This is a genomic window from Psychrobacter communis (genome assembly GCF_014836505.1).
Lineage (GTDB): Bacteria > Pseudomonadota > Gammaproteobacteria > Pseudomonadales > Moraxellaceae > Psychrobacter > Psychrobacter faecalis.
Genome location: NZ_JACSQR010000001.1, coordinates 1 through 57,671 on the forward strand (window position 1 = coordinate 1; position 57,671 = coordinate 57,671).

At 44.2% G+C, this 57,671-nt stretch carries 47 protein-coding genes, 2 tRNA genes, 1 other RNA gene and 1 pseudogene (1 of these 51 running past the window's edge); 24 read left to right on the top strand and 27 right to left on the bottom strand.

All coding sequences use genetic code 11. The features are described 5' to 3' along the window. Window positions 1–233: 233 nt before the first annotated feature. Complete coding sequence (locus H9653_RS00005; protein WP_191689587.1) at window positions 234–848, top strand: glutathione S-transferase N-terminal domain-containing protein; 615 nt, start codon at window positions 234–236, stop codon at window positions 846–848. A gap of 133 nt (window positions 849–981) precedes the next feature. Beyond that, entirely contained in the window at window positions 982–1,419 is a 438-nt protein-coding gene (locus H9653_RS00010; protein ID WP_191689589.1) for a ClpXP protease specificity-enhancing factor, read from the top strand. A 148-nt stretch (window positions 1,420–1,567) separates the two neighbouring features. Here H9653_RS00010 and dcd read toward each other — a convergent pair whose 3' ends face one another. From dcd to H9653_RS00045, 7 genes are all read right to left on the bottom strand, one after another. Beyond that, window positions 1,568–2,143, bottom strand: a complete 576-nt coding sequence (gene dcd, locus H9653_RS00015) for a dCTP deaminase (protein ID WP_102076576.1) — start codon at window positions 2,141–2,143, stop codon at window positions 1,568–1,570. Between the two features lie 162 nt (window positions 2,144–2,305). Further along, window positions 2,306–3,409: a DUF2804 domain-containing protein gene (locus H9653_RS00020; protein WP_191689591.1), complete on the bottom strand. Its 1,104-nt coding sequence runs from the start codon at window positions 3,407–3,409 to the stop codon at window positions 2,306–2,308. A gap of 26 nt (window positions 3,410–3,435) precedes the next feature. Next, entirely contained in the window at window positions 3,436–3,774 is a 339-nt protein-coding gene (locus H9653_RS00025) for a hypothetical protein (RefSeq protein WP_191689593.1), read from the bottom strand. A 57-nt stretch (window positions 3,775–3,831) separates the two neighbouring features. Then, the gene (gene apbC / locus H9653_RS00030) at window positions 3,832–5,055 is read right to left on the bottom strand and encodes an iron-sulfur cluster carrier protein ApbC (RefSeq protein ID WP_191689595.1); all 1,224 of its coding nucleotides are present in this window, start codon (window positions 5,053–5,055) and stop codon (window positions 3,832–3,834) included. Between the two features lie 260 nt (window positions 5,056–5,315). Next, window positions 5,316–6,668, bottom strand: coding sequence for a magnesium transporter (gene mgtE, locus H9653_RS00035; protein ID WP_191689597.1), 1,353 nt, complete (start codon window positions 6,666–6,668; stop codon window positions 5,316–5,318). A gap of 187 nt (window positions 6,669–6,855) precedes the next feature. Further along, window positions 6,856–7,485 carry a CoA transferase subunit B gene (locus tag H9653_RS00040; RefSeq protein WP_144296478.1) on the bottom strand — a complete coding sequence of 210 codons (630 nt, stop codon included), beginning with the start codon at window positions 7,483–7,485 and terminating at the stop codon, window positions 6,856–6,858. A 68-nt stretch (window positions 7,486–7,553) separates the two neighbouring features. Then, window positions 7,554–8,270 carry a CoA transferase subunit A gene (locus H9653_RS00045; RefSeq protein ID WP_191689599.1) on the bottom strand — a complete coding sequence of 239 codons (717 nt, stop codon included), beginning with the start codon at window positions 8,268–8,270 and terminating at the stop codon, window positions 7,554–7,556. A 406-nt stretch (window positions 8,271–8,676) separates the two neighbouring features. Between H9653_RS00045 and metG the strand changes: the two genes are divergently transcribed. From metG to H9653_RS00070, 5 genes are all read left to right on the top strand, one after another. Next, window positions 8,677–10,794, top strand: a complete 2,118-nt coding sequence (gene metG, locus H9653_RS00050) for a methionine--tRNA ligase (RefSeq protein ID WP_191689601.1) — start codon at window positions 8,677–8,679, stop codon at window positions 10,792–10,794. Window positions 10,795–11,101: 307 nt separating this feature from the next. Next, window positions 11,102–12,151 (top strand): ABC transporter substrate-binding protein, encoded by a 1,050-nt coding sequence (locus tag H9653_RS00055; protein WP_144296582.1) that lies wholly within the window; start codon window positions 11,102–11,104, stop codon window positions 12,149–12,151. A gap of 166 nt (window positions 12,152–12,317) precedes the next feature. Then, window positions 12,318–13,346, top strand: a complete 1,029-nt coding sequence (locus H9653_RS00060; RefSeq protein WP_068404434.1) for an ABC transporter substrate-binding protein — start codon at window positions 12,318–12,320, stop codon at window positions 13,344–13,346. 339 nt (window positions 13,347–13,685) lie between these two features. Continuing rightward, window positions 13,686–14,585 (top strand): ABC transporter permease, encoded by a 900-nt coding sequence (locus tag H9653_RS00065; RefSeq protein WP_144296482.1) that lies wholly within the window; start codon window positions 13,686–13,688, stop codon window positions 14,583–14,585. 31 nt (window positions 14,586–14,616) lie between these two features. Further along, the gene (locus H9653_RS00070) at window positions 14,617–15,411 is read left to right on the top strand and encodes an ABC transporter ATP-binding protein (protein ID WP_144296483.1); all 795 of its coding nucleotides are present in this window, start codon (window positions 14,617–14,619) and stop codon (window positions 15,409–15,411) included. Between the two features lie 72 nt (window positions 15,412–15,483). Here H9653_RS00070 and H9653_RS00075 read toward each other — a convergent pair whose 3' ends face one another. After that, window positions 15,484–16,140 (bottom strand): response regulator transcription factor, encoded by a 657-nt coding sequence (locus H9653_RS00075; RefSeq protein ID WP_191689603.1) that lies wholly within the window; start codon window positions 16,138–16,140, stop codon window positions 15,484–15,486. Between the two features lie 73 nt (window positions 16,141–16,213). Beyond that, the gene (locus tag H9653_RS00080; RefSeq protein ID WP_191689605.1) at window positions 16,214–18,418 is read right to left on the bottom strand and encodes a sensor histidine kinase; all 2,205 of its coding nucleotides are present in this window, start codon (window positions 18,416–18,418) and stop codon (window positions 16,214–16,216) included. A 247-nt stretch (window positions 18,419–18,665) separates the two neighbouring features. Here H9653_RS00080 and H9653_RS00085 point away from each other — a divergent pair, with 247 nt between their 5' ends. The 9 genes from H9653_RS00085 to H9653_RS00120 all read left to right on the top strand — a co-directional run bounded on the left by H9653_RS00085 (window position 18,666) and on the right by H9653_RS00120 (window position 28,703). Continuing rightward, entirely contained in the window at window positions 18,666–20,042 is a 1,377-nt protein-coding gene (locus H9653_RS00085) for a cytochrome c (protein ID WP_191689607.1), read from the top strand. Then, window positions 20,042–21,010 carry a c-type cytochrome gene (locus H9653_RS00090; RefSeq protein ID WP_225211531.1) on the top strand — a complete coding sequence of 323 codons (969 nt, stop codon included), beginning with the start codon at window positions 20,042–20,044 and terminating at the stop codon, window positions 21,008–21,010. The genes H9653_RS00085 and H9653_RS00090 overlap by 1 nt, the downstream gene beginning before the upstream one ends. Window positions 21,011–21,225: 215 nt before the next feature. Next, window positions 21,226–23,574, top strand: coding sequence for an FdhF/YdeP family oxidoreductase (locus H9653_RS00095; protein ID WP_191689609.1), 2,349 nt, complete (start codon window positions 21,226–21,228; stop codon window positions 23,572–23,574). 34 nt (window positions 23,575–23,608) lie between these two features. Further along, entirely contained in the window at window positions 23,609–24,631 is a 1,023-nt protein-coding gene (gene fdhD, locus H9653_RS00100; RefSeq protein WP_191689611.1) for a formate dehydrogenase accessory sulfurtransferase FdhD, read from the top strand. A gap of 901 nt (window positions 24,632–25,532) precedes the next feature. Further along, a complete protein-coding gene (locus H9653_RS00105; protein WP_223808474.1) occupies window positions 25,533–27,179 on the top strand; it encodes a sodium:solute symporter family protein in 1,647 nt (548 codons plus the stop codon). Between the two features lie 102 nt (window positions 27,180–27,281). Beyond that, window positions 27,282–27,416, top strand: coding sequence for a putative transporter small subunit (locus H9653_RS12420; RefSeq protein WP_223808464.1), 135 nt, complete (start codon window positions 27,282–27,284; stop codon window positions 27,414–27,416). A gap of 218 nt (window positions 27,417–27,634) precedes the next feature. Beyond that, window positions 27,635–27,708 (top strand) — tRNA-Cys (locus H9653_RS00110). 122 nt (window positions 27,709–27,830) lie between these two features. Further along, window positions 27,831–27,917 (top strand) — tRNA-Leu (locus H9653_RS00115). A 447-nt stretch (window positions 27,918–28,364) separates the two neighbouring features. Further along, window positions 28,365–28,703, top strand: a complete 339-nt coding sequence (locus tag H9653_RS00120; protein ID WP_191689613.1) for a hypothetical protein — start codon at window positions 28,365–28,367, stop codon at window positions 28,701–28,703. Window positions 28,704–28,936: 233 nt separating this feature from the next. Here the strand turns inward: H9653_RS00120 and H9653_RS00125 are convergent, their stop codons facing one another. After that, window positions 28,937–29,092 (bottom strand): hypothetical protein, encoded by a 156-nt coding sequence (locus H9653_RS00125; protein ID WP_191689615.1) that lies wholly within the window; start codon window positions 29,090–29,092, stop codon window positions 28,937–28,939. Between the two features lie 1,188 nt (window positions 29,093–30,280). Between H9653_RS00125 and H9653_RS00130 the strand changes: the two genes are divergently transcribed. Next, window positions 30,281–30,652, top strand: a complete 372-nt coding sequence (locus tag H9653_RS00130; protein ID WP_191689617.1) for a hypothetical protein — start codon at window positions 30,281–30,283, stop codon at window positions 30,650–30,652. Between the two features lie 245 nt (window positions 30,653–30,897). On the opposite strand, the gene H9653_RS00135 is transcribed toward H9653_RS00130, so the two are convergent. From H9653_RS00135 to prmB, 13 genes are all read right to left on the bottom strand, one after another. Next, the gene (locus H9653_RS00135; RefSeq protein WP_191689619.1) at window positions 30,898–33,018 is read right to left on the bottom strand and encodes a DUF3987 domain-containing protein; all 2,121 of its coding nucleotides are present in this window, start codon (window positions 33,016–33,018) and stop codon (window positions 30,898–30,900) included. 109 nt (window positions 33,019–33,127) lie between these two features. After that, complete coding sequence (locus H9653_RS00140) at window positions 33,128–33,709, bottom strand: hypothetical protein (RefSeq protein ID WP_191689621.1); 582 nt, start codon at window positions 33,707–33,709, stop codon at window positions 33,128–33,130. A 608-nt stretch (window positions 33,710–34,317) separates the two neighbouring features. After that, entirely contained in the window at window positions 34,318–34,593 is a 276-nt protein-coding gene (locus tag H9653_RS00145) for a hypothetical protein (protein ID WP_191689623.1), read from the bottom strand. After that, window positions 34,590–34,841 (bottom strand): helix-turn-helix domain-containing protein, encoded by a 252-nt coding sequence (locus tag H9653_RS00150; protein WP_191689625.1) that lies wholly within the window; start codon window positions 34,839–34,841, stop codon window positions 34,590–34,592. The genes H9653_RS00145 and H9653_RS00150 overlap by 4 nt, the downstream gene beginning before the upstream one ends. 2 nt (window positions 34,842–34,843) lie before the next feature. Beyond that, window positions 34,844–35,128, bottom strand: coding sequence for a helix-turn-helix transcriptional regulator (locus H9653_RS00155; protein ID WP_225211532.1), 285 nt, complete (start codon window positions 35,126–35,128; stop codon window positions 34,844–34,846). A gap of 187 nt (window positions 35,129–35,315) precedes the next feature. Next, window positions 35,316–35,672 carry a hypothetical protein gene (locus tag H9653_RS00160; RefSeq protein WP_191689627.1) on the bottom strand — a complete coding sequence of 119 codons (357 nt, stop codon included), beginning with the start codon at window positions 35,670–35,672 and terminating at the stop codon, window positions 35,316–35,318. A gap of 64 nt (window positions 35,673–35,736) precedes the next feature. Next, window positions 35,737–37,962, bottom strand: a complete 2,226-nt coding sequence (locus H9653_RS00165) for a hypothetical protein (RefSeq protein ID WP_191689628.1) — start codon at window positions 37,960–37,962, stop codon at window positions 35,737–35,739. Window positions 37,963–38,187: 225 nt separating this feature from the next. Further along, window positions 38,188–39,309 carry a hypothetical protein gene (locus H9653_RS00170; RefSeq protein WP_191689630.1) on the bottom strand — a complete coding sequence of 374 codons (1,122 nt, stop codon included), beginning with the start codon at window positions 39,307–39,309 and terminating at the stop codon, window positions 38,188–38,190. Window positions 39,310–39,427: 118 nt separating this feature from the next. Further along, a complete protein-coding gene (locus tag H9653_RS00175) occupies window positions 39,428–40,669 on the bottom strand; it encodes a tyrosine-type recombinase/integrase (RefSeq protein ID WP_191689632.1) in 1,242 nt (413 codons plus the stop codon). A gap of 163 nt (window positions 40,670–40,832) precedes the next feature. After that, window positions 40,833–41,191: a transfer-messenger RNA gene (gene ssrA / locus H9653_RS00180) on the bottom strand. A gap of 85 nt (window positions 41,192–41,276) precedes the next feature. Further along, window positions 41,277–41,948: an alpha/beta hydrolase gene (locus H9653_RS00185; RefSeq protein ID WP_068404444.1), complete on the bottom strand. Its 672-nt coding sequence runs from the start codon at window positions 41,946–41,948 to the stop codon at window positions 41,277–41,279. 189 nt (window positions 41,949–42,137) lie between these two features. Then, the gene (gene aroC, locus H9653_RS00190) at window positions 42,138–43,241 is read right to left on the bottom strand and encodes a chorismate synthase (RefSeq protein WP_191689634.1); all 1,104 of its coding nucleotides are present in this window, start codon (window positions 43,239–43,241) and stop codon (window positions 42,138–42,140) included. 85 nt (window positions 43,242–43,326) lie between these two features. Further along, a complete protein-coding gene (prmB, locus tag H9653_RS00195) occupies window positions 43,327–44,499 on the bottom strand; it encodes a 50S ribosomal protein L3 N(5)-glutamine methyltransferase (RefSeq protein ID WP_191689636.1) in 1,173 nt (390 codons plus the stop codon). Between the two features lie 427 nt (window positions 44,500–44,926). Here prmB and H9653_RS00200 point away from each other — a divergent pair, with 427 nt between their 5' ends. Next, on the top strand, window positions 44,927–46,327 hold the full coding sequence (locus H9653_RS00200; protein WP_191689637.1) for a L,D-transpeptidase family protein: 1,401 nt from the start codon (window positions 44,927–44,929) through the stop codon (window positions 46,325–46,327). Window positions 46,328–46,535: 208 nt separating this feature from the next. Here the strand turns inward: H9653_RS00200 and H9653_RS00205 are convergent, their stop codons facing one another. Continuing rightward, a complete protein-coding gene (locus H9653_RS00205) occupies window positions 46,536–46,745 on the bottom strand; it encodes a hypothetical protein (RefSeq protein ID WP_144296491.1) in 210 nt (69 codons plus the stop codon). A gap of 355 nt (window positions 46,746–47,100) precedes the next feature. Between H9653_RS00205 and H9653_RS00210 the strand changes: the two genes are divergently transcribed. The 5 genes and pseudogenes from H9653_RS00210 to H9653_RS00230 all read left to right on the top strand — a co-directional run bounded on the left by H9653_RS00210 (window position 47,101) and on the right by H9653_RS00230 (window position 54,373). Continuing rightward, complete coding sequence (locus tag H9653_RS00210) at window positions 47,101–48,837, top strand: DUF389 domain-containing protein (protein WP_191689638.1); 1,737 nt, start codon at window positions 47,101–47,103, stop codon at window positions 48,835–48,837. Window positions 48,838–49,025: 188 nt separating this feature from the next. Next, window positions 49,026–51,698: an alanine--tRNA ligase gene (alaS, locus tag H9653_RS00215; RefSeq protein ID WP_191689639.1), complete on the top strand. Its 2,673-nt coding sequence runs from the start codon at window positions 49,026–49,028 to the stop codon at window positions 51,696–51,698. 298 nt (window positions 51,699–51,996) lie between these two features. Continuing rightward, window positions 51,997–53,283, top strand: a complete 1,287-nt coding sequence (locus H9653_RS00220) for an aspartate kinase (RefSeq protein ID WP_068404454.1) — start codon at window positions 51,997–51,999, stop codon at window positions 53,281–53,283. 373 nt (window positions 53,284–53,656) lie between these two features. Beyond that, window positions 53,657–53,824: pseudogene (gene csrA, locus H9653_RS00225) on the top strand (carbon storage regulator CsrA); the annotation flags it as partial. A gap of 174 nt (window positions 53,825–53,998) precedes the next feature. Further along, window positions 53,999–54,373, top strand: a complete 375-nt coding sequence (locus tag H9653_RS00230; RefSeq protein WP_068404458.1) for a HopJ type III effector protein — start codon at window positions 53,999–54,001, stop codon at window positions 54,371–54,373. A gap of 158 nt (window positions 54,374–54,531) precedes the next feature. On the opposite strand, the gene H9653_RS00235 is transcribed toward H9653_RS00230, so the two are convergent. Together H9653_RS00235 and H9653_RS00240 are read right to left on the bottom strand one after the other, a co-directional pair. Next, complete coding sequence (locus H9653_RS00235) at window positions 54,532–54,843, bottom strand: YeaC family protein (protein WP_068404460.1); 312 nt, start codon at window positions 54,841–54,843, stop codon at window positions 54,532–54,534. Window positions 54,844–54,905: 62 nt separating this feature from the next. Then, window positions 54,906–55,907 carry an NAD(+) kinase gene (locus H9653_RS00240; protein WP_068404461.1) on the bottom strand — a complete coding sequence of 334 codons (1,002 nt, stop codon included), beginning with the start codon at window positions 55,905–55,907 and terminating at the stop codon, window positions 54,906–54,908. Between the two features lie 309 nt (window positions 55,908–56,216). Here H9653_RS00240 and H9653_RS00245 point away from each other — a divergent pair, with 309 nt between their 5' ends. Then, window positions 56,217–56,939: a Bax inhibitor-1/YccA family protein gene (locus H9653_RS00245; RefSeq protein WP_011280732.1), complete on the top strand. Its 723-nt coding sequence runs from the start codon at window positions 56,217–56,219 to the stop codon at window positions 56,937–56,939. Between the two features lie 118 nt (window positions 56,940–57,057). On the opposite strand, the gene H9653_RS00250 is transcribed toward H9653_RS00245, so the two are convergent. Beyond that, window positions 57,058–57,671, bottom strand: the end of a protein-coding gene (locus H9653_RS00250; RefSeq protein ID WP_191689641.1) for a heavy metal translocating P-type ATPase. The gene runs 2,212 nt beyond the window's last position; the window shows 614 of its 2,826 coding nt (coding positions 2,213–2,826); its start codon lies off the right edge, out of view; it ends in the stop codon at window positions 57,058–57,060.

The window sequence follows — 57,671 nt, forward strand, 5'->3', positions numbered from 1 at the left end:
TGAGCAGGCGTAGTCGGGCTCTGGGATTGCGCTCAGTCTTTGAGTGTTTGCCAAAGTCATGGTCTTCTAGGTTATGTGTTGGTATAGTCATAAGTGGATGATACTATATATTTTGGGTTTGGTATAAAATCTTCTGTTAAAAATTCCCTTATGAGCAATGTTTACGTACGCTACCTTGATAAACGCAGCGACATTGTTTACGATAATAGGCTTTACTCACACATTAGGCTTCCATGATTGATGCGAATGACATTCCAAGTAGTCAGCTGATTTTATACGCTGACGATGGCTACAACAGCCATGTGGCCCGCCTATTGCTTGAAGAAAAAAAACTTGCCTATTATTTATCGCGCCTGCATTCTGAGCGTCCGGAAGACTTGACCGAGCTCAACCCCTATCACACTTTACCTGTCTTGCAACAGCGTGAGATTGCGCTATATGAGATTAACGTTATCTTCGAATACCTTGAGGAGCGTTATCATGCTAATAAACTACTGCCAGATACGCCGCAAGAGCGCGCCCAGTTTCGCCAATTGGCTTGGCGTATACAAAATGATTGGTTGGTGCTCGGCAAACGATTGCTGATGCATCCGGATAGTTTTAATAAAGCGCAAGCAGCCTTGGCAAAAAAGCAACTAAGCGACTCCTTGATTACTTTATCGCCCTTGTTTGCTCATAAGCCCTACTTTATGGCCGACGAGTTTGGTTGGTGCGACGTGCTATTAGCGCCGTTGTTATGGCGATTAGAAGAGATGGGCATTGAGTTACCGCGTGCTATCAGCCGCCCTTTATTTGACTATCAAAAACGGGTCTTTGAGCGTGACAGCTTTCAAAAAAGCGTGCGTTAATTAGACAACCGCTAACGACTCCCCTAAAATAGACTCTGATATAGAATAGCGATATAGTGAATGATTTTTCTATAGCCACGACTTTATCGCAAACGAGACAGTATTTAATAATAATGCATAAGGAAACCAAAAAATGAGCGAAGAAACCACCTCTATTACCCCAACACGTCCCTATATGGTGCGCGCGCTATATCAATGGATAGAGGACAATGCGCTCACCCCATACTTGATGGTAGATGCTACTGCTGACAATGTACAAGTCCCTAAAGAGCATGTCCAAGACGGACGTATCGTGCTCAACATTGCCAGCCGCGCAACCGGTAATATGAGCATGGAAAATGATTATATTCATTTTAGTGCGCGCTTTGGTGGTGTCTCGCAAGAGATTTGGGTACCATTGACGGCGGTAATGGGGATTTATGCCAAAGAAAATTCGCAAGGGATGTTTTTTGACCCCAATGAATACGATGATTATGTCCCTGAAGAAGACGCAGCGACTACCTCCAAGAAAAGTACTGCTGCCCCGAAACCTAAGCGCGATAACAAAGCGGGTTTAAAAGTTCTAAAATAATCACGTTAAAAAATTGATTTTAAAATAGCCGAAAGAGTTAGCCATAAAAAAGCCAGTCATATTCAATATGCTGGCTTTTCTTCTTGTTAGCCCAAAATGCTAACAGGCTCAAAAACACTTAATCTCTTAGTGTTTAAGTGCTTGATGATTAGGTTCTTGGCAGCGTCACACCGCGCTGACCTTGGTATTTACCGCCGCGGTCTTTATAACTAGTCTCACAAACGTCGTCCGCATCGCTTTGAAAAAACAGCATTTGTGCCACGCCCTCGCCCGCATAAATACGCGCAGGCAAGTTGGTGGTATTACTAAATTCCAACGTCACATGCCCTTCCCACTCAGGCTCAAGTGGTGTGACGTTGACAATGATACCGCAGCGTGCATAGGTCGATTTACCAAGACAAATCGTCAATACATCACGCGGAATACGAAAATACTCCATCGTGCGCGCCAAAGCAAACGAATTTGGCGGAATGATGCATTCGTCACCGATGACATCAATGAAGCTTTTTTCATCGAAGTTTTTTGGGTCTACAATCACTGAATGCACGTTGGTAAAGACTTTAAATTCAGGCGCACAGCGTACATCATAACCGTAGCTTGAGGTGCCATAACTGACCAAACGCTCGCCGGCATCATTAAAACGTACTTGACCTGGCTCGTATGGTTCAATCATGCCATGTTCTTCGGCCATTTTACGAATCCAGCGGTCAGACTTGATAGACATTGTTGTTCCTTAAAAAATTTTCAATAGCCAATTTTTAATAGCCATTGTAATAATAGATTTTTGGTAGCGATGATTATACGGAATTGACGGCGCAATTTATAGAGCGGCAACGACTTTAAAATTAAGCCTGCTATTTATAAATACATAATAGGCGCTCATCAGTTACCATTTAGCAAAATGATCTTCCGCTAAGCCCATTACCTTATTAAGCTTAATCACCTCATCTGCTAGCCGTATCTCACCACTATACAAACCAAGCCATTGCTCAAAGATACTGGCGAGCACACCAAAGTTATCGGTCTTTTTATAAACAGTAATCGGCGTAAAGGTTAAATCAATATCAACCTTGCTCCAGCCAAGATTTTGATGATAAATACGCCAAGTATGCTGCGCGGCTGCATCCAAATCTTGACGTATAAAAATCACAGGCGGCAGATACACTATCTGCCCATCAAGCCAGCAAGCATTTTCACTAGCGCCAGTTTCGTTGACGCCCATCGATAAGTTCAAGGTGAAATGACGACCGTCTGGCAAGTAGCTATTAATACAAGTCCAAAACCAATTGGTCTTGTGGCGCATATAGCCAAGCGTCCAATCTAGATTGGCAATAGTGGTGTCAGTAAAGTCGATTTGCTTGGCTTTAGCATCAGGAACAGTAATATTAGATGTTGAATGAGATTTAATAAGTAGATGTCCAGATATTGCTGTCAGCGGCTCTTTTTGGGTAAAGGTCCAACCGCGTCTGCCCGTTGGTGTACAAATAGCTAGTGGCTGTGACTGTCTTGCTAAGGTTGCATTGAGTGCAAGGTTTTGACTATCTAGCACAACGTCAATCTGGGAAGGCGTAAAACCCAATGTTACGGTCAGCTTATTATGGGTAAACGCCATTTGACCTTGATAGCAATCGCCTTCTAATAAGGTCTGCCGCGTCAAAGGTTGCAAGGCTTCGCAAACTTCTAGCTCATTAGTTTCATCATTATAGAGATAAACGAAGGCGCTGGTCGCAAGCTTAATCGTCGCCAGTGCTAGGCAAACTCGATAAGGCGGCTCGATAATTTGGATAAAACAAAATTGGTTGGCTTTAAGCGCTTTGCGCCAGTTTGGCAGCGCTTTTTGCGAGATAAGATGGCTATGATAATCAAGATAGTTGATGCGCTTAACGTTAGCAAAAACGCCAAAGTTAGGTTGACCGTTTTGAATAAGCTGGTCAATCTCAACTACTCTCAAGTGATTAGCGATAGGTTGATGATGATTATTTTGCTTCATTTTTACGGCATCCTAGCCAAAGTTCATTATGAGACTACTTGTCCTTGGTAGCTAACTATGCTGCTGACGATTCTTCTCTTTGCTTGTCCTGAAGCAGCCCAAACGGCTTCCCTAATAGCTTTAATCTCTATCATCGTCAAACCATCTATAAGTTCTTCTGTCACATTGACTACTGCAAAAGAACTTATTCCAAACGGATGCCTAGAAAATTTAAGCAATAAATCAGTCATAGCTTGTGCTGCTTGTAAAAAATCAGCAATCACCATGCGGCGATTGCTAAAATCCGCAGTAACCTGATAGCGTTTGCTACTGCCATCTTTATAGTAGCAAACAGCGCTTACTTGATTATTCGACAGCTCAATCACGTATATCGGCGTATATGCTTAGGCTATTTTACTAACTTTAGAAGCCATTAAAAACTATTAGAAAATCCGCTTATCATCGACAGGTTTAGCAAATTTATTGATATTGGCTTCGATATTTTTCGCAATGCTTAGATAATACGGCGCAAATTCATCATCGGCCAACACGCTCGGCTCACCTTTATCCACTTGGGCGCGAATACCACTAGCAAGCGGCAACTGACCCAATAGTGGCACATGGTATTGCTCAGCAATTTTTTCGCCGCCACCCGTACCAAAAATCGCTTCGGTATGGTTACAGTTGCTACAGGTATGCAGCGCCATATTTTCAACCACGCCAAGTACTGGAATATTGGTTTTATTAAACATCTCGATGCCCTTTTGCGCATCAAGTAAGGCAATATGCTGCGGCGTCGTCACAATCACCGCGCCCGTTACCGGAATGCGCTGCGCCAATGTCAGCTGAATATCGCCAGTACCAGGCGGCATATCGATGACTAAGTAATCGAGCTGCGGCCAATTGGTTTGATTATAGAGCTGCATTAAGGCGCCAGTGGCTTTTGGTCCGCGCCACGCCACAGGTGTATTGTCGCTATCGAGCAAACTACCAATCGATAGCATTGCCAAACCATGCGCTTCAATAGGTACAAATTGCTCATTTTCCAGCTCAGGCTTGACTTTATCTACGCCCAGCATCGTCGGCATACTCGGGCCGTAAATATCAGCGTCTAGCACGCCAACCCGATTGCCTAACTTCTGTAATGCTAAGGCGATATTAACGGTAGTGGTTGATTTACCAACGCCGCCTTTACCCGAAGCGACGACGATAATATGGCGGATACGTGGATGCGCCGTTAAGGATGCTTGTGTCGGCGCTGCTTTCGTAATCGGTGGTTCGGACTGATTGCTACTATTTGTATTTGCAGAAGGTTTGGCCTGCTTTTCCATCGCGTTAGTGGTTTTTGGCATGGCTTTTGGTAGGCTTGACCCCGCGCCTTTTGCAGGTGCTGGCAGGCGCACATTCATATGAATCACTCTGATGCCATGCGGATGCAGTAGGTTGCCAAGCTCTTGCTGAATGGTCTCAGGATTGCTATCTTGCGGCAGACGCAAATCCAAAGTCAGCTCATCGCCATCGCGCTCTAGACCTGTGACCATAGTCGCAAGACTGCTATTACCTAAATGGTAATTGAGTAAAACCTGATCAACGGCGCTATCACGAGCCGCTTGTTGCTGCGGAGATTCGGATTTCGAAGATGCTCTTTTTTTTATAAAATTAAACATAGCTACCTCTACTACCTATATCGATGGTTAAATTTGGCAAAAACGATGAATTTTTTTAAACAATAGCTGTTTGAAATTGTTTAAAAGAACTCTTAGCTAAAACTTTAGCCCATAAAACTTTTGCCAAATGCTTTTATATAGATACAGTGTAGCTTAATGGGCGCTATAAAAAAACCACACTGTCAGTAGGTATGAGGGTCAAAATTGGTGTTATTTTTTTATTTAAGCGGTCTTATGTACATGACCGTTTATTAAACAAACTAACCAATCGGTAAAAATTTAGAAGCGATGAATAAATAAATCAGCACGCCCGACGCATCACTGATTGAAGTAATCAAAGGCGCACTGGCGGTTGCAGGGTCAAAACCGAGTTTATTGAGTATAAAAGGCAGACTCATACCAATGACACTACCAATCATAACGACGCACAGCATACTTAGCGCCAGAACCAAAGAGACGGTCGCGTCACCGCGCACATAGCCGATAAGGGCAATGGCAACGGCCATTGTCGCACCGAGTAGCAGTGCAACTAAGGCTTCGCGGCCAAGTAGCGAAAACCAATCACGCATCACCACATCACCCGTTGCTAAAGCACGTACCATTAAAGTCGCTGATTGCGAGCCGGCGTTACCGCCACTATCAACCAGTAAAGGCAAGAAAAATACCAATACTAAGTTTGCCGCAATGACGTCTTCGAAGTTAGCGATACTTAGCCCCGACAGCAAGTTGCCAAATACTAAAAACACCAGCCAAAAAACCCGCTTACGATAGAGAATGGTAATACTGACGTCTTTTAAGCGCCCGACCATGGTTGAGACACCGCCTGACTTATGAAAGTCATCGGTGGCTTCATCGCTTGCCACGTCCATCGCATCATCATGGGTGACGATACCAACCAACGCCCCACTGGCATCGGTAATGGGTAGGGAAATTAAGTCATAACGGGCAACAGTTTTAGCAACGTCTTCTTGGTCATCGTTGACATCAGAAGAGATGACCGAGCTGACCATGATGTCTTTAATCAGCTGCTCAGGCGATGATAAAATAAGCACCCTTAGTGACACCACGCCCAATAGCTTACGCGCGTCATCAATCACATAAGCGTGATAAATAGTTTCGGCATCAGGCGCTTCTAAACGTAGCGCATCCAAGGCTTCGGCGACAGTCATCTCAGCCCCTAACGTCGCATAATCGGAGCTCATCAAGGCACCAGCCGTGCCTTCTTCATAAGCGGATAGACGGCGAATATCCTCACGCTTTGCCTGCGCTAAGGCAGGTAATAGCACGTCGCGTTGGTCTTGACTTAAGCGCTTATACAAATCAGTTCGTTCATCAGATGGCATCTCGCCGACTATCTTGGCTAAAATAGCGCGCGGAAAGACATAAGCGAGTGCCACTTGACTATCAGGATCCAAATAAGCAAATATCGTCGAGCGATTGGGCAAATGCGCAAGGAGCTGCCAAGCGAGTTTGGGTTCAATTAACGCCAATAAATCGGCTATATCGATAGGACGCAGATCTTGAATCTCTTCAATCGCTTGCTCATACTGCTGCTGCTCGATAGCACGGCTTATTTTTTCGGCATAGGTCAACGCCAAGTCTTTATTATTCATCGCTTTTACTCCGTGCAGCGCAAAATGGGGCAACAGACGCTCATAAAAAAGAGCCAATATTATTGGCTCAAATTAACATAAAATCAAATGCTAAAGGATTGGTGTTTTATTAGCAAGCGAATGATGCTTAAACCAAGCAAACACTTCACAAAGTCGGATATTCATTTACTAATCGCTTTTGACGCACTCATTGCATAATGCTCACCGGCGTTTTTTCTTGTAACTCCTCAAAACTCACTCCTTCTGCCAGCTCAACCAATTTTAGACCGTTGTCAGTGACGTCTAATACGGCAAGCTCGGTGATAATACGATCGACCACCCCTTTACCCGTTAGTGGCAGCTCACAGTCGGCAAGGATTTTTGGCTCGCCATGTTTATTGACCTGTTCCATCAGCACAATCACTCGCTGCACGCCAGCCACCAAATCCATCGCGCCGCCCATGCCTTTGACCATTTTTTTCGGAATCATCCAGTTAGCCAAATCGCCGTTTTCTGACACTTCCATCGCGCCCAATATCGCCAGATTGACATGACCGCCACGAATCATCGCAAACGACTCTGAGCTACTAAAATAGCTGGCACCCGGTTCGGTGGTGACGGTTTGCTTGCCCGCATTAATCAAATCCGCATCGACATTTTCTGCCGTTGGAAACTCACCGATACCGAGTAAACCGTTTTCAGACTGAAGCCAAACATCGACGCCTTCAGGGATATAGTTGGCTACTAAGGTCGGCAATCCGATTCCTAAATTAACATAATAGCCATCTTTTAACTCTTGCGCGGCGCGCTGTGCCATCTGCTCTCTTGTCCATGCCATGATAATTTCCTTATTGTTTACAAAGCCTATTGTTATTTTTTCATTAAAACCATTAAATAATCTTTCATTTAAGCGCTTGTAGTGGCTGCTTTGGTAGTAGTTTTTTCAATACGTTTTTCGGGATTATCATTTAAGACAATACGCTGGACAAAAATACCCGGTAGATGAATCTCATCGGGGTTTAGCTGCCCTATCTCTACGATTTCTTCGACTTCCACAACTGTAACTTTACCCGCCATCGCGCAATCTGGATTAAAATTACGCGCCGTTTTATTAAAGATTAAGTTGCCGGCTCTGTCAGCCTTTTGTGCTTTAATTAGTGCCACATCTGCCCGCAAAGTATGCTCAAGTACATAGGTGCGACCATCAAACTCGCGCGTTTCCTTGCCTTCAGCTACTTGTGTGCCAACGCCAGTTGCGGTATAAAACGCTGGAATACCAGCGCCGCCTGAACGCAGTTTTTCCGCTAACGTTCCCTGCGGCGTTAGCTCAACCTCTAGCTCGCCTGACAGATATTGGCGCTCAAACTCTTTATTTTCACCGACATACGATGAAATCATTTTTTTGATTTGGCGCGTTTGTAATAGTAAGCCTAAACCAAAATCATCGACACCGGCGTTATTACTGATACAGGTTAAATCCTTGACCCCACTATCACGTAATGCTTCAATCAGCGCTTCAGGAATACCGCACAGTCCAAACCCTCCAATAGCGAGAGTTTGCCCGTCACTGACGATACCTTTTAACGCTTCTGCAGCGCTGCTGTATACTTTTGATTGACTCATGCTCATCTCCTTGCAAGTCACATTATTTTTTATATAGGTAATGTCTCATCGTTTATATAAGACAATACATTATGTATCGATATAACTAAATTACAATCTCTTTGCTAACTTAGCATATTATTATCCTAGCGACCAGATAACAATCTTAAAATACTTATATGCTAAATCCTTGAGTAACTGCGTAGCTGCCTGCGTGATTAAGCATCGATTTAATTACCAAGGTAATATCACAAAATCGGCCGAATTACGGTATCATAGGCGCACTTTTTTAATTCTTCTCTTTTTTAGAGTTATTGGACGTTTTAAGTGTTAATAATTTAGCATTGATAATACGGTGCTGACTCCTCATAAAGTGCTCGAGACGTTTGAAAATCAACCCGTTTATATAAAAATATAGGTGACAAAAGTGCGTGAGATTCTAGTAACCAGTGCTCTTCCTTATGCCAATGGCTATATCCATTTGGGGCATCTTGTAGAATATATTCAGACCGACATTTGGGTACGTGCGATGAAAGCACAAGGCCATCAGGTCACCTATGTCTGCGCTGATGATGCACACGGTACGGCGATTATGCTCAAAGCAGAAGCCAATGGCGTCACCCCAGAAGAGCAAATCGCCTCGGTAAAAGCCTCACATGAAGCCGATTTTGCCAAATTTTTGATTAACTTTGATAATTATCACAGCACCCATTCAGAAGAAAACAAGCATTTCTCTGAGCTGATTTATCGTCGCCTTAATAGCGCCGGACATATCAGTACAAAGGACGTCAAACAGCTTTTTGACCCTGAAAAGCAGCTGTTTTTAGCCGATCGTTTTGTCAAAGGAGAGTGTCCTGAATGCGGTGCGCTTGACCAATATGGCGATAACTGTGAAGCGTGCGGTACCACTTATGATGCGACCGACCTTATCAATCCGCATTCAACGCTATCTAATGCGACGCCCGTGCTTAAAACTTCTAAGCATTATTTCTTTGATTTGCCTGAGTTTGAGCAATTCTTAAAAGATTGGACGCGCAGCGAAAATCGCTTGCAAGTCTCCGTCGCCAATAAACTGCAAGAATGGTTTGACGCGGGTCTGACCAGCTGGGATATCTCGCGTGATGCGCCGTATTTTGGTTTTCAAATTCCAGATACCCCAAGCGATGAGCCAGAAAAATACTTTTATGTCTGGCTAGATGCGCCAGTCGGATATATGGCAAGCTTTAAAAACCTATGTGATAAGCGCGAAGGAAGCGATCAAGCGCTTGATTTTGACCGTTATTGGATGCAAGAAAACGAGCATAAAACCGAGGTGTATCATTTTATCGGTAAAGACATCGTTTATTTCCATGCGCTATTTTGGCCTGCCATGCTAGCCGGTAGTGAGTTCCGTACGCCGACTGGTGTCTTTGCCCACGGTTTCTTGATGGTCAATGGCGAAAAAATGAGTAAGTCACGCGGCACCTTTATCAAGGCCGAAACTTACGCGGAACACTTACATCCTGAATACTTACGTTATTATTTCGCCAGCAAACTGTCTGACAAAGTTGAGGATATCAACCTTGATTTAGAAGACTTTATGCAAAAGGTCAACTCTGACTTGGTGGGTAAAGTGGTTAATATCGCCAGTCGCAGTGCCGGTTTTATCGTGAAGAAATACGACGGTATGCTGTCGGACGTTTGCGTAGAATCAGAATTATTAGAAGATATTACCAAAACCGGTGATGAGATTGCGGCCGCTTATGAAAACCGTGAATTCTCGCGTGCGATGCGCTTAATCATGCAGTGTGCCGATAAGGCCAATGAATATATCGACGAGAAAAAACCTTGGTCGCTTGCCAAGCAAGAAGGGTCTGAGCAAGAAGTGCAAGACGTCTGCTCGGTGGCGATTAATATCTTCCGCCAATTGATGGTTTATTTGGCGCCAGTATTACCTGAGCTGACTGCCAATGCCAAAGAATTCTTAAATATTGACGATTTAAGCTTTGCTAGCCGAAATCAATGGCTACTTGGTCATAAAATCAATAAATTTAAACCTTTAATGCAGCGTATCGAAGAAAAAGACGTTGCGGCAATGGTTGAAGACTCAAAGGCCTCATTGGCGCAAGCAGAAGCCCCTACTACTAGCAGCAATAATAATTTAGATAATAAAACAGCAGTATTAAACACCCAGCCAGTACCAGCAGCTAATACTGACAGTGAAGCTGGGCAAGCGGACTATATTGGTATTGAAGACTTTGCCAAAGTTGAGATGAAAGTGGCGCACGTCTTAGCCTGTAATTATGTCGAAGGTGCGGATAAGCTTTTACAATTTACCTTGGACGTTGGCGAAGACAAACCGCGTAATGTCTTTAGCGGTATCCGTAAGTTTTATGAACCTGAGCAATTACTCGATAAAAAGGTGATTTGCGTCACCAATCTTGCGCCGCGTAAGATGAAATTTGGCATCTCAGAAGGTATGGTATTATCGACTGGCAACCCGAAAACACAGCTAACGGTGGTTACTTTACCGGACAACTGCGTGATTGGTGATGTGTTGGCTTAACTGCGGTTGTACTTATATAATAAAAAAGATGCTTTCGTGGCATCTTTTTTTGCCCAAAATTCATTGGTGACAAAATAAAAAGAGCATGGGCAAAAAATAAAAATATAGACAAAAATCCATCTTTACTAACCTTTATAAAATGAATGACAAATGCGTTTTATTTTCTTATTGCCATAAGTTACATTACTGTCATAATATGGACGTAATCATCAAGGGATTGATTACCTTTATGTTCGCCCGTTATCTCATCATGCACATAATATTGACTCGGGTAACCTGCACTCTTTAACCTATGAGCCAAAATAAAATGACCTTTGCCACTACTTTACGCCTTAGCCTGTGCGGCGCTGCTATTAGCGCGGCGCTTGGTTTAACCGCTTGCTCTAATAATGCGACCGACCCTGCCGTCAACGCTGATGATAGCGCGAATAACGACAAGCCTGCCAAAACCTTGGCCATCACGCAAATTGTCGAGCATCCTTCTTTAGATGAGATGCGCCGCGGTATTATTGATGAGCTGGCGGACAACGGCTACGCAGAAGGGCAAAACCTAACCGTTAATTTTCAAAGTGCGCAAGGGAATACCGCAACGGCTGGGCAAATTGCCAAACAGTTCGCCGGTGACAATCCAGATGCTATCGTTGCTATCTCAACACCTTCTGCGCAATCTGTAGTTGCTTCGACAAAAACTGTTCCCGTTATTTATACCGCCATTTCAGACCCTGTGGCAGCCAAGCTAATTGACGAAAATGACGTGCCTATCCAAACCAATGTGACTGGTTTGTCGAGCGAATTACCTATTGAACCGCAGTTAGACAATATTCAAAAAATTGTCCCTAATGTGAAAACCATTGGTTATGTTTATAGCCCAGGCGAAGCCAATTCAGTAGTGGTTCTTAAACAACTGGAAAAAGCAGCACCAGCACGCGGACTTAAGATATTGGGCGTTACTGCCAATCGCCCTACCGACGTTGCAATGGCGACTCGTAGTCTGGCAGGCAAGGTAGAGGTTATTTATACCTCATTGGATAACAATGTGGTTTCGGCTTTTGAAGCAATGGCAAATGCGGCTAATGAACTTGATATCCCAGTTATTGCCTCAGATGAGTTTAGCGTCAGACGCGGTGCGACGGCGGCACTTGGTGTCAATGATTATGACTTTGGTCGTACTACAGGCAAAATGGTGTACCGGGTATTAAACGGTGAAGCGACCAAAGATATCGCACCGCAAGTTATGAATACCTTAACGCTATACGTCAGCCCAAAACACGCCGCGGAACAAGGTACTAGCCTATCGGCAGACTTACTTAAAAACGCCATCAATGTCGACAAAGAAGCACAAAAGGCCAGTAAATAGTCACTAATAAATAGTTGCGTCTCAATAGTAAAGAATAAATGAATGGTAATTAATAGTCAGCTATACAACGGATTACACAATCAGCTAGGATAATGGCTGGCAGCGCTACCCTTTCTTATCTTTTATATAATGTACGGACACATTATTATTTTCAGGAGTCAGACCCATGTTGTATCAAAATCGTTTTGCCAAAGCTTTATTATGGGGCGGTGTTTGCACCGCTATCTTGACCGGCTGTAACCAGCCAGCACAAGATGCCAACACCACTGACGGCGCTGCAACGGGCGGCGATGCCAAAGCTGCCATGAAAACGGTCGCTATTACCGCCATCGTTGAACATCCAGCACTCGATGATGTGCGTAAAGGCGTTATCGACGAGTTAAGTGACGCCGGCTTTAAAGAAGGCGAAAACTTAACCATCAACTTCCAAAGCGCCCAAGGTAATACCGCCACTGCCGGTCAGATTGCCAAGCAATTCGTCGCTGATGCACCAGACGTTATCGTGGCGATTGCAACACCATCGGCTCAGTCTGTAGCCGCTTCTACCAGCAGCATTCCTATGGTGTTCTCAGCTGTCACCGACCCTGTCGCAGCAAAACTGGTACCGAAACTTGATGGATCTGGCACCAACGTTACTGGCGCCTCTGATGCTCTTCCTTATGCGCCGCAAATCGATTTGATGCGTCAAATTATCCCAAGTCTAAAAAACGTCGGTTATGTCTATAGCCCAGGTGAGGTGAACTCAACCATCGTTTTAAAAGCGCTGAAAGAGAATTTGACCCCACTTGGTATTAACGTTCACGAAGCGCCTGCGCAGCGTAGTAACGATATTGCGATGGCCGCTCGTAGTCTTGAAGGTAAAGTCGATATGATTTATACCTCAACGGATAATAACGTGGTTTCAGCATACGAATCACTGTACCAAATCGCTAAAGAAAGTAAGATTCCACTAATTGCCTCTGACACCAGTTCGGTTGAGCGCGGTGCCGTTGCAGCCTTAGGGGTAAACTATTACGATTTGGGCCGCGAGACTGGTAAAATCGTTACGCGTATCTTAAACGGTGAAAAAGCAGGCGAAATCCCTGTTTATACGCCGCAATCGCTTGATTTACATGTCAGTCCAAAGAATGCGCAAGCCGAAGGCATCACGCTACCACAAGCCGTTATCGATAAAGCAAAAGTAGTGTTAGAATAACTGCCGCTTTTAACTCTAATTTAAACGGTAGTTTTTATCAATTATCGTCTAGGTTAATTGGATATGGCTATTTTGATATGGCTATATAGGTAGCGCAGACAAACCCAGCTCTCAGTCAGTAGGCTGGGCTTGTTTTTTCAAGGCTTTAAATAAGCAAGACTTAGGGTTATTAATAGTAATTATAAGTTTTGCTTGACCCTAACTGCAGATACCCCTATCTGTTAAATTCACCGCTTAGTCGTTTAAGCAAAGTTGGCTGATTGATAGCGCGATATGTCGCCTATCTTAATTATCTCGCCATCATTTATTAAACGCTGGGTTATGACTTACTGATCTCTTATGTCTTTAATTGCTTTTTTTGGTGCGCTTGAAAGTGGTCTGATTTATGGCCTAGTGGCGCTTGGCGTCCTTATCTCATTTCGTACCCTCGACTTTCCGGATTTGACCGCTGACGGTAGTTTTCCGTTGGGCGGCGCTGTCGCGGGTATTTCTATCATCGCTGGTGTGAATCCTTGGCTGGCTTGTGCCTTTGGTATGCTAGCGGGGTCAGTTGCGGGTATCGTCACCGCATGGCTACACGTTAAACTGGGTATTTTACAGCTGCTTGCCAGTATCCTTGTGATGGTTGCTTTATACTCTGTCAACCTACGGATTATGGGTGCGCCAAACTTACCATTATTAGGTGAAACGACAGTATTTAGCACCTTGGTCAGTGATGGCAATGGTTACTGGATGCGCTGCCTTATTATTGGTGTCGTTGTGCTACTGGCCATGTTGTTTTTAAACTGGTTTTATAGTACCGAAACGGGTTTATCGATGCGGGCAACTGGCTCAAACCTACGTATGGCACAAGCGCAAGGTATCAACACCTCATGGATGACCATCATTGGTATGGCGATTTCTAACGGTTTAATTGCGTTAGCGGGCGCATTATTTGTGCAGACGCAAGGTGGCGCTGATATCTCGATCGGTATCGGGACGATTGTTATTGGTTTGGCAGCGGTTATCATCGGCGAGACCATTATTCCAGCTAAGCGTATTTGGCTGATTACCTTTGCGGTGGTCGTTGGTGCGGTGCTTTATAAGCTCTTTATTCAAGTGGCTCTATCAAGCAATACGCTACGTAGTATCGGATTTGGTCCACAAGATTTAAACTTGATTACCGCGCTACTCGTGGTCTTGGCCTTAGTATTACCAAAAGCTAAAAATAAATTTTTAAGTCGTAAAGTTCGGGCTTAATGTCAATGTGCAACCATAAGGAATTATAATTATGATGCAAGCTACAGATTTGCGGTTGACCTTTAATCCTGGAACGCCCATTGAAAACCCTGCCCTACGCGGTATCAATCTGAATATCGCCGATGGTGAATTTGTCACCGTCATCGGTACCAATGGCGCAGGCAAATCGACCTTTTTAAATGCGGTTAGTGGCACCACGCGCGTCGATAGCGGTTCAATCTTGTTAAATGGTATCGATGTCACCAAAAAAACCGCGCACCAACGCGCTCATTGGGTCGCTCGCGTATTCCAAGACCCGATGGCGGGAACTTGTGAGGCGCTAACTATCGAAGAAAACATGGCGCTTGCCTATAAGCGCGGCGGCAAACGTGGTTTGAACTTTGCGCTTAATCAAAATAACCGTGACTTATTTCGTGAGAAATTATCAGTATTAAAGTTGGGTCTAGAAAATCGTCTGACCGACCGTATGGGACTGTTATCTGGTGGTCAACGTCAAGCGGTTAGTCTGCTGATGGCCTCATTGCAGCCGTCTAAGATTCTACTACTTGATGAGCATACGGCGGCCCTTGACCCTAAAACGGCGGCGTTTGTTTTAGAGTTGACTGATAAAATCGTTACCGACAATCAGCTGACAACGATGATGGTCACGCACTCAATGCAGCAGGCTCTAGCTCATGGTACGCGTACTGTGATGCTTCATCAAGGTCAGGTGGTATTAGACGTATCTGGCGATATCCGTAAAGGCATGAACGTGCATGATTTACTGGATATGTTTGAGCAGACACGCGGTGAAAAGGTCGAAGATGACAGTTTGATATTAAGCTAAATCATTTCGCAAAATATTTTGAATTTAAAAATAAAACGCCTTCTCATTAGGCGTTTTTTATGGCTGTTTTAGTTATTGAGAATCAAGCATGACCAACTTTTGAATCAGCTCACTGACATGCTGCGCTTGCATTTTCTTCATCACCTGTGAGCGATGTACCTCTACTGTTCGTACCGAGATATCTAAATGGTCGGCGATATTTTTATTTAGATTGCCTTGCATCAGCTCATGAGCGACCTGTTTTTCTTTCTCGGTTAGCTGCGCATAGAGTTTTTTGATCCCATAAAGCTGAGCACGCTTGAGTGTTAATACTTGCGCACGCTCAAGCGCTTCTTGGAGACGGTGACTATTAATCGGTTTCTCTAAATAATCGGCGGCGCCTAGTTTGAGCATGTTAACCGCATCAGCAATCTCACCTTGACCAGTTAATGCAATAAGCGCAATGGGGCTTTCATGTTGATTAAGCTGCGCTTGTAGTGCTTGACCGCTCATTGCTGGCATCATTAAATCACTGACGATCACCGCGGGATAATAGATATCAACTTGCTGCAAAAAAGTCAGGGCACTTGACCACACTTGGGTCGGCAATCCTAAGCTGCTAATTAAAAAATTACAGGAATTACGCACGCTTTCTTCATCGTCGATGATATGAACCAGTAGAAGTTCATTATTGCTATTAATTGGCGTTTGCCATTCTGAGTGCTTAACTGAATTATGCTGAGCATTCATACGCAACCTTATGATTAAGTTTATTTGCAGATTTTATAAATACTTGGATTTACATAGCTCTGTTTTTATTATCTTATCTCTCAACATCATCTGCCAAATGCAGCGGCAGATAAAAAGACACTTGCGCACCTACCCTGTTTGCTAATGGATGAGTGTTTTCCGTTTTTATCAAGCGCACTTTACCATTTAACGACCGCTTTAAGCGTTGCTGATAACCGCCTAACGCTTGAATAGTATTAAGCTCCTGCTGCACTTCGATATTGCCAAGCTGCATCATACCGCCAAGCGGCTTGCATAGACGCTGACATATCATCAGCCCCAAGCCTAAACCATTTTCTTTGGTCGATTTGGTGGCGTATTTATTAGTCAGACGCTGTTGTGATTGACCCTCAACTAACTGCTGATTACCCTCTAACGGTTTATGGTCAAGCAACTGCGCTTCATCAAAACCGCCTGCATCATCGGTTATATGCAATACGATATAAGATTTACCATTATAATCTTTTGCCTGACAACGTAACATTATCTGTGTCGCCCCCTGCTGCTGAGCATTGAGCATACTATTCATCAATAACTGGTCAAGAACTAGGCTTGGCAATTGCAAAGACTGGTAGTCACTCGCTAACCAAAAGCCAATACTTGAGGCTTTTTCACCAAGTAGCAATATACACTGCTCATAGGTGGTGGCGATATCCAATTGAACGTTTTTCGGCTGAGAGCGCCCTGCCCAGTGCCGAATATTACTGATAACAGCCGCGACCCGCTCGGTTTCATTGACAATTTGCTGCAGCGCAGTTTCTGTCGCTTGTTTGTCAGTCAGAGACTTTTCTACCGCATGCAGACTATTTACAGAGTTGTTATCCAACCCTGTCCATTCTTGACTGTTTTGACTGCGAATCAGTAATCCTTGGGCATAATTTTGAATGGTCGCCAGCGGCTGATTGATTTCATGGGCGATTGAACCACTCATCTCACCGATGACAGCGAAGCGTTCTGATTGATGTAGCTGCTGGTCATAATCACGAATCAATCGATTTTGCAGGGTTATTTTTTGCCGCCGTCGCCATGCCAGCCAACTCATCCACGCATAATTTACTGTTGATATCAAAATAATTAAAACAATAACTGCCATCCACAATCGATGCGCCTTTACCCATTCAACCATATGCGCGCCCAGCTGCTTTTGGGCGGGATGACGGTTCATATCATAGAGGATACGCTCAGCATTACTACTCGATTCGGGTGGTAGCCAGCCCTGATTTATTCCTAACAACGCTTGCTCTGATTGACTTGTACCAAATAGATTTTGATTAATCTGTCGCACCAAAGCATTTGGCGCTTGCTCGGTCGCCGCCAATGTCCAATTTGGATATATAGGCGTTGAAGATTGACAGCTAGAAGCGGTCGCCACAGGGTGAATAAGGCGGTATTGTTTTTCGCTAACTTTCCCTTGCCGCGCCATCTCTTCCATCAAGCAAAGTGGCGCTATTGCTGCGTCTACACTGCCACTGGCCAATGCATGTAAGGTGCGCTCAATAGGATAGCCGACAAACTGGGTCTGATAACGGTTGGACGGCACGCCGTTTTGTTGTAATAAATGCGCGACCAATAGATAGCCACCAAAAGCCTCGGCATCGACGGCAGCAATTTTACGCTGCTGCAAATCTTGCAGCTGATAAATGCCGCTGTCTGCCTTTACCCAAAGTGCACTGGCCACTTCTTCCATGGCGCTAGGTTCTTTTAACGGACTACCCTGACTGAGCTTATTAAATTCATTGGCTAGATTAACCGTTGCGGAAAACTGCTTATCAGCGGTTTTACTGAAACCTTTTTCATTAAAGTTTTTACCATTGATATCAGCAGGCGCAGTTAATTTAGCTGGCGCCGTATCGGCTTGCAAGGTCGCAAGCCAGCGCCAATGGGTGGTATTCATTTTAATCAGCTGTACTTGTGGACCAAGCACCAAGGCAAACTGCTGCGCCTCAATTTCCTGCTGCCAATTCTCTAGCGCCAGCGGCACCAAGACCACTGTGTCCTCTTGTAGCTGCTCGTTAAGCTGATTAAGCCAAGGTTGCCAGCGTTCTTGCGCAACCGTTTCGCCTTGCGGCGCCAGCACGCCTATATAATACGTCTGGGCGTTTGCCATCGACATAACCAAGCAAGCATTTAATGCCATCAGAGCCATAAAGGGTATTAACGCTTGCAACGCTTTCCACACCCTCAAGGTTATGGTTCTAAGCGCAATTTTCGATAAAAAATCAATGGTATTTATAGGCATTATTTGCGACTTAAGACGTCCAAGTTTGTAAAATTTATTAAAACCATATGATTAATGTGGTTTTCCACAATATCAGCATATTACGCCATATTCTATACTACATAGCAAGATTGTATCTTTTAATTGGCTGAGCTTAATGATTGCTATCGAATATAAAAATCAGGCATTACCAATAAGCCTTACAACATAGATAGCGACAGTAAGCGCAGTAATATTTTTATAGACTATTTTTATGGAGGGCAGGCTTATGAAAAAGTGGCCATTAATCATTATTATGGCAGCCATTGTCGGGCTGATTTTAGCGTTTATCATTGGGCAAATACTACCTAAGATGCGCACGAGTAGCAGTGACATCGAGGTCAATATCACCGACCCTGCTCTTATTAAACAAGGGGAATATGTCGCGCGTACCGCTGACTGTGTCGCCTGCCATACGACCCTTGACGGTGAAACTTATGCCGGCGGTCTGCCTATGCTAACACCACTGGGTGCCATTTATTCAACCAATATTACCCCTGATAAAGAAACCGGTATTGGTCAGTATACCTTTACTGACTTTAAAAATGCCGTCAAGCATGGCGTGCGTCGTGATAATAAAGCCCTTTACCCTGCGATGCCTTATCCTTCTTATCAGCTTATGCCAGATGAAGATTTGGCCGCGATGTACGCCTTTTTTATGTCAGACGTCAAACCCGTCAAGCAAGCCAATCTAAAAAGCGAGCTACCACCGGTGACCAATTGGCGCTGGCCCTTAGCATACTGGCAAGCAATGTTTGACCCAAAACGTGACTTTGTCGCTGAAAGTGATGATGCAGTGTTGGCTCGTGGACAATACTTAGTTGAAGGTCCTGGGCACTGCGGCTCTTGTCATACTGGCCGCGGTATTGGCTTCCAAGAAATCGCCTTAAATAATGCCGACTCAGAAGAATATTTGAGCGGTGCGGTTATCGATGGCTGGCGCGCCAAAAGTATTCGCGGTGAGCATCGCGGTTTGGGTACGTGGACGGTCGCAGAATTGAATGACTTCTTTAAAACCGGTCGCACTGACACCACGGCTGCCTTTGGCGCTATGGCCGAAGTGGTCGAGCACAGCACGCAATATATGACAGACTATGATATCAACGCCATGTCATCTTATCTAAAGACTTTAACGCCCGCGCCAAATAAAGAAACAACCTTGCCGGCGAAAAAAGACATTACCACGCAAAAACTGCTTGATGGCAACTATGATTCGCGCGGCTCAATCTTGTACGCCGAGTATTGCCAAGTTTGTCACCGTGCCGATGGTAAAGGCGTGGCGCGTATCTTCCCAGCCCTTGATGGCAATAGTGCGGTATATGCGAAAAATGCCGACTCTGTACTACAAATCACCTTGAGCGGTGGTCGCATGCCAGAAACTCCGCACGACCGCATGGCCTTTACCATGCCTGAATTCACTAACCTAAGTGATGCGGATGTAGCAGAAGTGGTCAACTATGTACGTAATAGCTGGACCAACCAAGCGCCTGAAATTGGTGTTGATGATGTGGTAAAAATGCGTGCTTTCCTCGCTAAAAAACCAAAAACCAGCACCGATATCGCCCCAGACTTAAGTATTGATGCGCAAACAAAAGGAGCAAAATAATGAAAAACTATCCACACAACCTGCCTGCTATTGTTAGCGTTATCTCTCAGAAAATGAAAATAAGCAAACTGACCACCGCTGTTCTGACTGCCTCAGTGATTAGTATCGCCGCTATCAGTAGCGGTTGCTCACAGCCAGAGCCTATCGAGCAAAATGCCCCTAAATATGGCTTAGTTACTGCTGATGATGCCAACGAAGATGTCGGTACCTATGTGCTGCCGCAAGATACCTCTATCTTGGATGAGCCAAACGCTGATGAGATTTTTTATGGCAAACGCTTATTAAACGAAACCAAGCGTTTATTGCCCGAGCACGTCGGCGCGCAAATGAACTGTAATAGCTGCCATATCTCGCAAGGTAAAATCCCGCTTGGCGACCCCTACATCAACAGTTATAACTTTTACCCACGCGTGATGCCACGTGCTGGTAAAGAAGTTGATTTAACCAAGCGTATTAATGGCTGCTTCCAGCGTTCGATGAATGGCAAACCTTTAAAACCTGAATCACCTGAAATGTTGGCAATGTTGGCCTATATGAAATGGCTGTCACAAAATACGCCGAAAGAACAAAAGGTCGATATCCAAAACGCTGGTAAAGTGGATGAATCTTTGGTTGGCAATCCTGTACGCGGTGAAAAAATCTACCAAGTACAATGCGCCACCTGTCATGGTGATAACGGCGAAGGCATGAAAGACAGTCGCGGCGATATTGTCTTCCCGCCATTATGGGGCGATGAATCCTTTAACATTGGCGCTGGGTTGGCGCGTACTTATAAAGCCGCGGCTTTTGTTAAGTACAATATGCCGATGGGCATTCAGACCAAAGGCTTATGGGGTCATGGTAACGTGCTGAGTGACCAAGATGCGATCGATGTCGCTGAATTTTTCACCCATCAACCGCGTCCCGACTTTGCTGGTAAAGTAAATGACTGGCCAAACGGTAACAAACCTAAAGATGCCCGTTATTAAATGCGCTAGCCTGACAACATATCAGTCATGCTGATTTATGAAACAGAAAAACCTCAAACGCATCATTTGCTTTGAGGTTTTTTGTTATCTATAAGTAATGAAAGTCAATATTTCTTATCAGCCATTATATAGTAGCACTTAATGTAGTAGCACTTAACATAATCACTCTTATTATAGTAGCCCTTACTTATCGCCATTCGCCTATGAGGTCTGTCATGCGCAAAATCCCTGTTTATACCCATCCTGCTGCTGGTTGGCCAGCGCTGATCTCATCGACTCGTAAGCTGATGGATTACAAGGCGTTTATGCGCGGTAGTGTCAGCGTCTTACATAGCAATCAGCCTAAGGGCGGCTTTGACTGTCCGGGCTGTGCGTGGCCTGACCATAAGACCCATAAAGTTATCGATGTCTGTGAAAACGGTATCAAAGTCATTGCCAGTGAAACGATGAACCAACGCGCAGATGCAGCGTTTTTTGCCAGACATAGCGTGACCGAACTGCAAAGTTGGTCAGGCTATGAGCTTGAGCATAGCGGACGCTTATCAGAGCCGTTATATTATGATGCAGCGCAAGATCGTTACGTCGCTATTTCTTGGCAAGCCGCTTATGAGCGTATCGCTGATGTCTTAAAAAATCTTGATTCACCAGATGAAGCCTTATTTTATACTTCAGGACGCGTGACCAACGAGCCAGCTTTTATGTTTCAGCTGTTTGTACGCTGTTTTGGCACCAATAATTTGCCAGATTGCTCCAATATGTGTCATGAGCCAACGTCAGTGATGCTCGGCAAACAATTAGGCGTCGGTAAAGCCACCGTGGTTTTGGAAGATTTTGAGCAAGCAAAGTTGATTATGCTGTTTGGGCAAAATCCTGCCACTAATCACCCGCGTATGCTTGAGATGCTAGCGCACGCTCATAAACAAGGCTGCCGTATTATCTCTATCAACCCGATGCGTGAGCAAGGTTTAAGCAAGTTTAGAAATCCGCAAAAACCAACCCATATGGCTGCAGGACAAAGCGATGAGATGGTCGATGAGGTCATTCAAATTCAAATCGGTGGTGATGTCGCTTTATTGACTGGTTTGGCTAAATGGCTGGTAGAAAATGATAAGATTGATAGTGAGTTTATTAGCACTCATACTTCAGGATTTGATGATTTAAAACAATGGCTGATCGCCCAATCTTGGACAGATATTGAGCTTGGCTCTGGTATTACGCAAGCAGACATCATCAACCTTGCCAAGCTCGTGGCAGACAGTCCTGCCACTATCTGTACGTGGGGCATGGGCATTACCCAACACGTCCAAGGCGAAGATAATGTCGCCATGATTACCAATTTGCTGCTACTGATGGGTATGATTGGTATCGATGGTGCAGGCGCCTCGCCCGTTCGTGGTCACTCCAATGTGCAGGGCGATCGCACTATGGGTATCCATGAGCGCCCTAAACAAAGCCTACTTGATAGCCTTGAGCGCGTATTTAAGCGCCCTATGCCGCAAGAAGATGGACTTGATGTCATTGCTGGAGCTAAAGCATTGATGCAAGGTAAACTTAAAGCCTTTATCAGTATGGGCGGTAATTATGCCGTTGCCGCACCCGATAAGAGTGCGATTCAAACCGCCTTAACCACTACTCAGCTTAATGTTTTTATCGCTACCAAGCTCAATGAAACCATGCTATATCCGGGTGCAAACAACCTTATCTTGCCATGTATAGGGCGTACCGAACGCGTGATAACGGCCAAAGGCGAGCAGTTTGCGACGATTGAAGACTCTATGTGCCAGATTGTGCCCACGCAAGGACGTCTAAAACCGATTAGTGATGATTTAAAGTCTGAAGCGCAAATTGTGGCTGATATGGCAACCCATGTGCTTGGGTCTGATTCGTCAATTCCATGGCAGACCATGGGTAGCGACTTCGATATCATCCGTAATTATATTGCCCGTGCTATTGACGGCTTTGAGAACTTTAATGAGCGTATCCGTGAAAGCGAGCGCGGTTTTCATTTATACCACCCAGCACGTCATCGCGTTTGGAATACCGATAGTGGTAAAGCCCAATTTGAAGTACCGCAATATCCGATTACTTATGTCGCCGCGCAAATGGCACAAACTAGCGCGGACTATCATAGCAATGACACGAGCGACAATTTTAAAGATAAAAATATCGAAAAAAGTACTGAGCAAAAAGTATGGCAATTGACTAGCGTCCGTAGTCATGATCAATTTAACACCATGATTTTCGGGTTTAAAGACCGCTATCGCCAAACCAACCGCCGCGATGTGTTATTTATGCATCCCGATGAAATCAAGCGTTTAGGCTGGCAAAAAGGTGATAGTGTCATAGTATCGCGGCAAGGCAGCAAGGATGAGCGGCGTACCTTGGGTCCTTTGATACTTACTGAGATGGACATCGCTGCCAACGCGGTGGCGACCTATTATCCTGAATGTAACGACCTTATTGACTTGGACAGTCATGCTCCTGACTCGAGGACACCGGCTTATAAGTCGGTTACTGTTGTTTTACAGCGCGTTAATGAAGGCAGTTTGGCAGCTACCGCTTAATAGCGCTTAATGTCCTACGATAATGGTTAAAATAATGGTCAATAAAAATAACTTAGCGACAGTAGATACTTTGGCAACAGATGCTGCTGAGGCGTCAATGGATAATCAGACAGTGCCACTATCGCGGCTGCATTTGGCACAAAAACATCGTTATTTATCTACTGAAAACTCCACTTATGCAGCCAAAGAAATAGAGATTGATGATAAATCAGCAATGCTAGCAGTAGAGGCCGCCGTTGCGATTATCATTAATGGTATCCATTATGCGATATTGATGGCAAGCCCCTATCAGCTTGAATATCTTGCCATTGGCTTTTTATACAGTGAAGGGCTAATTCATCATAGTCATGAATTATTAGATTGGGAAATAACGCAACTGACCGATATCGAAAGTTATCAGAGATTCAGCAATGACTTAACGGATGATTCGGCTACTGCAACGACTACTTTTGAGCAGTTTTCAACGCAGCTACAAGACTATGATGTGTATGTAGTAGAACTGATATTAAATCAGCGCTGTCATCAGCGTATTCAAGCGCAAAAGCGGCAGCTAGCAGGACGTACAGGCTGCGGAATGTGTGGTATCACAGGACTGACGCAAGCACTTCCCGATTTAAGCAGTTATTCAGCGCCAAACTTAGAATCAGCCAAAAAAATGTCGCAACCCACCGCTCCTACTCTAAATTATCTATTGCAAGTACGACAAAATATTAACGCCGCACAACACACGCATCAATTAACCGGTGCAGTACATGCCGCTGCCACCATGCAAGGCGCTGACTTATATCTATTCGAGGACGTCGGACGCCATAATGCCCTCGATAAACTCATCGGTTGGCAATTACGCCATAAGGCAGAGCTGACATGCGTGGTGATGACATCACGGCTGTCTATTGAGCTGGTGCAAAAAGCCATTCGTAGTCGCCTACCTTGGCTTGTCGGCATGTCTGCACCGACTAGCACTGCGGTACGGGTTGCTGAGCGCTATGGCTTGGGGCTGGCAGGATTTTTACGCGACGACCGAGTTACTTATTATACTAATTATGAGGACGCTTAAACCGACAAACTAGCGGCGACTCTTTTTTTATAACCATTTAACTCTATCACTAAACCGCTAAGCAATAACTATTTTCTACTTATTTTTACTTCAACTTAACTCTCCCTGTAAGTTCCTAAAAGAGCCCTAGCCTTTATCGTTATCCTTTCCTTGATACAAGAAAATTTGTTTAAAATTCATAGTTTCTCCTAACCTCTTCTGCTTATTATAACCATTTTAATGACGATCTATTAGATTATCTTAATGCTGGCTGACTAAAAAGTCTGCGGTAAAATTTGAGATAGCAGACAGAATAGGTTACTCTTACCGCACAAACATGTTACGAGAATTTAACATCGCTGTAGTTTTATTTATCAATGACGAGTAAATACTGGCAATAACTGCCGTAAAAATTTACTTATTATCACGACAGCGGATGTTCGCTCACAAGCAATAAAGGGATGAAAATCTATCCTAACTATTGCTTAACGCAGCTACTATAAACAGCTCCATCTAGCACCGCCCAAGCAGTTTAGGCTCAGTGCTTATCCGTATTTTTGCTAGAGATACTTAGTCAATAAGCGTCTTTTAGCGTCTCGTTACTATCGAGTAAGCCTCACTTGACAGCGTAATGGTCAATCCGTTAACAGACGCCTATTGAGAGTTGCCGCCGTTATTTCTAAGACAAAGTTTTAGTCTATTTTTTTTGCAAATATTTGTCTAACGGACTGTGCTAAATAAAAAAGCGGCATCACATTTAACGTGAGCGTTTGGCTTGCCTCATTGAGTGCTTGTGCGCTGTATACAAGCAGCGAATAGAACCAATGCGTCCTATTACATTCCTAACAGTTTGTGGCATGACTTTTATTGCAAACCTTTATTCTTCAAACAATTGCGAGGTATGAATTTGAAAACTGAGTCATTGTTCCAATTTTCATCAATCACCATTCTTTTACTTTTATTAGGATTTTATGGCGGTACTTACCTGCTGTCTTTATTGATTAAAAAAGATAAGGAAACCACTTCTGGATTTATGGTCGCCGGTCATGGTGTCGGTTTCGGCATGGGCGCGGCGAGTATGACTGCAACTTGGATTTGGGCAGCCTCGTTTTATGCGGCTGCAACCTCCGGTTATAAATACGGCGTTTCAGGACCGCTACATTATGGTTTTTGGGGCGCTTTGATGATTTTATTCATCTACCCTTTTGGCATGCGCTTTCGCGAACTTGCTCCTAATGGACACACCTTAGGTGAACTTATCCACGCGCGCCACGGATCATCAAGCCAATTAATTTTAGCCATATCTAACCTTATGGGCAGCTTAATTAGCTTGATGGTCAACTTTACCGCTGCTGGTGCTTTGGTATCAGTATTATCACCGTTATCGTTTCAGACCGGCGTCATTATCGCAGGTGTCGGAGTGCTCAGCTATACGTTGACCTCTGGATTTCGAGCGTCCGTATTTACCGATTTTGCTCAATTGGTGGCTCTGATGGCGATTGGAGTCATCATCATCCCTGCCGTGCTATTTGCCATGGGCGGGCCTGCGGTCATGGTCAGCGGCTTATCAAACTTAACCTTAGAGCAGCAAAACCTGTTTTCTTCTGAAGCCTTTTTTCAGCAAGGGGCGCCTTATTTTGTCGCGGTATTGGCTTATGCCATCGGCAACCAAACCATTACCCAGCGATTATTTGCCATTGATAAAACCAAAATCAAAGCCACTTTTGTCACTGCAACGGTCGGCTACGCGGGCATCGTCATTGGTCTTGGTATGATTGGTTTGATGGCTTTGACCATTGGTATTGAACCGCTCGATGGTAATATGAATAACTTAATCCCGCAAATGGTTAGTACTTATTTGCATCCGGTATTTATTGCCTTGTTCTTTATTTTGGTCATTGGCTCATTATCCTCAACCGCTGACTCAGATTTATCGGCGCTATCAACGATTATGATGGCGGACGTTTATGGCAAAAATATCGCTAAAGGGCGTGTAAAACCAAAAACCATGATGCTGGTTGGACGCTCAACCATGATTATTGCCACCGCTGCTGGATTGATTTTCGCTAGCTTTAAGCTTGATATATTGGTCATGCTGGTCTTCGTTGGTGCATTATGGGGCACCATTGTATTCCCTGTGATTGCCAGTGTGTTCTGGAATCGCGTGACCAATGTGGCCTTTACCTCAGCCGTCATCGTCGGGTTGTTATTATTTTGCGTCGCACGCTTTGAGCTGATTCCCATTGAAGGCTTCACCGCACTATTCTTTGAGATTTTGGCCAGTGTTGGCGCTGCTGTCGTGATTGGACTCATGGTCTTTGGCTTTTTAGGACGCAAAATCGGTATGGTCGCCGCCGCTATTACGCTAGTACTGATGCTCATTTTTGCCACCGGCTTTTTACGCCAATATATGGTCTTGTTGGCCTCCTTGACCGCTTACGGTGCCAGTACCATCGTCTGCGTGATTGTCAGCCTTATGGGTGACGAGCATTTTGATTTTGACCTCATTAAACAGCGGGTGGGCAACTACGATAAACAGCCGCAAGCAAAAACGTTACCAAAAACTTAAGCAAAATCTTATTAGGCATTGATGGTTAACCAATGCTTGGTTAGCCATTCTTACTGAAGTCTAGTAAGCAAAAAATTTGTATAAACACTATAAGGAGACATCATGGACAACGTCTTTATCTATGGATTTTATATCCTCGTCTGGCCGGCGATTACCCTTGGGGTGCTGACATTAATCTGTACCGCAACTTATCGCGATTTCAAAAAAGCAAAACGTAATAATCAAGATATTGTCTAGCAAGCGTTAAACTAAAATAGTTATATTTAACAAGTCATCACTGAATTTAGGTTTGGCGATGACTTCATTTGCACCAATTTTGCTATCCTTTTACCTTATTAAGGCTCAAATAATGCCTCATTTATGGTTAAATAGCGGCAACTTAGCAAATAAGCGCTGTTTCGTTAAAAAATGACTTGTAATTTAAATTATTTTTGCTAATATAGGCATCCTTGATTGGCTGGGTGGCAGAGTGGTCATGCAGCGGACTGCAACTCCGTTAACGCCGGTTCGATTCCGACCTCAGCCTCCAATTATTTAGCTATAAATATATAAGTATGACGTTAATTTTAGCTTGCTTTATTAATGGAAATGCTTATAATAGCGACCACTATCTAATAAGTAGAAAGCTTACTTTTAGATAAGACAAGTTTTGCCCGGGTGGTGAAATTGGTAGACACAAGGGATTTAAAATCCCTCGCTAGTAATAGCGTGCCGGTTCAAGTCCGGCTCCGGGTACCATTATATTAAAAGGCCTCCAAGCAATTGGAGGCCTTTTTCTTTTCCTAAATTTCTTATTTATAACTCTGTTATTTATCGATATAAAAAAATCTTAAGAGAATAGTACTTTTCTTGTGTTTGCAAAATCACTAGATAGGCTAATCACCGTTCTATTATAATTAGAACTTCACATCCCAAACTTAGTAGTACATTTAAACCAAAAAAAATCCGACCACATTAAATGATCGGATTTTCAATATTTGGTGGAGATGGCGGAAACTAAACTATAGACGTAAAGCATTGATTTATATAGATATATAAATTTTGAAATAAGACGATACCAACCATAATACCAACAATCGTTTTTGATTTTGCTGTTATTCAATACGTATTATATTGACTGAATATTATTTTGTAATTGATTGTCATGATACTATCAAAAAATATTTAATTATCGGTCCAATCATTATGAATAAGCTTTTTATTTTTCTTACTGCGATTTTCTTGACCGCATGTAGTGATTCAAATAGTAAGCCTGAATATGGTTCAGATTCTAACTTGCCTATCAATTGTCGTGCTTATATAGAGGAAGCTATAAGCTACTATGAGCGTGAGACTGAGCCTTATGAATATGAAACACTCGATACAAACTATTATTGCTCACCTGATGACTGGTATAGCAGTTCATGCCAAGAACACATAGATAATGTAGGAGAGGCTTTAGAGGTAAAGACCGACCAAGTCAAAATATTAAAAGACTCTCTTAGAAGTCATTGCGGCTTCGGTGGTGACTTATGGCCGGATTAGCATTACTCACCTACTATCTAAATTAAGCATCTTACGCTGCACTCCTAATACTTTTTCCATCAGGTTCATATATTCGCACATTATTTTATTGTACGTAGTTCGGTGCATTCCTTTGGGCCGTTCACCAATGCCATGAATGATGCCATCTTGCCAGCCTAACCGTGTCCTAATCGCATTCAATCGCCTAAACAAATTATCAATAGGTTGTTCAAGCTGTGAGCCATACTTACCGCCTATGCAATGTCTGCACACATACAAGCCGGCACAATATAATACTGACACTCGCTTGCTGCACTTTGGGCAAAGCCACCAGTGACGATGACCACCATAATTGCATGGCGTTCTTGATAGCTGAATACTGTAACTGTATGACTTGCCGCGTCGCTCATACCCCACTTGTATGCTGTTAGCCTTTTGGCGTGTTAGTTGATCGCGATAGTGCGATATTTTTAGTTTCGAATGGTGACTGAGGTTTGACGCTGTGGCTATTGCTGGCATGTTTATCTCTCAAGGTTATCTAAATCATTAAGCAAATTTTCTTTTTTCTATTGTAGCTTACTTATTTCATGCTCTTTTTATGGACTCGCAAAATTCATCATTGGTGAACATGCCCCCAATTTTGGGGTTATCTATACGGGCCGTAATTGGACCGTCCTAACCTTAAGTTTTATTAAGTCAGCGGCTTTCTGAATAACAGGTTTTAACAGGTTCTCATCTTATGGCTTTTTTGGGGTTCGTCATCATTTCGAGGGTGTGAAGTTATTAACGCCCAACTTTGGACGGTGCTAATCCTAGCCCCCATTGGTGACTGGGATTGATTTAGATGAATCCAAACTTGGATTTATTCCTCCCTTTTTATGGACTCTAAAAAGTCTGCCCTAAGATGTCCAAAAAGTCTTGATTCATGCGCTGCGTGCAATAAGATTCCCACCAACTGTGGAGATTTGAGCCTTTGGCGGTAATTCAATAAATCGGCGAGCTGCGCGTTAGATGTAAGGTTTTATAAGGTTTTTGGGCTTGCCAGCGTTAAGGAAAACCTAGGGGAAACCTCAGGTTTGTAGCTAGCTGTTTGAGCATGACCGCAGTTGGCATGAGTGCTAATACGCTCAATATTGAGCCCATCTATCTTGTTGTTTAATAGCGCCTGAATAGATGTGAGCAAAGTTGAGCGCATCTACTCTATTGCGGACTGACAAAATTAGATAACACCAAAGTTGGTGGCATTTGTTCCAAGCGTAAATCACATTTCTGTCACTCACCTTGTTTATCATGATTGCCGTTGGCGATAATGTCATGTCTTAACTTCCGTCATTGGCGGGAGTTGAATAGAACCCAAAATAGATGCGTCCAAACTTGGACTTATCTATCCCTTTTATAGGTTCTAAAAACTAGGGGAAACCTCACGCGCGCGTACTGTTCCATAAACCTATCTTTACCACTTGCTAACCACTCATTTTCAGCCATGCTTAAGATGTCCGAAAACCTACTGATTCATTGGGTGATTATCTAAAACCTTAGGGAAACCTTAGGGCTGTCGATTCAAAATTGCGAGGCATGATGCAGTGGTATTGTATAAGATGGGGTTATCAAACATTGTTGAGGGTGTCATTTTGAAATATTGGTTGAAGTGGATAGCGGGGGCAATAATAGTATTACTCATTCTGTGGGGAATGGTAGTGCTGTTTAATAAGTTCAATACCTTGCTCATATTGGTTGTGCTATGGCAAGCATGGCGCATTGATAACCTAGAAAAGCTAGTCAATATGAGAATAGACCGGGATGAAGAAACATATGCCAAGATATATGCTGCTATGGATAGACTGCAAGAAAGAACGGAGGCTAAAGCAGATAGGTTGTGTGATCGGTTGTCTGAGGTAGAGGATGACACTAGAAAGCTAAAGCGTCAGAACAACTTCTATGACGATAGTGACCGCTATAAATATGATTGATACTGTAAAAACGTGCCTAAACTGCCTAAATCGCTTAAAATCCTTATAACGTATAGCCTTAAGTTAGTAACACCTCTGTCCTAAGCGTGCCTAAATTGCCTTTATTGTGCCTAAATGGGCTTGTTTCCAGGACGGTTTAGGCAAAAAAGGCACGGTTAGGCAAATGCCTTTACTAAGTAAAACCCCCTAGCTGTAAGGGCTAAGGGGTATTTAGGCAAAAAAGGCACGTTTTTCAGGTAATAGTATTATTTATAAAGCTTAGGGTTTACCTCTATAATCTTTCTTTGCCCTTCCTTGATTTGTCTGATATGCCTCATACTTTCCAAGTTATCTAACTCATTTTGTAGCACCTTGTTATTTTTCCGCATTGGCTTAGGTGCGCCATTGTAAGCATCAGCACGATTTAACATAGGCGGATTTTTACCCCTCGCTTGATCCACTAGCCAGCTACTTAACTTCTCACTGTCGTTCTGCTCACCTGTTGGCGTTGCATCAAGGTAGCGCAAGCGTTCAGCGGTGGAATACTCAACTAACATAAAGGCCCGTGTTATATCATCAGTGGTAACGGTCTTGCGGCCATCAAAGAATGCCATTAGTGAGGCGATGCGGCTCGCATTTTCTGCCATTCGTGAAGCATACGCTTTTAGATATTCTAACGGCTGCCCCTTTGCCTGCCTGTCCTCTATTTCCTGTTTGAAGTCGCTAAAAACTTGCCTAGTCTGTTTGTCTGCCCATTGCATTTTAATACGCTGCGGTGCGCCTGTGCTGTCATTAGGCAGATTGGCTGGCAATGGGTCAAGTAAGCTCTGACAGCGTGCCCAGTATTCTATTAAGTACGGATTATCGTATGGGCTGTCATTATTGCGCTGTTCATCGTTCCATACTCTTTGACCTCGTAAATCTTCGGGGCAAGCAATCAAGGCACGGGCTAAAAAGCCTTGTCCATTCATCACGGGGTCGGCTAGTGCTGGCTCTAAGATAACGCGCTGTCCTTGTAGTAATAGCGTCATACGCACGTTGTAAGCGTCTGTATGTGGTGTTGCATAGGCAGACTTTTGCGAGCGTAAACGGGACACCTCACCATCACTATAAAGGGTCGTCAATGATGATAGGGCATTGCCTGCGGTGTCACCTTTCATTGTGTGGCCATTAAAGAATTGGGCGGCTTCGTCTGTTGTCCATGAAGCGTTACTGATACTGCCATCAATAAATTTATCGAGTATCGGCTCAATGGTTGCTTCTTTAAACATGGTCTTAGGGTTTTGGGGCTTTGGGTTGGACTCTAAGAAGTCGGCTAACTCCTTACCTTTAAGGCTTACCCTGTCATTCTCCCATGATGACAGTTCAATAAGATAATCAGCATATAGCTGCTTCTCATACTCACGTATTTTGAAGTGAGTTAAGCCCATGGCTTGTGACTTGCCGCTACCGCTCTCACCCTCTGTAATCAATATAAGACTGGTTGGCATGTGCCCGTGTCCCATCGGTGCGTCAATGAAACGCTGCCCCATGTGTGCCAATGCCCCTAAAGCGCTTTGTCCTGCGATTGCAGTTGGTGCTTGCGTGTAATGTGCCACTACCTCAACAACGTGCTTTAATAAGCCTGTGAACGCATCTATAGGGTATGGCGTGGGCTTTTTTGGATTATTGGCTAATGGTTCAGGTTCGCCCCATATTTCAGCCTGTAGATCGAGTATGGTTGTATCACTGTCCGCTAGTATATCTGCATAGGTAGAATGGTTATCTAACTGTAGCAGCACATCAAAAACAGTGATAACCGCTTTGACGTTTGCACCTGCCAGCGGCTTACAGATTTTGTCTTTCTTATCTATGGTGGTAAAGATAGTAACGGGGTAGGCTTCGGCAAAATGCTTCACCATGCCATTAAATAACAGCCTATCAAGGCTTACCAGTACCGTAACATTGTCATTTATTAAGCATTGAGCAAGCATTACAGCGTCATCTAAGTTATCAACGGCTATCAGCTCACTATCAAGGCTTAACGTGCCAATGATTAAGGCAGACGGCTGCATACGGTCAATGATTAGAGGCTTTGTGCTGCTATTAGGCGTGACGCTGGCAAGGGTGACGGGTTGGTCTTGATTGCTGCTTAATACTAGCCCTATCGTACCAGCTGTAAGCGCTATCCTACCTGTATCAAAGCCTGTGGTTATGGTAATATCACTATCAAGGTGCAATAGCTTACCTTGTATGCCTAACTGTTCACATAGGTTATATAAGTCTAGTAGTGTATTGTCATCTGCCAGCCCTTGCCGTGTGGCTGCATTAAATCGACTTACCATGTCTAAGCCTGCGCTAAATGCGCGGGCTTTTTCATAGGTGGCTGTTTGCTGTGTGGTGGTCATCTAGTCCCCCTTGTTTGCGACTGGTTCAGCTGGCGTGTGGCTCTATATTTCTTGTAGTAGCTCTTACGCTTAGCATGCCTACGGCTTTGCTTTGGTGGGTAGGTTTTCATTATTTGCCCACCTTGCTATAGCCAGTCATTGCTAGGGTGTCGTTAATGCCCTCTAATTTTTCATATAGTAGGTTTGCCCATGTGTCGGTGGCATCATGTGCTAGGCGTGCCAGTGCTGGGACTGTGTGCGCTTCTATCTTGTCATAGTGAATGAGTGCTAGTAGCTGCCCAATATCATATAAGGCAGTGGCTGCCCCATCAATATCACAAGCAATATCGGATAAATCAAAAGCAGATATTAAAATCACTTGTTTATCGTCTGCTTCGGTGGTGTCTATGAGTGTGCGCTGGTTTGATTGACTGCCACTGTATAGCGTGGCTATTGCTTGGCGGTTGGCTTCGGTGTCATGGAATAGTGAGGGCAATACATAGCAGTCATCATGATATGCCCTACCATCAGCGCGATATAAGCACTCAACATTGCCAATATTGATAGTTAGGCAGTCTTTTGACTTGTTGAATAGCTTGTAAGTACCATCGCCTACAGACGGGCATAAGACGGCATCACCTGCCTTGAATGTGGCTAGTGTGCTGTTAGTAGGGGTTTGAGTGTTTGAGGTGGTACGGATTGAATTAGGCATGATAGCCTCCTGTTAGATTTTGAGTAGGTGCCACGCTATACGATAAAGGTATAGGGTGACGGGGTTCACTCTCGGTTCTAACAGAAACCGCCCTGCATATTCGCCTTACGGCTATTTTATTTTGCAGTGTCATCCCGTCATAGTCGTTTGACAAGCATTGAGGTGCTGCCATAAATATGAGGGTTTGCGCCCTTGATGCGCTTAAGTGCGCTTTAGGGGCTGTGCTTGAATAGTTAGAATGGATTTGAGAGTCCACTCCATTATCAGGCACAAAAAAAGCCAAAGGGTGACGGCTGGCATGACCGCTGTTAGAATTTGAGAGGACTCTATAGTAACGCTTGTTATCATCACTTGTAAAGCACTGGCTTTCACTATTATTAAAAGTCGAAAAATGGGTAACCTCCCCTGTTACATCATTTTTTTTGTTGCGTGGTTTGAGTCGATATTTAGTGAATCCTTCTGATTTAGCAGACATATTTGCAATGCTGCTACTAAAACTCGAATTTATGTCATATAGGCTCGAATTCTGTACTTTTACACTCGAATTCGTATCATTTAGACTCGAATTTGACCGGTGACGGGGTGTAAGCTTGATTCTAGTGTGATTGCTAATCATGGCTTGTTACCTCCACTGTTGGCAGTAATATAAGCCCGTCCATCTGTTCGCTTAAGATGGTTGCTAGTTCACTATTAGCGAGTAAGGCAGACCTTACAGCGACTATCACACCCCTGCTTGCGTCATCATCGGTCTTGATAGCATTAAGCGCCATTGATAGGCTTTCAGCATCGTTTGATAAGTCTTGTATGCGTTCATTAATGACAGACAGATAATAGCTATCTACTGCCACTAGGCGCGGTTCTAATATGTCGTTTGATTGGCTCATAGTTGTACCCCACTAGTGTCATTATCGGTTGGCTGGTCTATCCAATAACGCTTAAACCGTTTGCCGTTATTCTTTACCCATTCATCTTGAATAGTTATGCCTGAGCGTCTTAAATCGCTAATACGCTGTAAAAAGCACGTAATGTTATAAAGGTCGTATGCTTCATAAGTGGATAGGCTTTTGCCTGCTAGCATATGGTTAAGGATGATTTGCTTATATTTCTGCTTTGTTTGCCGTGTAGTAGTCATCTTTACGCCTCGCTAGCGGTTGAGGCATGAGATTTTAGCCACGCATGAATGTCTGCATAGCTCCATGCAGTCATAGTAGGACTTAGCTTCTTGCCCGCTGGGAAACGTCCATCTTTTGACCATTCAAAAAGGGTGGTTTTGCTAAATGGTAGAAATGGCAGAATATCTTTAGCCCTGCCCATGCCAGTAATAGGCAGTTGCATAACTGGTCTGTTTGCGGCGGTTGCTTCGGTATCGTTCGAGGTGTTATCAGAGAAAGGGATAACTGGTTTGTCTGTATTTGACATGCTTATAACTCCGTATAGTTGCCTTGTGCGTCATAACGGTGCGCTACGACTGATAAGGTTAGATTAGGGGTTATAAGGTGTTCAAAGTTCTATAGTAGATAGCAGGTTATCTATAGTAGATAACTTTCTTTATTTATAGACACAAAAAAACCACCCGTTAAGGTGGCTGTTATTGAGCGTTAAGTGATTAATTTTTGAGCTGTCTTTGTAATTGAAGCATACTTTTTAGACTATCCACGCTATCGGGATATTTCTTGGCAAATTCCATTACAGCGTGATTGTCGCTTAAATCAAGACTGCTCATTTCCTGCATAGCTTTCTCATGCTTTTTTCTAGCCTTGCGAGCGTCCCACGCTTTCCTCATGTTCTGCCCTTCTGCAAAACTATCGCCCCAACTGCTAGGGTCAATGACTGCTTGAGAGGCTCTTAGCGGCGCATCATTTGGCTGCACCCAAGATTGATCATGTACGTAAACATCGTATCGCTCAGCATGAGCTATAATTGCAAAGCCTGAGCATAATAGAGCTATAGCCAGTTTGTGCATAATCAATCCCTATATTTTGTTTGGTTTAAAAGTACTATAAACAAAAACCACAGTATCAGCAATTCTAATTACTGGCACCGGCACCCACTGCCGCGCCTGCCTGCCCTGTGCGCTGGGGTATCAATCCTAGTAGCTTCATTTGCTCATCAGTCAATCCTAAGCCGCTGCCCCTTGTTATGCCTGCCTGCCCATTCATGGCCTTTGCTGTGGCTGTTGCGGCTGCGCCTTTTTTGGACATATTAACCGCACCTGTTACGCCACCAGTTGCGATATTAGCAACGTGCCCTAGTCCTAGTGGTATCTTGCCCGCCCAACCTGCCACACCTACCAAGGCGTTAATCAGTGCGCTTGATGTGTTTGAGTGGTTCACATGAGCGCCTAGTGGTTGCTGCATCAAAATATCACTGACTTGTTTAATGTCATTGATACGGGCTATCTGCTGCGGGCTAAATAGTGCTTTCATGCGATTATCACCAAACGAGTTAATAGCCTTGTTAAGCTGTGCGGGACTGAATGCGCCATTATTGGCTTGCGTTGCTCTAGTCAAAAAGTGCTCTATCGTTTCCCCTTGTAAGTCGGCTAAGTTTTGCGTGCCCTCTGGTGTGCTCTTTAGGTCATCGACTAATCGCACAAGGTCGCGCTCATCAGCATTGAGCACATACTTTTTAAAGGCATCATCAGGGGCTTTATCGTCTAATGCCGCTTTTAACGCGGGGTTGCTTTCAATGTTTTGCATACGGCTGGCATGTGCACCCTTTGCACCTGTCCATGCTTCACTTGCCTGCATACCATCGACACTACCCAAGGCGTTCATTGTTTCGTCAACTTCTTTTGCTAGATGATCTTTAACCAGCCCCAAGGCGTAACGCTCGTTGCCGTCAGTTGTGGTCTTTAATCGCGCATTGAGCACCTTGTTTATTTCTTCCGACTTACCTAGTGTCAGTTGATAGTTAGGATCATCGAACATGCCTTTGAATATGCCGCGTATATCACCTTTTAGGAATGTGCCAAGCCCTTGCGCTTCCAATTCTTGACTGGCATTGTTAATAAAGCGCATGTGGTTCAATGGTACGTCATTGCCTGCGCTTGCCCTTGCATTGTCATACAAGCCGCTTACATTCGCCTTTGCTGCATCATCGCCCTGCTTAAGCGTTTGGAATGTCGATGCCATGCGCGTGTTGGTGTCTGTAGGCGTTGCGCCTGTTTCATCAGCTAATGACTGCCACTTACTAGCAATTTGCTCATTGTTGTTGATATGGACATTATTTAATGGGTTACCATCTTGTTTAGCAAGTTCGCGCTCAGCTGCCCATTCTTGTGGATTGCGTGATATTTGGGCGCGTGTGCCCTTAATACCGTTGTCATCAAGTAACGACTTACGGACGGCTGCGGCGGCATCAATCTGCTTAGACTTGCTTAGGTTTTTGGTGGCATCATTAACTAGGCGGTTTCGTGTCGCGGGCGTTACTCGAATACCAGTTTCAGTGATAGCATCATCAACTAGCTTGGTTGCTGCTGTAGCGGTACGACCTGATTTGTTCGCGCCGCGTCTTGCTACTTGCTTGCCTGCATAGCCTACGCCTTTGCCAACTGCTACGCCTGCCACGCCACCTGCCGCCCCACCTATTGCGCCAAGTGCTGTGTTGCCCACTTGTTCGGCTGTAGATTTGGAATGGCGTAGTGAGCCGTCTAATCCACCTATGGCGGCTTCACGACCTGCAAACGCTGCCAAGCCTTTAACCCCTGCTGACGGTGCGCCGCCCGCCACGTATAAAGGCGCTTTTGCGGCAATATCGCCTGTCAGTTCGCCTAAGTCTATGCCGCTGTAGTTCGCTTGGTCACGTAACTGGTTTTTACGTGCGTCCATTGCTTGTACGTCTTTATCGTAGTTTGCGCGGTTGTTGGTTGGTAGATTAGTGCCAGCCACGCTATTAATGCCGCCGTAGAGATTATCTACAAAGCTGTTATTAAGCTGTGCAACTTTACCGAACGACTTTGCAACACCAGTCATGGCGCTGTAGTTGGTACTTTTCACCTTGTCGGCGGCGGTAGCGTTTTTGTTCTTGGTTCGAGCTTTTGGGTCAACGGGCTTTGTACTTAATCCAAAATACGCGCCTAGTTCTTGCGTAGGTGACATGCCCGCAGCGCGTAAGGTTTTAACCATTTTTTGAGCGTCTTTACCTGCCTGCCCACCTAGATTGGTTATGCCTACTATGATTTTGGCATCAGGCGTGCCTTTTCGCTTCTCGGCTGCGACGTATGCTCTTATTTCTTTCTCTGTACCTGCCATGTTGCTACCTCTCTAAGTTATGCCAATGCTGCTTGCATTGACTATCAGGTAAGCGACGTTGCCGCTTTAACCCTAACTTAGATTAAGAGTTGCAGACCTTTCAAGGTTCTATAGTAGATACCAACTTATCTATAGTAGATAACATTGATTTAAATATTGAGTAGAATAGTAAGATTTTGATATTAAAAACCCTGCTCAGTGGCAGGGTAGTGTGTGGTTAAAACTCTATTTTATGGGTTTGATATTATTAACTCTTGTTAGCCATTTCCCTACTGCTTCATACTCCAATGGCAACCCATCATTCTGCAATATAGTAGTGATCTGTGCATTTAGAGAAGGCATGTTTTGGCTAGTGGGGTGTGAGTTATCAAACTTAGTGAGTTTAGCCATTGCATACATAATCCTATCTACCGTTTTATTTGATCTATGATGTACTTGCTTTAAATCATCACTTACTGGTCTAGCACTGTCTATTGTCTGACGTTTAAATTTTGCTATTTCTAATTTTGCATCTGCCAGCTGTTTCTCGAGTTCAGCTACTCGCTTTTTATAAACTGGATTCTCTTTGTCTAAGCTACTCGTATCACTTGCTAGATTGTCGTTAAAGCCAGTCATTATCCAGTTTTTGCTATGCAAGAATGACTTTAAATCATCACTATTAAGTTGCCCATCATCATCAAGTAGCAATCCACCCTTTTTGATACCTCCCTCAATAACTCCTAATGCAACTTCTAAATCATCATCACTACCGTTAAAGGCGGGGTGCAAGCCTGCGATTAAACAGCCTGCCTGGTGCGGTGTAAAGTAATCATAAAGCATCGTTAGGCGTTGACAATCGTTAGGCAAAATAGCACTTTCATGCTGCTTTGCTTTAATTAAGTCACCTATTGTTCTTTGCTTGAATGTAGAAACTGTTTTGATATGATTTGGCGGTGGCGGTGCTTTTGACTGTCGTGGGCCAATAGCCTCTATTTTAGAGGGATTACGTACCACATATTCATAGAATTTTGACACATCAGAGGATTTGAAATAAAACTCTTTGAAAGGCTTCATAGTTTCGTCTGAATAAATTATACCTACCTGTGTATCGTCCAAACATTCATAAAGGGACTCGATAACCCGAATTGAACTTCCGTATTTCGAAAGGCTAGTAGGTTTAATTGAAATGTAGTTAAAACCCTTCTTTTGGTATAACGCTAAACCAATAAACGAGTAATTATTACCTACATACTCTAAAATGTTTTTTAAAGGCACTTGAGGTCTAGCGTGCTTGTATAAAGCATTAACAAAATCTAAAACTGAAATATATTCGTCTTGCGCTTGGTTCACATATGCTTCTAAGCTCACAATTCACACCCCTACACCCTTAAATCAAAGTAGGTGCAAGGCAGTGACAGCATAAGGGTGTGAATAGCTGTCGTTCGGGTAATTAGTCCTAGCCTTGCATGGTCGTTATTACATGGCGTTACCCATGCTTTTGTATTTGTTGTTTAAAGCTTGCGTGTATGACGTTATCAATCTTGCCAGCGTAAGCATCATCAATAAATTTTGCCCATTGGTGCATCATATCTATTCTATATGGCAAGTGCTGCGCCCCATTATAGGCTGCACTGATTTTATTCTCTCTATCGTGTGCCAGTTGTAGCTCTATCGCTTCGTGCATATATTCCTGCTCATGTAGTGTGGTACTAGCAAGCCCTCTAAACCCGTGCCCCGTCATCTTGCCTTTATAGCCCATATTCCATAAAGCATTAATAAACGCGCTTTGACTGTATGGCTTACGGGTTGAGGTATTAAAGAAAACATATTGATCCGAAAAGCCTAGCTCTTTGATCTGCTTTAATATCGCTACTGCTTGCGGTGCTAGTGGCACAATATGCAAACGCCTAGCTTTCATCTTTTCAGCTGGGACAGTCCATAAGCCGCGATTAAAATCTATGTCCTGCCATTCCATAAAGCGCAATTCATTAGTGCGTACAAACGTATAGCATAAAAACCATAAGCCTAGTTTCACCAATACATCACCATCATAAGCATTGATGTCTTTTAATAGCTTAGGTAATTGCTGGCTAGTGATACGGCTATGATTGACGGTTTTGTGTGGCTTAATAGCTTCGGCTAGGTCGGTGGCTGGGTTATGTGTGGCTAGTCCATTGCGTATGGCGTGTTTGAATATCTGCCCTATCTCTCTAATAGTACGCCTTGCCATCTCATTAGCGCCGCGGCTCTCTACTGCTTTACCGATAGCCAATACATCAGGCGCAGTAATATCGTTTATGTTCTTTTGACCAATAGAGGGCTTAACATCGCGCATGTATGCGGAATAGTTACGGGAGAAGGTGCTTTCTGCTAGGTAGGTTTTGCGTTCTGCATACCATGACTGGGCTATGTTATCGAAAACATTTAAACCATCTTGGCTGGCTTGCTGCTCTTTCTTATGGTCTTTTGGGTTCACACCATCAGCTATTAAGCGTTTTATCTCAATATTGCGCTGGCGTGCATTTTGGAGGCTCATTACTGGATAAGTGCCAATAGTGAGGGTTTGCTGCTTACCTTGCCAACGGTAGGCGCTAATCCATGACTTAACGCCCGTGTAACGCACCCATAATTGCAGCCCGTTACCGTCACTGTGTTTGTCAGGTCGCTTTGTATCAATCGAGGTGCTACTGGGCTGTAGCTTATTGATAACGGTATGAGTTAAGGGCATTGGACTATCCTTTGTTGGTATTGAGCGCGTGTATAAACTCTAATACCAACAATAATACCAACATTCTATATGGGACGCCATACCCCTATATAACCCTCAATCCTTGAAAAACGCCCAAAATAAAGGGCTAACGGTCTATGACGGTCAGCCCTTTATCAATGTTTGGTGGAGATGGCGGGAGTTGAACCCGCGTCCGCCAGCATTACGCTCATGAATCTACATGTTTAGTTTCTGTCTTTAGTTTTAATCCGCACCGATCCGACAGTCAGGATGGATTGGACGATTCTCTACTTTTGAACCCAAGCAATTGAGACAATCACTTGTGGCGAGCCTACATGCGGACGCTTCAACTTAGTTGACCAACTGTAGGTGATCAGCAACCAAGTAAGCAGGGTTTAAGCTGCTAGAGCGTAAGTTTCGTCGTTTGCGACTATAACAATATATGTTTGATTAACGAGAGGACATACACTCTCGACATGCATCATTGAGTTTCATCACCAGCGTCGAAGCCAGAACATCCCCAATAAGACTGACTATTATATAGTACCTGCCCATCGGTTTTCAACCTAAACGCTTTCTGTATTACATTAAGTTACAGCTCAATTGTCTAAGCCAAAACTTTATTCATCCATTGGCCAATATTTTGAATCTGCGGCATACAAACTTGATGCGCCATCGGGTAGGTATGGTAAACGACACTATAGCCTTTCTCCGATAACAAATTTTGTGCTTGTTCGCCTAGAACCACAGGCACCACAGGGTCATGCGTACCGTGTTCAATCAATATCGGCATGTCTTTGTTAGCGGCGTTATAGTTGATATGGTCATTGGTCGCCAGATAGGTAGACAGCGCCATCAGCCCTGCTAAGCGCTGTGGATAGCCAAGTGCCACATGATACGCCACTGCCCCGCCCTGCGAAAATCCCGCAATGACAATATGCTCCGGCTTAACACCGCGCTCGATTTCACGAGCAATCAAGTCATGGATTTGCTGAGAAGATTCTTCGATTTGAGCGATATCGACTTTACGTTCAAGGCTCATTTCTAAGATGTCATACCATGCGGGCATGACCATACCACCATTCACCGTCACTGGACGATTAGGCGCATGCGGAAAGATAAAACGTACTGCCATGTCATCCGCAAGACCTAACTGTGGAACAACTGGCTCAAAGTCATGACCGCTAGCACCCAAACCATGCAGCCAAATGACGGCTCGGTCAATCACTTTGTTTGTAGGATTATGTTCAACAATCACAGCATCTAAATAGTTACTCATGTTTTTAAGTTCCTTTAACTGATAAATAAAACCAGATTTGTTTCTTTGATTAATCAAGATATATCGTATTCAATGAGAGTTTATAACTTACCTACTTAACTTTTTAGGCATGCATAAAAAAACCCTCTAACGTATCTAATAGAACAGCAGTAGATGCGACAAAGGGCAAATAAACGGATGGTAGAAAATCTAAGTAATCGACTGCACTGGCAGCTTAACATCGGCATTTTGACCACGATGGCGCAGATAGTGATCGAGTAACACAATCGCTAGCATCGCTTCAGCGATGGGGGTCGCGCGCACACCCACGCAAGGGTCATGGCGCCCTTTAGTTAGCATCTCAATCGCTTCACCCTCTGTATTGATACTCTTGCCAACTGTCGTAATACTAGAAGTTGGTTTCAGAGCAATACTAACGCGGATATCTTGGCCTGATGAGATACCACCCAAGATACCACCTGCATGATTGGCGGTAAAACCATCAGGGGTCATCTCATCACGTGAGCGATGACCAAACTGTCCAGCTACCGCCATACCATCACCAACTTCAACGCCTTTAACGGCATTGATACTCATCATCGCATGGGCAATATCCGCATCTAAACGGTCAAAGACAGGCTCGCCCAATCCGACGGGCACGCCGCTTGCGATAATCTCTAACCTCGCACCACAGCTCGTGCCTTCACGGCGCAAGCTGTCTATCAAAACCTCAAAGCGGCTGACTGCATCGGCGTCTGCACAAAAAAACGGATTGCTATTGACAAAATCCCAATCGATTTGACTAGCATCTAGCACTTGACTGTATTCCGAGCCAATTTGGGTAACATGACCGCGTACTTGCACGCCTAAGCGCTCATGCAAATATTTTTTAGCGATGGCACCTGCCGCCACCCGCATGGCCGTTTCGCGCGCAGATGAACGACCGCCGCCGCGGTAATCACGAAAGCCGTATTTCATACTATAGGTATAATCGGCATGACCGGGGCGAAAAGTATCTTTTATCTCACTATAATCTTTTGATTTTTGATTGGTGTTACGAATCAAAAGCCCAATCGATGTGCCCGTCGTTTTACCTTCAAATACCCCAGAGATAATCTCGACTTCATCAGACTCACGGCGCTGGGTCGAGTATTTAGACGTCCCAGGTTTACGGCGATCCAAATCTATCTGCAAATCTGCTTCGCATAATTCTAAACCTGGCGGAACGCCATCGACGATAGCCATCAGGCCTGCACCATGCGACTCACCGCACGTCGTTACGGTGAAAACCTGTCCAATACTATTGCCAGCCATATTTATCCTTAAACAAATGAAGTCGATTTTTTAATTGCCGTTTTTTAATTGCTGTTTTTAATTTATTGTCAGTGTCAATTTTACTTTATTGATTACCATCTAATAATTGCACATAAGCGGCGAATAATTGACGATGAGTCATAAGCTCGTCATAGGTAATAGCAAAAATACCATGACCACCGTGAGCGAATTTCAACCAATCAAATTGGATTTCAGGATACGCTTGCTTTAACGCCCATTCACTATCGCCGACTTCACAGACCAGCAAGCCCTCAGGGCTCAGATAATCTGGCGCTTCAAACAAGATACGATGTACCAAATCCAGTCCGTCCTGACCGGCAGCGAGCGCATGTTCTGGCTCATATAAAAACTCTGGTGGCAAATCGGCCATAATCGCGGCATCGACATACGGAGGATTGGTAACGATTAGCTCATATTGATGCTCAGCAGGAATCTTGGCAAATAAGTCAGACTCAATCACATTAACTTGATGACTTAAGTCATGATGATCGACATTGACCATCGCAACTTCTAGCGCTCCTTTATCAATATCAACCGCATCGACTAAGGCATCAACAAAGCGGGTGGCAAGCGCAATAGCGATACAACCAGAACCGGTACATAAATCCAAAATACGCTCAGGCTGCGCCAACTGCTTAATCTCTAAACCATGGTCAAAGAAGGCGGCAGCTTGATTGTTCATGCTCATACCAAGCGGCTTTGCCAACTCATTAACATCGAAGTACGGATGGAACTGCTGACGAATCAGCTCGGCGATTGGTGAGCGTGGAATTAGGACGCGCTCATCGACATAAAAAGGCAGGTCGCAGAAATACGATAAATTAATGAGATAACTTAGCGGCTTACGCTCAGCGATACGCTCTTCTAATAAGCCCAGTACCTGCTGCTTCTCTGAAGTGGTTAAACGGCAATCGAGAATCTGATCATTGGCTGCCCAATCTAAGGACAGCGTGTGCAACACAATCGCCGACGCTTCGGCAAATTCATCCGTCGTCCCTTGAGCGACGACCACGTCATAGTTGCGCAGCTGCGTGACCGCAAAACGAATAAAATCACGAATACTGACCAGTTGCTCACGCGCTTCTGCAAGCTCGGCACGCAGATTGGCAAACTCATCATCTTCACCAAGCAGACCTGACTCCAAATCGTAGGTCATCTCATCCTCTAAGCCTTGCGACTCATCAGCAAAGTACTGATTTTGAAACTCTTCTGCGCTCATGGTTTGGTCTTCTGACATATCACACCTTACTGATTGCACGCGTATCGACGACATGCGGATGGGTTAAATCGCTGACTTTTAACAGCCGATTTATTAAATAAAAACTTGTCATACATTATAGACGTAAACCTTGCGCTGCGCCAATGACTGTGTTTTTTAGCGCAAAAAGCTACCGCAAATAAATAAGGCAACTTTTATGATAGGTAAATGTATCATTAACCTCTTATCACTCTAGCATTTAACGATAAAGCAAATAAACAAGACCCTAACCAAATGTGAATGCTGTTTGATAACTAGCATGACTAAATTATTTCCCAACTGTAGTGAATACGTCAACTGTTGACGTTTAGCAAGCCCTAAACGAAAAAAGATGTGTCAAAAGTTTGCGAAGCGTCCAAATTATGCGCATAATAGCCGCATTAGTTATAACCATAAGTAAGCCAATATGATGAAAATAAAGCCCCTTATCACCGCTATATCTATTGCGATTGTTAGTGCCAGTGTCAGCGCTGTTGCTGTACCTGCCGACAATACGCGCACTCTACCAGTACGTAAAGCTGACTCAATGCCTACTATTGCTCAGCCTAGTATGGCGAAAAAAGTCAGTCTTAACGTGCAAGAAAACCGCAGCAGTTCACTCGATAGTCGTGCGCCCGCCGTAGCCACGCCTGCTTTAAAGCCTAAATCGCCTGATCGTATGACGCAGCTGATTGATGAAAAACAGGAAGCTGACGAAGACGACAATGACGCGCAACAAGCAGATGAGCAACAAAGCGTCAGCGCCGACAATATGAGCGTCGAAGAGCTAGCGCGTAAAGATGTACAGTCTGATAGCACCGATGACATCAGTGATGGCCAAGCTGTTGCCGCTCCTAGTGCAGCAGTAGCAAATAACCGCCCAGCCGATACTTCTATCAAAAGTATCGAAGATGTCGATGGTAAAAAATATACCACGCTAAACCTGTCTAATTACGCCAAACAAGTCAACGGTGCCACTTGGACACCGAACATGAAGGTCAACTCCGCAATGACCATCAAAATGCAAGCGTTATTGGATTGGAATCACGCTTCACCGGGCGCTATCGATGGCGGCTGGGGTATGAACAGTAAAAAAGCACTGATTAACTTCCAAACCATGAAAGGCTTGCCTGCGACTGGTAAAATGGATCAAAAAACGTGGGACGCTTTGAATAAAAACATCCCAGCCAATAAGCCAGTGCTAGTGACTTATACCATCACCGAAGATGATGTGAAAACCAACTTTGCTACTACGCCTGCTGGTGCAGAAGCCAAATCGAAAATGAAAGGCTTGTATTATCAGGACATCAAAGAGATGTTAGGTGAGCGCTTCCATATGGATGTGCGCTATTTAGACAAGTTAAATAAAAACAAACAGTATAAAGCTGGCGAAACCATCACCGTTTTAAATACGCGCGATCCACTCAAACAGCGGATTAATCGCGTCGTTGCCAATAAAGCCGACAAAACCCTTTATGCTTATAACGGTGATAAACTGGTCGCCACTTATCCAACAACAGTCGGAAGTGATGCGACACCTTCACCGCAAGGCACGTTTAAAATCATTAATAAAGTAAAAATGCCGTGGTATAAAGCGACCGTTGGTAAAGGGTCAGACAAACAAGTACATATGCTACCACCAGGTCCAAACAGCCCTGTCGGTGTGGTATGGATGGGCTTGTCTAAGCCATCTTATGGTCTACATGGCTCACCGAAACCTGAAGGTATCAGCCGCCAAGCATCCGCTGGTTGCGTCCGTTTGACAAACTGGGATGTGTTAGAGGTATATGCCAATATCGAAAATGGCGCCACCGTTGAGTTAAAATAGTTGTTATTAATGAAAACGCATAACAACACATCATAAGCAATAAAAAAACAGCTCCTTTTTAGGGGCTGTTTTTTATTTTATATAAAGTCTAAAGCTAAGCCGCCTTTCTTTATTTTTAATTTTTATGGTGGCGGGCTTTTGAAACTGCTAGCTTTTGAAATAGCCAGCTTTTGAAATAACTCAGCTTTAAAGTCGTAGCTTTGTAGCCCTAGGCTTTATGACTTTCCTTACCCGTGATACTTCCCACTTTTTTGGTAAAAAATAAGGCAGCAGGAATGGATACAATGATCCCTGCGGCAACCGCCATTTGGATGTGCGGGATTTGGTTAAATCCTGTGACCAAAGCGGCAATCATTAATACACCGACGGTCACGGTTGCGGCTATTGAATAGATGACAGAAAATAGTGGCCAGTTCATGATGTATTCCTCATTTATTGTGTGGGTATAACACCTTTATACACCAAATCCACACAAATAGTAAGCCTTTTCTTATAGACCCACAGCCCATTTATAGCAAGTGATTCATATTAAAAGCCATATTATAATTATTGATTTGTACTTGGCATTTTTCTCTTGAAAATATAGCTAAACTATCCGCTTATCTGTCTTTTATCTCCCTCTATTTAGGCACAAGAAATTTACACGCTATTGGACATTTATCATTACAATAGTAGACCTTCTGCTTTCTTTAGTTTTAGAGTTCTTGTCGTTCTCTATACTCTGAACTGCCACTTTTATCTTCTAACCTCATTTTTTAATAAAGTTTTCTTCTATGACCTCCTCTCACGCTGACACTTCTAAAGACTCATTACCTATGAATCACCCTAAAAACGATGCTGAGTTTGCAGATAAACGTAATGTTGGCAATATCGACAACGAGGCTGTTATCGAAGAACAGACGCATAGCGAAAATAACAATGAGGAAGAACGAGCAACAGCGTCAAAAGATGCGCAAGTGCCTGAGGCAACCATCAAAATGGAAACGGTGGCACCCGATGTGGTGGTTGCTTCCTTAGAAACGCCGGAAGACGTTGACGACTCTCAACCTGTTGATGAATTTACAAATAATAATTCAGACATTGAATTTACCGATACAGCGGAAGCGTTTTTTCAGGAGAAGGATAAGGATAAAACTGAGGTCAACGCCGCCGCAAATAAAACTATCTCTAATCAAAACCATGCAAAAGACACAGAAACTCAAAAATTAGTAGTTGAAGAAAAACGGCAAGAGAATGTAAAACAAAACCTAAATAGCTTAGATATAGATAACATCAACGATAAAAAAGATAACAAACAAAATAAGCAGGAAGTTAATAAGGCTGAAAACACACGCCAAACCGCTAATAAGGCTTTGGAAGGCGACAACCACGTAAATATAGATAATCTAGAAGATATCGAAGATGAAGAGATCAAAGAGAAAAAAGAAGCCAAACTTGAGTCTTATAAGCAGTTTGTCGCCGAGCAATTCAGTAATAAAAAAGTAGACTATCCAGAAGTACGGGTCCGGATTGAGGCCAACGCCCTGCCGAGTAAAATGTATTTTGTGATGAATATCCTCTCGGCTATCATCGCAAGCTATGGTTTGGTGACCAATTCGGCAGCGGTGGTTATCGGCGCGATGCTAGTAGCAATGATGCTCGGTCCTATCACTGGTGTGGCGTTGGCGATTATTGACCACCGTATGCCGCTATTGCGAAAATCACTTATTACGGTATTTCTTGGCATCTCTTTGGTGGTGTTGGTCGGTTTCATCGTTGGTTGGCTACATAAAGATCAACCACTTACTGTCGAGATATTATCGCGCACCCAGCCAACTTCGATGGATTTGATGATTGCCTTAGCTGGTGGTACGGCAGGTGCTTATGCCATGGTTTCGCCGCACTTGTCGGTCGCTGTGGTTGGGGTCGCCGTGGCTACGGCATTGGTGCCACCGCTTGCCGCCAGTGGGATATTATTTGCCAATGGTGAGATGCAAATGGGACTTGGCGCGCTGCTATTGGCCTTGACCAATATTATCGCCATTCAATTTACCAACGCTTTGGTATTATGGCTACTAGGTTTTCGCCGCTTGGTCGATGATGATTATAAATCAAGTACTTATTGGACCTTTTTACGGCGTAATGCGGTGACGTTATTGTTGTTAGGCGTTTTAGGGACCTATTTAACCATCAACCTACAAACCAACGCCAAGCAGCAAGGGTTTGAAAGTAGCGTCAAAGAGACGATTAATAGCTACTTTAGCGACAAGGGTAACGTGCTGACCAATACCCAATTCGATAAAGACACTTCCCATCAAGTCGTGCGCGCGGTGATTCGCGGCGAGACTACCCCTACCTTTTATGACGTCCGCCAAATTGAGGCGATTATTAGCAAAGATATGGCGGAACACTTTCCCGACTATTTACCCATTAAGCTACAGCTACGCTATATGCCCGTGCAGGTGATTGAATCACACCCACTTATTCAAGATAAACTCGATAAAACCGATGTGACCGTTTTAACCAACTGATGTGTTTGACGGTTTAATTTATCCTAGTCACTTAATACAAGCGCTTGCTTAATAAAGAAAATTAAGCCTTATTTCCACTGCGTTTGCTGATGAATCTTCAACACGCTTGGTACGTTTGTGCTAAAATCGCTTGCAAAATTATTTTACTTATTCTATTTAATAAAACCATTCGTCAGTAAGGAGCCGCTGTGAGCCAGCCACATCAAACAGCCGATATTCGTCAAGCTTTTATCGATTTTTTTATAAGCAAGCAGCACACCCCCGTCGCCTCATCGAGCTTGATTCCCTACAATGACCCGACATTGCTATTTACCAATGCCGGTATGAATCAGTTTAAAGAGACCTTTTTGGGTATGGAGCCGCGCGACTATACGCGTGCGGTGAGCTCACAAAAATGCGTCCGTGCCGGCGGTAAGCACAACGATTTGGATAATGTCGGTTATACGGCGCGCCATCATACGTTTTTTGAGATGCTCGGCAACTTCTCGTTTGGCGATTATTTTAAGCAAGCAGGTATTGCTTATATTTGGGAATTTTTAACTTCCGATGAATGGTTGGCAATTGATAAAGATCGCTTGTATGTGACCATTTATGAAACTGATGATGAAGCCTTTGATATTTGGCATAAAGACATTGGCCTACCTAGTGAGCGCATCATCCGTATTGGTGATAATAAAGGCGCACCGTACGCCTCTGATAACTTTTGGACCATGGGTGATACCGGTCCTTGCGGTCCTTGTACCGAAGTTTTTTATGACCATGGCCCTGATATCGAAGGCGGATTGCCGGGTACGCCAGAAGAAGATGGTGACCGCTATATCGAGATTTGGAACTGCGTCTTTATGCAGTTTAACCGTCAAAAAGACGGTACCATGCTGCCGCTACCTGCGCCGAGCGTCGATACTGGCATGGGGCTTGAGCGTATTAGCGCCATCATGCAGGGCGTCCATGGCAACTATGAAATAGATTTATTTATCCATCTAATGGATGCGGCGGCTAAGATTTTAGGTATTAAAAACGAGCAACAATCCTCATTAAAAGTCATCGCCGACCATATTCGTGCCGTGGCCTTTTTGATTGCTGATGGCGTAACCCCAAGTAACGAAGGGCGTGGTTATGTACTGCGCCGTATCATTCGCCGTGCCGTACGTCATGGCAATAAACTTGGCGCGGACAGTGAATTCTTTTATAAAATGGTCGCGCCTTTGGTTACTGAGATGGGCGACGCCTATCCCGAGCTAAAAGACAAACAAAGCGCGATTGAAAACGCCATTCAAAAAGAAGAAGCCCAATTTGCCAAAACCTTAGCACAAGGGTTACGCTTGCTTGCCAGCGAGCTTGAAGGCTTACAAGACGGCGATACTCTCTCTGGTGAAGCAGCATTTAAACTTTATGATACTTATGGTTTTCCCGTTGATTTGACCGCTGATATCACCCGTGAGCGCGGTATTGTGATTGATGAAGCAGAATTCGATGAGCACATGCAAGCACAGCGTGAACGTGCGCGTGATGCGGGCAAATTCGACGTTGATTATAGTAGTGTCATTCAAGTAGACAATCCAACGACCTTTGTCGGCTACGAACAGCTTGAAGAAGATGGCGTGACCATTCATGCGCTTTATCAAGACGGCAATCCAGCCGAGAGCTTGGCTGAAGGCATGGAAGGCGTTATTGTCCTTGACCGTACCCCATTTTATGCTGAAGGCGGTGGTCAGGTTGGCGAGCTGGGTGAGATTCGCACAGCGACAGGTGTTTTTGAAGTGCAAGACACCAAAAAATCTGGCCAAGCCATTATCCATTATGGTGTGGTCACTATGGGCGAAATTAACGCTCAGCAAACGGCTGATGCACAAGTATTATCAAGCATTCGTGCGGCGAGTGCCAAAAACCACTCGGCGACGCATTTATTGCATGCGGCATTAAGAGAAGTACTGGGCGATGCAGTCACACAAAAAGGCTCATTAGTCTCAAGCGAGGTACTGCGTTTTGACTTTTCTTATGACAAACCGGTTAGCGCTGCTGAAATCAGCCGTATCGAACGTCTTGTCAATGAGCAAATTCAAGCCAACACCCCTGCTCGTATCGAGCATATGTCTATCGATGAAGCGATGAAACAAGGTGCGATGGCGTTATTCGGCGAAAAATATGGTAATGACGTCCGTGTCTTGACCATGGGTACCGACAGTATCGTTGATGGTCAGCGTAAGCCGTTTTCTATTGAGCTGTGCGGCGGTCTTCACGTACAGCGTACTGGCGATATTGGGGTATTAAAAATCACCAGTGAATCAGGTATTGCTGCGGGTATTCGCCGTATTGAAGCGGTCACTGGGATGAATGCCATTAAAAACATGCAGCAAAGCGAGCAGCAACTGAGCGAGCTTGCAGCTCAGCTAAAAGTCAAACGTCCAGAAGTTGCACAGCGTGTGCGCACCATGGCAGATAAGCAGCGTGATTTGGAAAAACAACTAGAACGCTTAGAGCAAAAAATTGCTAGCGCCCAAGCGGCAAACTTGCTTGATGACGTGCAGACAATCGCTGGTACATCGGTACTTATTAGCACCTTAAGCGGTGTTGATGGCAAATCGATCCGTACCCTAATAGACGATGTAAAATCAAAACTGCCGTACAGCGTGATTGTGTTAATTGGTGATAAAGACGAGCAACTGGCACTGGCGGCAAGCGTTGATAAATCGCTAACCGATCGCGTCAAAGCGGGCGACATTATTCGTCATTTGGCAAGCGAGCTTGGTGGTAAAGGCGGCGGTAAGCCTGATTATGCCCAAGGTGGTGCGCCAAAATCTGCCAATACCAATGCCGTTATCAGTGCACTGAGCGCTTGGGTTGCAGAAAAGCTGGCGTAAATAGTAGGAATATAGGGGATTGGTTATAACGGTTATAACCAATCGCCATATATCTAATTCTTGCTAGCACTTAAAGTTATACGGCTAATATGGTATAAAGTAGCACGCTTAACGACTGTCAGCATATCAAGTGTATGAGTATAAACAGTAAAACAGCAGAGCAAATAAAGGGCGCAATTTTTATAATTCGGCTTTATCGTTATTAAAATGAATCTTGCACTGTCATGGCAGACCGCGCCATGATGGATTGATGTCGACAAGTAACAGATGGCCATTGGTGAATAATAGGTAGATTTTTATGGCGTTAATAGTACAAAAATACGGCGGCACCTCGATGGGCAGTATCGACCGCATCAAAAATGTCGCCAAACGAGTCAAACGTTGGCATGACAACGGTCATCAAGTGATCGTAGTTGTGTCTGCCATGAGCGGTGAAACCAACCGTTTGATTGATTTAGCACGCCAAATCAGCAGCCAACCTGATCCACGCGAATACGACCAAATGGTCTCAACGGGCGAACAGGTTTCTATCTCTTTACTGGCGATGGCGATTAAAGAGCTCGGTATTGGCGCCCGTTCATTCACCGGTCGCCAAGTCGCCATTAAAACCGATAGTGCCCACACCAAAGCGCGTATCGAAAGCATCGATGATAAAAACATCCGTGAGCAACTAGATGCGGGCAACATTGTCATCGTGGCAGGTTTCCAAGGTATCGATGAAGAAGGTAACGCCACAACCTTAGGTCGCGGCGGCTCGGATACCACAGGTGTTGCCATTGCCGCAGCCTTGGGCGCTGATGAATGCCAAATCTATACCGATGTCGATGGCGTTTATACCACTGACCCACGCGTGACCTCAAAAGCCAAAAAACTTGAAAAGATTACCTTTGAAGAAATGCTTGAAATGGCAAGCCTTGGCTCTAAGATTTTACAGATTCGCTCAGTAGAGTTTGCTGGCAAATACGGCGTACCTCTGCGCGTATTATCTAGCTTTGATGAAAACAACGATGGTAGCTTCGACCAAGATTTTCAAGACAATGTCGGCACCCTAATTACGATAGACGAAGGAGACAACATGGAACAAGCAATCATCTCAGGTATCGCTTTTAATCGCGACGAAGCAAAGATCGTCGTGCGCGGTGTACCCGATCATCCTGGTATCGCCTCTGCCATCCTAAGCCCTATCGGTCGCGCCAATATCGAAATCGATATGATCGTTCAAAACCTATCAACCAATGGCACTACTGACTTTACCTTTACTGTCAACCGTACAGACATGGATAAAACCATGAAAGTGCTAGAAAACGAAGTCAAAGATGAGATTGGTGCCAAAGAAATATTGGCCAACAACGAAGTAGTAAAAGTGTCATTGGTTGGTGTTGGTATGCGCTCGCATGCAGGTGTTGCCAGCCTTATGTTCCAGACTTTGGCTGAAAACAACATCAATATCCAAATGATATCGACCAGTGAAATCAAAGTCTCTGTGCTTATTCAAGAGCAGCATTTAGAAAAAGCCGTGAAATCATTGCATACCGCCTTTGGTCTTGACCGCGAAGACGGCGACAGCACAATCGCTGGGTTATAATATTTAAAAGCTATATATTAAATCACTGTAAGATACTTCTGGTTTAATAATGATGGGTTAAGTAGCGATTATTTTTTAGTAAAATTTCGATTAAATAGAGTCTTTTTAGGCTCTATTTTCTTTTATTACTATTGCTCAGGTAAGTATATACCTAATAGTTTTGTGAAAATCCGTGACAGTATCTGTTATGCCCCCTATAATGGGGCTTTCATTTGGGCTAAATGAATTTATCTATCATTACCGCTATGAGTACTAGGTGACGCAGAGTTTTTATAATGACTGCTCTGCCTATTTAGTACTAGAGTAATGTCCTGTAATTGAGACGCAATCTGATGAGTAATAATCTGTTGATGCGACATAAGGAGTGTGACGCATGTTAATTTTGACACGCCGCGTGGGCGAAACGCTAATGATTGGCGATGAAGTCAGTGTGACTGTCCTAGGCGTTAAAGGCAATCAAGTACGAATCGGCGTCAATGCGCCAAAAGATATAGCGGTACACCGTGAAGAGATTTATCAGCGTATTCAGCATGAACGCACGGTACAATCGCAAATGCAACATCTTGAGCAAGGCAGCTTTGCACCTTCATTCGATGATGAAGACTATTTTAACCGCTAAGTTGATCGCTTGTTCGTTAACTAACTATCAATAATTATTGGGCATAAATTAAGCACCCTATTTTTGCTTTCTAATCTGCTCTGAGGTCATGTATTTATGAGTATCCGTCAATCAGATGTATCGGCTCTACTTAATGGTTTGAATAAAAAAGCCATTGGATTCAATGATGTCATCAGCTTTATTGATGATTTTTATCGTTATGCGCCAGCGCCTTTTGTTAATGGTATGCTGCACAATGCAGCGGGCGAAAACGAAGGCAGCGCCAAGATTTTTGGTTTTGCTAAGCACCATGGTCTAAATCAATTGGACACGCTAAAGTTGTTCGGTGAGCATTACGCCAAGGTACAAGCAACGCCAAAGGGTACCGACCATGCCAATATCCGCAATTTTTTACATTGGGGCTGGCAAGGATTTTTGATGGAAAAAAATCCATTAACGCCGCGTCCAAGTGTTGATACTAGCGCGCTGTAGTTTTCTATTTTTGCTAACTATCTATTTTAAAAGTATTAAAAAAGCCACGCTATACAATTAGCGTGGCTTTTTTCTGTTTACTGCTTTCAATTTAGTGCTTTTGGCTTAATGCTGCTTAGCCGCTTACTTGTCTCAATTAACTGCGATAAAGCTGCTGCTTATTTATTATGAAATTTAACAGGTTGTACTGCCCCTTTAGGATTGGGCATGTTGGGATAATGATGCTCGTGCTCGACATCACATTCCGCGCCCACGACAGAGCCATCGTCTCGCACAGGTTTATGAATATAACCGGTACGCTCGGCTGGCGGCAGATGCTCATGCTCCCATACCATCACCGCTTGCATACAAGTTTCGCGCTGCTCAGGCGTCAGCTTACGACCATCCGGCCATTTACCCAGCTCAATGGCTTGGCGAAACTTTTCTACCACTTCTGGTGTGACACTTGCTAATATCGTTTGTTTATCCATCGTACCTACTCTCCACGACTATTTTATAATCCAGTACTGTTTTGAGAAATCTAGCACTGCATTTATTCTTCTATAATATCATCATCGATATCCATACTGAATTCTTCGGCATGGACGTTCCAGTGTAATTTGGTGCGGCAGGCTTCATAAAAATCAAACCCTGGCGGATGAAGCAAGGTCAGCTTATCAGGATGTTTGCGAATATACAGACGCTGCTCTTGGTCGAGCGCGATACTCGGCTTGCCGTCGGCGCTAACTTGTGGCTGGGTGCGGTTATCTTCATGAATACGAATACAAATCTCGCTGGTGCCACTCACTACAATCGGGCGACTGGACAAGGTATGCGGATGCATCGGCACCAAACAAATGGCATCCATACTCGGATGAATAATCGGACCACCGCCAGAGAGCGCATAAGCAGTAGAACCCGTCGGCGTCGCCACAATAAGTCCATCACTATGCTGACGATAGACATCGTGCCCGTCAATTTTCATCTGAAAATCAATCATGTGCACCGATTTACCCGCATGCAGCACTACATCGTTGAGCGCCATATCTTCATGAATGATTTTTCGCCCTTCACGAATCTCCATGGTCAGCAAAAACCTGTGGTCTAATTGATAATCGCCCATCAATACTTGGCGTAGTTTAAAGGCCGCTTCATTGGGTTTCACATCGGCCAAAAACCCCAAACGACCACGGTTGACTCCTAGAACTGGCACCCGATAGCGCGCCAATGCTTCGGCGGCATGCAATATCGAACCATCGCCGCCTACTACGATGACTAAATCGCAAATCTCACCAATCAAGCTACGTTTGACGATTTTAACTTTTTCAATTTCAGTGAGGTTCAAAGTAGGCAAATTGGCCGTCTGCACATCCATAATTAATGTCAGATTCATCTCATTGATGGTATTGGCAATCTGTACCAAACTTTGGGTCACGCTGCGTTTTCCGGCGCGGCCCATCAAACCAATGCGCCTAAACGCTGGGTTTTTGATGGCATGAAACAGCTCTGATTCATGTAAGTGCGGCAATCGGGCGGACTGCGCTGAGTTTTCCATAAAACGACTCGGCATAACGATAAAATACAGTGCAATGATAACGAGAAATCAGCGCTTAGACTAGCATGTTTATGAAGTTTCGTTGTTAACTGTCGTAATTGGCCCCATATACCCTCTATCATACGCCACTTTTAAGCGTATTTGTTTTGCTACTCACTACCGCTTTATATGTCGATATTCCCTAGTTAATTAAGGCTCGATAGCCATGTGATGCCTTGCATGCGCTCACGTAAACACAGTTGACAATAATGGCGGTTTTGCTAAAGTAGCTGGCATCTTAGTTATTTATATTTTAAAAAGGACAACTTTATGGCAAATCCTATTGTCAGTCGCGCAGAGCTTGCCGTTGGCGGCGCGCCGATGACGGTAAAGGGTGTGATTCAAAAAACCAGTTTATTGCTTGGACTATCGGCGATTACGGGTATTGGATTTTTCTTTTATGCGTTAATGGCAGGCCTATCACAAGGCTTTATCACCATGGCCGCTTTTGGTAGTATGTTTGCCGCCTTTGGTCTTGCTATTTTTATTACCTTTAAGCCGCAAAAAGCCAAAACCTTTGCCGTACCTTATGCGTTATTGGAAGGTATCTTTTTAGGTGGTATCTCGCTATTTTTTATGCGCATGTACCCAAGCGTGCCTGTCACTGCGATGTGTGCGACCTTTGTCACCGCAGCGGTCATGCTAGGCCTGTATCGCTCAGGTTTGGTTAAAGTCACTGAGAAATTCCGCTCAATCGTCACCTCAGCATTGATTGCTATCATGTTGGTTTATGTGGCGCAGTGGGTGCTATCTTTAGCGTTCGGCTCGAGCTTACCTTTCTTATTCGAAGGTGGCGCTATCGCTATCGGCTTTAGCTTATTTGTGATTGTTATCGCCTCTTTTACGCTGCTATTGGACTTTGATAATATCGATCGCGGTGTGGCGATGGGCGTATCAGAAGACTACGAATGGTTATTTAGTATCGGTATTCTTGCGACGCTAGTGTGGATGTATATCGAATTTATGCGTCTGCTAAGTTACCTGCAAGACTAATCTAAACCCTGTTTAGCCGTTATTTAAAATAATTAAAATAAAAAAAACCGTCTTTATAAAGACGGTTTTTTGTGGGTAATTTTTAAGGTTTATATAAATAAGTTTAAGCTGCTTTACATTAGGCACGCTTTAGACGCAGCGCATTTAATACCACAAATAATGAGCTTAACGACATACCAATCGCCGCAAGCCAAGGCGGCACATAACCTAAAGCTGCGGGTATCAAGACGCTACTATTATAAATCAGCGCCCAACGTAAGTTTTGCTTAATAATACGTTTGGTCTTATCAGCGATACGCTTCGCCGCCGTAATAGCTTCGATTTGACCATTTAGAATGATACTGTCACTCGAGACCTGCGCCAAATCTGCTGCGCCCGCAATCGAGGTTGAGACATCTGCCGCTGCTAAAACAGGCGCATCATTAATACCGTCACCAACCATGAGTACGACGGCGCCTTTTGCTTGCAGCGCTTGAATATGATTGACTTTATCGGTTGGCGACAGGCCGTTATAAGCGGCTTTCATGCCTAACTCTTCCGCCATTACCAGTGCTTGCGGACTTGGGTCACCGGTTAGCATGACCGGCTCAATACCTGATTTTTTGAGAGCGGCGAGCATAGACGGCGCACTATCACGTACCTTATCGTTAAAGTAAAAACCTGCCAGCGCTTGCCATGCATTTGACTGACTATTTTGACAAGACAATACCACCGCCGAGCTGGCACGATGAG

Coding starts and splice junctions, on each gene's coding strand:
- H9653_RS00005 (WP_191689587.1), top strand. CDS start 234: ATGATTGATGCGAATGACATTCCAAGTAGTCAGCTGATTTTATACGCT.
- H9653_RS00010 (WP_191689589.1), top strand. CDS start 982: ATGAGCGAAGAAACCACCTCTATTACCCCAACACGTCCCTATATGGTG.
- dcd (WP_102076576.1), bottom strand. CDS start 2,143: ATGTCTATCAAGTCTGACCGCTGGATTCGTAAAATGGCCGAAGAACAT.
- H9653_RS00020 (WP_191689591.1), bottom strand. CDS start 3,409: ATGAAGCAAAATAATCATCATCAACCTATCGCTAATCACTTGAGAGTA.
- apbC (WP_191689595.1), bottom strand. CDS start 5,055: ATGTTTAATTTTATAAAAAAAAGAGCATCTTCGAAATCCGAATCTCCG.
- mgtE (WP_191689597.1), bottom strand. CDS start 6,668: ATGAATAATAAAGACTTGGCGTTGACCTATGCCGAAAAAATAAGCCGT.
- H9653_RS00040 (WP_144296478.1), bottom strand. CDS start 7,485: ATGGCATGGACAAGAGAGCAGATGGCACAGCGCGCCGCGCAAGAGTTA.
- H9653_RS00045 (WP_191689599.1), bottom strand. CDS start 8,270: ATGAGTCAATCAAAAGTATACAGCAGCGCTGCAGAAGCGTTAAAAGGT.
- H9653_RS00055 (WP_144296582.1), top strand. CDS start 11,102: ATGACCTTTGCCACTACTTTACGCCTTAGCCTGTGCGGCGCTGCTATT.
- H9653_RS00060 (WP_068404434.1), top strand. CDS start 12,318: ATGTTGTATCAAAATCGTTTTGCCAAAGCTTTATTATGGGGCGGTGTT.
- H9653_RS00065 (WP_144296482.1), top strand. CDS start 13,686: ATGTCTTTAATTGCTTTTTTTGGTGCGCTTGAAAGTGGTCTGATTTAT.
- H9653_RS00070 (WP_144296483.1), top strand. CDS start 14,617: ATGATGCAAGCTACAGATTTGCGGTTGACCTTTAATCCTGGAACGCCC.
- H9653_RS00075 (WP_191689603.1), bottom strand. CDS start 16,140: ATGAATGCTCAGCATAATTCAGTTAAGCACTCAGAATGGCAAACGCCA.
- H9653_RS00080 (WP_191689605.1), bottom strand. CDS start 18,418: ATGCCTATAAATACCATTGATTTTTTATCGAAAATTGCGCTTAGAACC.
- H9653_RS00085 (WP_191689607.1), top strand. CDS start 18,666: ATGAAAAAGTGGCCATTAATCATTATTATGGCAGCCATTGTCGGGCTG.
- H9653_RS00090 (WP_225211531.1), top strand. CDS start 20,042: ATGAAAAACTATCCACACAACCTGCCTGCTATTGTTAGCGTTATCTCT.
- H9653_RS00095 (WP_191689609.1), top strand. CDS start 21,226: ATGCGCAAAATCCCTGTTTATACCCATCCTGCTGCTGGTTGGCCAGCG.
- fdhD (WP_191689611.1), top strand. CDS start 23,609: ATGGTCAATAAAAATAACTTAGCGACAGTAGATACTTTGGCAACAGAT.
- H9653_RS12420 (WP_223808464.1), top strand. CDS start 27,282: ATGGACAACGTCTTTATCTATGGATTTTATATCCTCGTCTGGCCGGCG.
- H9653_RS00120 (WP_191689613.1), top strand. CDS start 28,365: ATGAATAAGCTTTTTATTTTTCTTACTGCGATTTTCTTGACCGCATGT.
- H9653_RS00125 (WP_191689615.1), bottom strand. CDS start 29,092: ATGAGCGACGCGGCAAGTCATACAGTTACAGTATTCAGCTATCAAGAA.
- H9653_RS00130 (WP_191689617.1), top strand. CDS start 30,281: ATGGGGTTATCAAACATTGTTGAGGGTGTCATTTTGAAATATTGGTTG.
- H9653_RS00135 (WP_191689619.1), bottom strand. CDS start 33,018: ATGACCACCACACAGCAAACAGCCACCTATGAAAAAGCCCGCGCATTT.
- H9653_RS00140 (WP_191689621.1), bottom strand. CDS start 33,709: ATGCCTAATTCAATCCGTACCACCTCAAACACTCAAACCCCTACTAAC.
- H9653_RS00145 (WP_191689623.1), bottom strand. CDS start 34,593: ATGAGCCAATCAAACGACATATTAGAACCGCGCCTAGTGGCAGTAGAT.
- H9653_RS00150 (WP_191689625.1), bottom strand. CDS start 34,841: ATGACTACTACACGGCAAACAAAGCAGAAATATAAGCAAATCATCCTT.
- H9653_RS00155 (WP_225211532.1), bottom strand. CDS start 35,128: ATGTCAAATACAGACAAACCAGTTATCCCTTTCTCTGATAACACCTCG.
- H9653_RS00160 (WP_191689627.1), bottom strand. CDS start 35,672: ATGCACAAACTGGCTATAGCTCTATTATGCTCAGGCTTTGCAATTATA.
- H9653_RS00165 (WP_191689628.1), bottom strand. CDS start 37,962: ATGGCAGGTACAGAGAAAGAAATAAGAGCATACGTCGCAGCCGAGAAG.
- H9653_RS00175 (WP_191689632.1), bottom strand. CDS start 40,669: ATGCCCTTAACTCATACCGTTATCAATAAGCTACAGCCCAGTAGCACC.
- H9653_RS00185 (WP_068404444.1), bottom strand. CDS start 41,948: ATGAGTAACTATTTAGATGCTGTGATTGTTGAACATAATCCTACAAAC.
- aroC (WP_191689634.1), bottom strand. CDS start 43,241: ATGGCTGGCAATAGTATTGGACAGGTTTTCACCGTAACGACGTGCGGT.
- prmB (WP_191689636.1), bottom strand. CDS start 44,499: ATGTCAGAAGACCAAACCATGAGCGCAGAAGAGTTTCAAAATCAGTAC.
- H9653_RS00200 (WP_191689637.1), top strand. CDS start 44,927: ATGATGAAAATAAAGCCCCTTATCACCGCTATATCTATTGCGATTGTT.
- H9653_RS00205 (WP_144296491.1), bottom strand. CDS start 46,745: ATGAACTGGCCACTATTTTCTGTCATCTATTCAATAGCCGCAACCGTG.
- H9653_RS00210 (WP_191689638.1), top strand. CDS start 47,101: ATGACCTCCTCTCACGCTGACACTTCTAAAGACTCATTACCTATGAAT.
- H9653_RS00220 (WP_068404454.1), top strand. CDS start 51,997: ATGGCGTTAATAGTACAAAAATACGGCGGCACCTCGATGGGCAGTATC.
- H9653_RS00230 (WP_068404458.1), top strand. CDS start 53,999: ATGAGTATCCGTCAATCAGATGTATCGGCTCTACTTAATGGTTTGAAT.
- H9653_RS00235 (WP_068404460.1), bottom strand. CDS start 54,843: ATGGATAAACAAACGATATTAGCAAGTGTCACACCAGAAGTGGTAGAA.
- H9653_RS00240 (WP_068404461.1), bottom strand. CDS start 55,907: ATGGAAAACTCAGCGCAGTCCGCCCGATTGCCGCACTTACATGAATCA.
- H9653_RS00245 (WP_011280732.1), top strand. CDS start 56,217: ATGGCAAATCCTATTGTCAGTCGCGCAGAGCTTGCCGTTGGCGGCGCG.